A 57671-nucleotide genomic window follows, 5' to 3' on the forward strand; every position below is an offset into this window, starting at 1 on the left:
GATTTGAAGATTTGAAGATTTGAAGATTTGAAGATTTGAAGATTTGAAGATTTGAAGATTTGAAGATTTGAAGATTTGAAGATTTTTTAAAAGAGATAAATAGCAAGTTAGTTAAATAAAGTTAGTTTTCAGGTAAGCTTTTAGTTTTATAAAAATGAGTCATCCCGAATTTTAATATTGGGGTTTGGCTCTAAGTTTTTATAACAAAAGCGGTCGGAAAGTAATTTCCGACCGCTTTTGTTGATGTTATTATGCTAGAACAAAAATTTTAACACCATCATTCATTCAATCATTAAATTTTGGAAGACTCTTGTTTATGAACTAAAGTATAGGAAGCTTGTACATTTTCAAATCTTCAAATTACCTAATTTTCAAATCACCAAATCCCCAATCTTCAAATTGAAAAACTACGCTTTTGTGTGTTTTTTGCGGTTAGCGATTTTTTCGATAACTACGAATAAAACAGGCACAATGAAGATTGCTAAGGACGTTGCTGATAGCATACCTCCAAATACGGTCCAACCAATGGTTTTACGAGATTCGGCTGCAGCACCACTTGCAAATGCTAATGGTAAAACCCCTAGGATAAAGGCTAGCGACGTCATAATAATTGGTCGCAAACGTAGTTGAACAGCCTCTAAAGTTGCAGAAATAAGCTCCATACCGTGGTCTACACGTTCTTTAGCAAATTCTACAATCAAAATGGCGTTTTTAGCTGCGAGACCAATCAAGGTAATCAAACCAATTTGTGCATAGATATTGTTTGAAAGGTTTGGTAAAAGGGTCAATGTCAAAATTGAACCAAAAGCCCCAACTGGTACCGCAAAGAGTACTGAGAATGGAATAGACCAACTTTCATACAAGGCTGCCAAGAATAGGAATACGAATATAATCGAAATCGCAAAAATCAAAACTGTACTATCTCCTGCCTTAATTTCTTCACGGCTCATACCAGAGAATTCATACGAATAACCTACCGGTAATGTTCTTGCTGCAACTTCTTCCAAAGCTTTGATAGCTTGTCCACTACTAAAACCTGGTTTTGGAGTACCATTAATTTCAATAGCACGATACACGTTATAGTGCGAAATCAATGCGGCATTTTCGATAACTTTAGCATTGACCAAAGTTTTCAAAGGCACCATATTACCAGCTGAGTTACGAACATAATACTGCTGGATTTTGTCCAAAGAAGAACGGAAACTACTATCTGCTTGTACCATTACACGGAAGTTACGACCATATAAGGTAAAATCGTTTACATACGAACTACCCAATAGCGTAGAAAGTGTACCAAAAATATCGTTGATATTGACACCTTGCTTTTTGGCTTGGTCACGGTTTACATCTATCTGATAACCAGGCGTTCTGGCACTAAAGAAAGTATATGCCATACCAATTTCTGGGCGTTTGTTAAGTTCTGCTAAGAAAGTACGAGCTACTTTTTCAAACTGCTGAATATTGTCTGGACTAGTTGTTTGTTGTAATTCAAAAGTAAAACCAGCCGTTTGACCCAAACCTGGAATAGCAGGAGGGGCGATAGGTAATACACGAGCCTCTTTGATGTCAGAAGTGATTTTTTTGATATTATCAATTACACTTTGTACATGGTGTTCTTTTCCTTTACGATCCGACCAAGGTTTTAGGTTTACGAAGAAAGTACCTACGTTTGATTTGTTTGAGAAACTCACGACGTTCAAACCAGCAATACCACCCACAACACGCACTTCAGGAATACGCTCCAAACGACTCATGATGTTTTGGAACATCTCTACGTTACGAGCCGTTGAAGTTGCTTCTGGCATTTCGTATGTTACATACATACGTCCTTCATCTTCTGTAGGAATAAAACCTGTTGGTTTATTTTTGAACAAGAAGAAAAGACCAACAAATAAACATGCCATCATAACCAATACCAACGGAGTAGCTTTTATCCATTTGGCAACGCCACGTGTGTAAGCGAATGAGAGTTTTTCGAAACGATTGTTAAACCATTTAAAAAATCTATCTAACAGACTCTTACGTTCATCTTCGCTAGGAGTTGGTTTAAGCATAATGGTACACAACGCTGGCGTCAATGACAAGGCAACAAATGCCGAAAGAATCACAGACACTGCAATGGTAATGGCAAATTGTTGATACAAACGTCCTACAATACCTGGCACAAAACTTACAGGAACGAATACCGCCGCCAAAATTAAGGCAATAGCGATTACTGGACCTGAAATTTCTTTCATAGCTTTTTGTGTCGCTTCTTTTGGAGTCAATCCATGCTCGTCCATATTGTGCTGAACGGCCTCAACTACCACAATGGCGTCATCCACAACGATACCAATCGCTAATACGAAAGCAAACAAGGTCAAGGTATTTATGGTAAATCCAAAAGGAATAAACAAGATAAAAGTACCAATCAAAGATACAGGAATTGCTAAGATAGGAATCAACGTAGCTCTCCAACTCTGTAAGAATAAGAACACTACGATAATCACCAAAATCAAGGCTTCTACCAAAGTATGTACTACCTCTTCGATAGATACTTTTACGACAGAAGCTGATTCTAATGGAACCACATAGTCAAGGTCTTTAGGGAAAGTCTTTTTCATTTCTGTCAAAGCCTTAGTTACACCTTCATACGTTTCCAAAGTATTTCCTCCTGGCGCTAAGTAAATGATTACAAATGCCGCAGGACGCTTTCCTACGAAGGCATTTACACCATAGTCAAAACGACCTAATTCTACACGAGCAACATCTTTGAGATACACAATACTTCCAATACTTGGAGAGCTTCTTACAACGATATCCTCAAATTGTTCTTTAGTGTTCAAACGGCTGTTTGTCAATACACTATATTCAAATGCTTGATTCTGAGGTTGTGGGTTACCACCAATTACACCAGCTGCTACTTGTAAGTTTTGTTCAGCCAAAGCTGCCGAAACATCTGATGGAGTCATACGAAGAGCCGCTAATTTTTCTGGATCTAACCAAATACGCATCCCGAAGTCATCGGCACGGGATACAATATCACCTACACCTTTGATACGTTGGAGGGCATCTTTCAAATAAATATTGGCATAGTTACCAATGAATTTTGCATCATGAGTCCCATTAGGAGAATAAAGCGCCAAGGCCATCATGATACTTGGGTTACGTTTACGAACCGTCAAGCCCAAACGTTTTACCGCATCTGGAAGAGTTGGCTGTGCTACTGATACACGGTTTTGTACGTCTAGCGCAGCAATGTTAACGTCAGTACCAATATCGAAAGTTACGTTAATACTACTCTGACCACTACTGGTACTGTTTGATGACATATAACTCATGCCAGGCGTACCGTTAATTTGGGTTTCGATAGGAGTAGTAGTGGTTTGTTCTACCGTTTGAGCATCTGCCCCCGTGAATATACCCGATACAGTTACGGTAGGAGGGGTAATATCAGGATATTGAGAAACGGGCAGTGTCGCCATGGCAATAGCTCCCACAATTACAATCACGATGGATGTAACGATGGCAGTTATGGGGCGTTTTATAAAAACATCAGCTATCATAAGTAACAAATTTGTTGAATAGCTATTGGTGATTTCAAGAAAAGATAAAACGTCTTGCTTTCTAGTATTTAACGCTTATAATGAGGTATTTACAAAATACCTTTTCAAGATTTTACAAAAAATGACCAATAGTTAAGATACTTAATAAATATCTAAGAATAAGTTAGATGAGTTGTGCCGAAACTCCACTCATCAATGGAATTACTATTTTTTCGCAGGAGCTGCTGGCGCTGGGGCTTCGGTAGTATAAACCGAACCCTCACGCAAGTTTTGAATACCCTCTACGATGATTTTGTCGCCCGATGTCAAACCTTTTTTCACAATGACTTTTTTGCCAATCGCTGTTCCGAGTTCTACACGACGTTGGGTTACTTTACTACTATCTCCTGGTACATACACAAAAAACTCTCCCAACTGCTCAGAAATAGCTTTGTAAGGAATGACCACTGCCGAATTACTTTTAGTCAAAACACGTACAGTTCCTGTCATACCAGCACGTAGGATATTTTGAGGGTTTGGAAAAATCAAACGAGTTTTGATAGTACCTGTCTGCGAGTCAACTGCACGGTCAAGTAAGGCGATTTTTCCATTATATGGATATTTTTCACCATCAAATGCTAAAGTAAAAGTTGAGTCAGAGGCAGAAGTTTTTTGTTGAAGCATTTTTGAGAATTTGAAAATCTCTTTTTGGTCAACATTAAAATCAACTGCTAGTTGACGGTCGGTAGATACAGTGTTTAAGATAGTTTGCCCTGCTGTTACGGCCGTACCTTTTTTCACTAACGAGATACCAATTGTTCCGTCGAATGGCGCAAAAATTTTGGTATATCTCACATTAGTTTGAACACTACGGATATTAGCTTTTGATGCATCTACTTGTCTTTGAGCTGCTTCCAAAGCGGCATCAGCATTATCGACTAGTTGTTTGGCTACGGCATCGTTTTTGGCTAACTCATGATAACGGTTGGCATCTTTTTGAGCTTTTCCTAAATTGGCCTCTTGCACTTTTAGATTAGCTACTGCTTGGTCGTAGTTTGCTTCAAATAATTGGGTATCAATGGTATAAAGTAATTGTCCTTTTCTTACACGAGCACCATCAGCAAAGTGAACACCTGAGATATAACCACTTACTTGTGGGCGAAGCTCCACCATGTCAAGGGCGTTTACAGTTGCAGGGTATTCATCAAAATAAGCGGCATCAGTACTTTCAACAGCTTCGATACTTACCGATACTGGAGGGGGAGTTAATGCTGCTGTATCAGTTTTTTTTCCGCCACAAGCACTGAGTAATGCGATACTCACAATTGCAGCAAAAGAGTTAGTTTTATACATGAACATAAGACACAATGTTTATTGGATAACCGACTTTGGGAATAGTCGATACAAATATTTTAAATGCTAGTAATTTAATTGACCAAGGGATTTTTGTACATCTATTTTGCTTGAAAGCAATAGATACAAAGTATTGTAGTAATTGATACGAGCCGAACGTAAATCTGTTTCAGCCGTGATTACTTCCAAATACGTTTTGATACCTGAGCGATATTGCATTTGTACAAGGTCATATACTTCTTTAGCCAACTCCATATTTTCTTTTTGTGAAAGAAAAACGGTCAAATTACTCTTGTAAGTTGCCAAAGCCTGTTGGTATTCGTTATTGACCGAGTTTTTAAGATTGACCATATCCAAGTTCAAACGCTTGATTTGCCACTCAGCAGTATTGGTATTAATCTTACGTTTGCCTCCTTGAAAAATAGGTAAAGCCAAAGTCAAATTGGCAAAGGAGTTAGGGTAATTTCTAGTATATAAGTCACCAAAACTATTATTCAAAAAGTTGAGGTTATAAGCTCCGTTCAAGGATACACTAGGAAGATATGCCCATTTACTGTAGTTCAAATCTGCTTCTCTCAAACGTTTAAGGGTTTGCAATTGCTGATACTCGATTCTATTTTGTACCTCTACTTTTTGCGTAGTATCAAGGGCAATTTCATTTTCCATCTGAGTTGGCTCATACGTAATCTCCAAAGGCTTGTCGACAGGATACCCCATCAAATATTTGAGGGCTTGTAATCTTGCTTTCAACAATTCTTCATTACTTGCCTTGGTTGCCATCGTGTTATTCAAGGTAATGGTAACACGCTTATAGTCAATTTTGTCGGCTGTACCTGCGTCGTAGTTGCTTTTGGCATCTTTCAAGCTCTTTTTCAAGCGAATAATATCGCCTTCTGCAACACTGATTTGTTGTTTGGTCGAAAGTACCGCATAAAATGCTTTGGCTACGTTAGCTGCAACAGCAATTTTATTGTTGGTAATACTTTGTGAAGCTTGCTGACGAACATCGTTTTGTGAACGATTTGCCAATAACAAATCACGGTTAAAAATACTTTGTGTCAGACTAAACTGAGCCGCTGAAGTATTGTCAACACCTAGTTTTACAGGATTGCCTCCGATGATACTCGTCTGAACAGCAAAGTTGTGCTGTAAATTGTAATTAAAATTGATTTGTGGATACCAATCAGCGAGTTTGCTTTTAATGGTATTTTCTACAACGCGCTGGTCTATAACCGACTGTTGAATTAAAGGTTGGTGTTTTAGTGCATATTGAATCACATTATCGAGTGTGGCTTTGTCCAAAGTTGGAGATTCTGCCGCAAGATTCTCTGCACTAGTACCCTGAATCGCAGTGGTATTCTGCGTAGTTTGGGAAAATGTTTTGCCTGACCAACCGAGTAAACTCAGTGCTGTAAGAAACAGCGTCGGCCACAATTTTCCTTTGTGAAGCCTAGTACTCATGAATTTAAGTTTTAGTAATTAATTATTTGTATTGCTGAGGTACAACGTATTTGAACAACGCCCATCGTTTGGCTTTCGTTCCGATTTTGAAATCGTTTTCGATAAAAAGGTCAATATTGTTGACTATTGTGCTAAAATACCCGATGAATAACCTGAAAGGGTATGATAAATAAATGATAGCTGAGTTTAATCATGGATGAATACTTTTTGTAATAAAAAAGGAAGAGTGATTATCACTCTTCCTGCTAAAATCAAGCCAAATGTTATTATTCGAAGGTTTTGAAGGGTAAATCCAAGATTTCGTAATTTGTATTACTCTTATAATTAAAATGCCACCATTCCATGGGGTCAACTACAAATCCATACTTTTTCATGACATTTTTTAGTAGCTCTCTATTTTGCTTGGCTTCGTCCGAAACCAAAGGGAATTCAGGATGAGAGGCATATACCAAAGCGTCGAATGGGGTTGGCATTTTGAGTTCTTTTCCTGTTTTTAAATTTACCAAAGTCAAATCCAACGCAATACCTCTATTGTGCTTACTTCCCGTCCAAGGCAAACCCATATACAAGGTATCGGGCAGCATTTCAAACATCTGAACGGTAACCGAATACGGACGGTAAGCATCATAAATTTTTAGAGATAAGCCTTTCAGTTTTAGTTCTTCCTGAACTTTGGCAAGTGCCTTGGCTACTGGCAAACGAACATACGCTACGGCTTTAGGGTAGAGTTTTTGATAAAAAATATTTTGTGAAGTAGCATATTTAATGTCCATTTTGATGTTGGGGACATATTTTTTCAATAACACTAAAGCTTTATTGCTATCTTCTTTAACCGATTTTAGATAGGCTTCTTTGGTATATATGACCAATAGCTTTTTAGTATTCTGAGCCTTGATTGAATGAATGGATAACACAAGTAAAGTACTAATAATAAGAGTTTTAAAAAAGATATTCATGGAATTTGAGAGTGAAAATAATGTGTAATTTGAATTGAACCAATCCACAAGGATAGCTGACTATCCCTAGATGGTTTGCAGATACAACTGCTCCAGTTCATTGGCAGATATAGAAGAAGCATCAATCACGGATACTAAGTTCCCTTCTTTCATAATACCAATGCGGTGTGCTACTTCTTTCGCTCTAAAAATATCATGCGTCGCCATTAAGATAGCGGTACCATTTTGAGACAGTTCTTTAAGTATTTCCGAAAATTCATTGGAAGCCTTTGGGTCAAGTCCGCTGGTAGGTTCGTCGAGTAAAAGTACCTTGGCTTTTTTAGCAATGGCAATAGCTATGCCTACTTTTTGGCGCATTCCCTTTGAATAGCCTCCCACACGATTATGATGTGCAATAGCTTGTAAATCAGCCTTCTGTAATAGATTTTCTAGTTCTTGCTCTGAATAGTTAAATCCTGCTAATGAAGAGAAAAACGCAAGATTTTCTACACCCGAAAGATTAGGGTATAACATGACCGTTTCGGGAATATAGGCAAGATGCTTTTTCGTTTCAGTGGGATTTTGTGCGACCACAATGCCATCAATTACGGCATCGCCTGCGCTTGGTTGGATAAAACCTAAAAAACAATTGATAGTAGTTGTTTTTCCTGCGCCATTTTGCCCTAGTAAGGCAAAGATTTCTCCTGCTTGAATCGTTAAATTGAGTTTATTGAGAGCGGTATAATCACCGTATTGTTTCGTTAAATTATGAGCTGTAAGCATGGTCAAAAGGGTTGAATATTAGAAAATTAAATTCTTTATGGCTTTCCAGAAACAAAGCAGTGAAATCAATACCATTGGAAGAATCGTTGAAAACCAGTGAATAATCACTTTGTCATGAAATGAAGCTAGTTTGAATTGTTTCCAGTTTTCTTGCTTTACGGGTATTTCTGCAAATATTTTCGGATAAAAATACAAGCGCTTTTGCTCATGGAAATTTTCCAAGGCTTTCCAAAAACTCAAATTGTTTTGAATGTCAGTCAGACTTAATTGGTTGAAAGACAGTTGAGTATTGATGCTCGGAACTACCCAGCCAATGATTTGAACGAGATATTCTCTTTGCTGAAGTTTTTCTTTGAGTTGCTGAGATGATACCATCGATTCATCATCTGCCATTTGCTGTGCTGCATAATACCACAGCCAACTATAGTCATGCCCTTGTGGATGTTTGTATTTTCTGAACTGAGGATAATGCTGGTAAAATTTTTCTATCGTAGGTTCTTTGGCTTTATCCCATTTGGAGTGATATGCCTCGCGACTATCCAAGGTAGTTTTGAAAGCTTCGGGCACGGGATAAATAGCTGCCACAGTAGCATTGACACTGGCAGGGATAATAATGGTCAGCATTACCCATGTGATTAACAAAATTAGGGCATTTTGACTTGAGCTCTTTTGCCAAGATACTACTAACCAAGAGATACAAAACCAAAAAGTTACATACAAAATAGCCACCAAGCAAAATGCTATGAAAGCGAGGTCGAAAGCAATAGAAAGGTAAAATTTGGCTATTATGAATAAGAGAATAAGTACCAATAATATACTAAAATAGCGGATGCCTATCTTCCATAGCAATACTTTTTGAGGATTTTGAGCTTGTGTCAAAAGTAAGCTCCAAGTACCTTCTTCTTTTTCTTCTGAAATTAGATTGAAACAAAAAGCGATGATAATCAGGGGAAAGAAATAGAGTAAAACAAAGCTGAAATCCAGATTCCCTAATAACTGATACATGGGATTCATGAGGTCAGTCGTGTATTTTTGTTCCTCCAGATTTCGAATCGTAACACTGATGATAGAAGGATTTATATCTCGTTGTCCAATCGATAAACCTGCCAAATTGGGTGTTTGGTTAACCAAGCCAAAACGCAAATAGTATAACAATAACCCCATTTCTTTATCAACATTTTGTACATATCTATTAATGTTTTCTTGCTGATAATGTGCTGTCTCTTCAATTATTTGGGTATTTTTCTGTAAAAATTGTTTTCCAATATTAAGACTTACTAGCCCTGAAATCAACAATAGTAAAAGCCCCAACATTAAGCCTTTCGAGCGTGTAAAGTTCTTGATTAATAAAGTTTTCATAAGTTCCTTGCCGTTTCTGTGGTGCTTTTATGCTTTAAATTTTCTCTCTTGACTTTTTACCAAAAAGCCTAATCCCAAAAGCCATACAGCCATAGCCAAAAGTGAATAGACTTCACTTTTCAAGACTGTTTCCAGACCTAAAAAACGGTATTCAAAATCTGGAAAAGAAGCCCAGTATTTTTGACTGATGCTATAATTTTTCTCAGTAGGTTTACGCTTTTGATTACTGATCAACTTGATTTGAAGCTGATTCATGTGTTGTGCTAGTTGGTAGCGATAGGCTTCTGTTTGCTTTTGAAAATCTTGATAATTGGCATAATCGGTGCCTGAAAGCGCCATCGATATATTTTTGATGGCGATAAAGGGATTAATAATAGCCGTTTTTTTGACTATATCTTGTTGGGATTCGTATGTTCTAACCAGTTGCTTTTGATGCCGATTGTACACTTCGGCACTCAATCGCTCACCTTCTTGCATCACTATACCACCATAATTGAAGGGTAACTTGTGAGTAGAATCTACACCATAAACTTTGAGCAAGGAGTCTTTCAAAGCCGAAAAGTGAGGGTCGTTGGGATTATGACTATCACCTAACTTGATTAATTCGGCTTCGATAGCGGTATCGAATTCTATTTTTGACGGAGAATGATACAAGTTTTGTCCAACAACTTGAGATATTTTTGGTAAAACCAAGGTAAAAACCAACCAACAGCCAATCAATTGCGTAAGTGCCGACTTAGAAGATTGACTTTTTGCTGAAATAAAAACAACTAATAGGCTGATAATCAATGTGTAAATTAGATATAAAAAAGCTAAAAATACCCATCTTACAAGTGGTTCTACTCCTGTATGAGATTCCATATTCAAACCTATTAAAAGGGCACTCAATAAGAATGCAGGCAACAAAACGGTAAGTGATAGGGTAAACAATCCTAGCGTTTTGCCCCAAATAAGTTCTTGCCAACTAATGGCTTGGGTCAAAAGAATCTTGAGTGTTCCATTTTCTCGCTCTTTGGCGATCAAATCAAAACCCCAGAATATGAGTAGGAGAGGAATTAGAAGTTGGAGAATTAAAGCACAAGAAAGTTCTCCAAAACGTAGTAATCCACTCGAAAAACTAGCCTCTGAAAAGTTCACTGTATTTTGGCGATGTGCTTCAAGAAATACCGCATTCCCTAGAAAACTGTCCATTCCAAAATCAAAAAAACTGAGGGGGTAGTTTTCTCGAAAAGCTACATAGCCGTAATGTGCCATGCGGTGTGGGTGTTTGTCTGGGCTTTTTTCCCAACCTTCACGAACTTTAGTATGGTAATGTTCTGTGTTTTCGTGATGGTTTTTCATGGTAAAATATCCTGTAAAAACCGAAAACATTAGCAGCGTGTTAAATAATACAATCAAAACCTTTGTACTTCGGGATTTGATGGTGTTTTGCCAGACTTGTTTTGCTAGAATTTTTAGAATCCAGAATCTCATATTTTTATGTGGTTTATAGAAAATAGAGACGTTGTAGGCAACGTCTCTGAAAATTAGAATTTGTAAGTCATCGTTAGCATAAAATTGCGAGGAGCACCTGGGAATAGACGCGTATAGTTTTGAGCGCCCAACCAATATGTTGTATCAAAAAGGTTATTGATATTGAGTGCAATTTGAACATGGCTCTTGCTTGGGGTGTAATACAAAGCTGCATCGAAAGTGGTAAAGGCAGGAACTTCAAATCCACGGGTAAACCAAGGAATTTTGCTTCCCTGATATTGTGCACCAAAGCCAATCCCTAAATCACTCAAGCTCGATTGAGCATCAAAATTGTAGCGAGTCCATAAGTTTGCACTATTTTTGGGTGTATTTTCCTTTCGTTGACCAATCAAATTAGCATCTCTGTCCATAATAATTACAGCGTCGATGTAACTGTAAGAAGCATTTACTTGCCAATTGGGTAAAATGAAACCTGCTATATCTACTTCAAAACCTCGACTTCTGTCGGCACCACGTTGCACCAACAAATCTGGATTGCTGGGGTCATTGGCATTCATCAGGATATTTTTCTGATTGATTTCATAAATCGCAGAATTTATCGTAAATCTTCCTTCAAGAATCGTAGCCTTCGCTCCAACTTCTTTCAAATCACTTTCCAATGGCTTAAACATCGCTGCCGATTGGGCAGTCCAAACGTAGTTACCTGTACTTGGCATCAAAGTAACCGTATTCGATTGTGGTTGATAACCTTTGAGATAAGTTCCATACACATTAATAGCCTTGTTTACTTCGTAAGTCAAGCCAACACGAGGAATAAGTGCAGTGTTTTTGAAAGAGGCTTCGTTGGGAGCATTGTAATTGGTAATATCCTCAAACCATTCGTTTCTTAAACTCAACAAGGCTGACCATTTTCCCAGCTTGATTTGCTCTTGCATATAAATCGCCTCTGTTGTCGTCATCGCTGATGGAATTGCCGTGCGAACATTGAGCGTATAATCATTGAGGTTTCTGACTGTGTAACTTGGGTTGTTAAGGTCAAAATAACTCACATTAGGGCGAGGTAATGTTTTTCCATTGTACGTAATTGTTTGATAATTAGAAACATTAGCTACCGAAAAACTGCTGGCGACGCTTCCATCCTTCAATAAAAAACCTCTTGCTGCATTTTGCCCACCTCCTTTGATTTTGTGCCAAAACTGCCCATCGTAGCCAACCAAGAGTTTATGACTGGTTTTTCCTAAATCAAAATTGGCATTGAGATACAAGTTGATATTATCGGTACTCCATGTTTGTTTGCGTTGGATAAATTGCATTCCGATCAAGCTACTTACTTGTGCACCAGTAATATCCGTCGCAAAGGCATTGGTTGTGCGGTGTTCTTGCAAATCTTCCAACCAATTTTGTTTCATATAGGACGCATTGAAAATCAAATTCTTCGTAAACTTATGCGAAAGATTTCCCATCAAAATCAGGTCTTTTGACGAAAAGAAATCACCTGAAGCACTCAAACTCGTACTAATAGGGGTGCTGTTCAAATTGGTTACGCCTGCAACTGCTCCAAAAATCGGTTGACCTCGGTCGAGTGTTCCATTGAGATTGCTATAAATCAATTCGGCATTGATGGCAGTTTTGTCACTTGGCAAATACGTAAATGAAGAAGAAATCAAAATAGCGTTATTGTTGACCAAATCTCGATAGGATTTGGCATCTTGATAAGCGCCATTCAGACGATATAGAAGTGTTTTTGACTCATTGAGAGGGCCTGTAAAATCGAAAGTTCCACGAACAGTACTAAAACTTCCTGCACTCAAACTTACCTCATGGCGTTCCTGCGCCAAGGGTTTTTTGGTAACCATATTGATACTTCCTCCAGGGTCAACACTCGAAAAGGTGACCGATGCAGGACCTTTCAGAACTTCAACACGCTCGATATTGGTGGTGAGCGGTTGTAAAAAATAGTACTGTCGAGTACGCATCCCGTTGATGATTTGTCCTTCTTCGTTTTGACTAATTCCTCGAATACTATATTGATTATAAAAACTTGAAGGAGTTACTCCGCTGGCGATTTTGACTGCATCGGCTAACTGAAATGCTTGACGATCAGCGATTAGTTCTTTGGTAACCGTACTCATCGCTTGTGGCAATTCTTTGTTTTTAATCGCAATTTTAGTTGCCGAAAAACTGTACTCACTGTTATAATCTTTTTGTGTACGACCCACAATTTCAACCGCTTGGAGTTCAGTATTATCATTTATTAATGTAAAAATCTGCGGTGTTGAAGAATTATTGAGCTCAATTTTTTGGCTTAAAGTTTTGTATCCAATCGAGCTAATACTGATTTGTGCCGTACTAAAATCTAGTTGTTCGATTGTAAAAGTACCATCATTGTTGGTAATCGTGGATTTAGTTTGTTTAGCTGATTTGAGCTTTACGCTTGCATGTGGGATAGCTTGTTGATTTTCGTCGACTACTTTGCCATTTATCGTTTTTTGGGCAATAGTAGTCAGGCTCAATAGCAGTAAAATTGCCATTGAGAGCATTTTTTGTAAGTACATGGAAAAAAGTATAAAGTTTAAATTGAGAAAATGGAAAGTTTTACTCAAATGCAAAATTTGTTTTTGCAATATTGTTGCAAATATAAAACAAGAATTGATTTTTCTAGAAACTTTTACCTTGAAATCTATAAAATACACAGTTTTTAGGCTTTTTGCAGTAAATAAGTTAAATATTCATCGCAAAATATGCAGTGAATATTGCTGATGCGGTAAATAATGAATATATTCACAGTATAAAATGCGGTGAATATGTATATCTATCAACTCTTAAAATGGCCTAATTTTATTTGGGATACCGAAATAATCACACCCTTATTGACTTCGGTACGGTATAAACAGGGCAAACTAACAGGTCGAATGATGGGCTTGGGTTTTTCTTTGCAAGAAGAAGCCGAGCTTAAAACGCTCACAGAAGATGTCCTTAAAACAAGTGAAATAGAAGGTGAGTTTTTGAACCCTGAACAAGTTCGCTCTTCAGTGGCTCGTAAATTAGGAATGGACATTGGAAGCTCTGTGCCTTCCGACCGCCATGTTGATGGAGTAGTCGAAATGCTCTTGGATGCGACCAAGCATTTTTCCCAGACATTGAGCGATGAGCGATTATTTGGTTGGCATGCTGCTTTATTCCCAACAGGCAGAAGTGGTATGTTCAAAATCACTGTGGGCGATTGGCGTACAGCTCAAGAAGGTCCAATGCAGGTGGTGTCGGGAGCAATGGGAAGAGAAATTGTGCATTTTGAAGCGCCCATAGCCGAAAAAGTACCAGACGAAATGCAAGCATTTTTGGCATGGTTTAATGAAAATCAATCTTATGATTTGATTTTAAAGGCAGGAATAGCCCATCTTTGGTTTGTGACGATTCACCCTTTCGATGACGGCAATGGTCGCATCGCTCGTGCGCTGACTGATTTACTATTGGCTCGCTCAGATGAAAGTTCACAGCGTTTTTATAGTATGTCTTCCCAAATACAAAAAGAGCGAAAAACCTATTATACCATGCTCGAAAGAACACAAAAGGGAGATTTGGAGATTACAGACTGGTTATTTTGGTTTTTGTCTTGTTTAGAAAGGGCTCTTACCGAAGCTGAACAAACGTTGGATTCCGTGCTGACAAAAGCTCGCTATTGGACTTATTTTTCGACCAAGATACTCAATGAACGTCAGCACTTTATGTTGAATAAACTCATGGATGGTTTTGAAGGAAAGCTAAATACCTCCAAGTGGGCAAAAATGACTAAGGTTTCCAATGATACGGCTTTGAGGGATATTCAAAATCTGGAAAACCAGCAAGTATTGGTGAGAGAAGACGCTGGCGGACGAAGTACACACTATCAATTGATTGATTTAAAAAAGATAGATTTTTAGGCGTAATTACTTTCTGATTTAAAAGTAGAAAAGCCAACAATCCTCTTTTTACACTTTAGCAACCTATCTTTTCTGGTAAAATTAGAAAAGATAGGTATTACCAAACACAATCAATACCTCAACTTATGCTAAAGTGTATTCAACGACTTTTATGGGTGCTATGTATCGTAGTTCCTTGTTCAAAAGTGTTTTCCCAATTTACCATTTCTTCGCAAACAAAAATTCAAGCTGTTGCTGATAAACAGCAATATGCGACATTGATGAAGCAATTTTTGGAAGAAGATATACAAAAAGTTTATGGAAAAAATCTTGCCTCAAATACTGCTTCTATTATTTTATTGAGGGTTGCGGGCACTTCAACACCACAAATTCCAAGTGCAAAAATTCAAGCAATCGATAAATCACTTCAAGGAAAATGGGAGGTTTTTAGTTTTAAAACAATTCAACACAATCAACAACAATACCTGATTGTAACAGGCTCTGACAGAAGAGGTTTAGCGTATGGAACCTTCACTTTGTCAGAAAAATTGGGCGTGAGCCCTTGGTATTTTTGGGCAGATATCCCTGTTGCTTCTCGAACACAAGCCACTATTATTCAGGATTCTACAAGTACAGAACCTTCTGTTCAATATCGTGGTATTTTTATTAATGATGAAGATTGGGGTTTGCAGCCTTGGGCTGCTAAAACTTTTGAACCTGAAACCAAAGATATTGGTCCCAAAACCTATGCAAAGGTTTTTGAATTACTTCTTCGTCTCAAAGCCAATATGATTTGGCCCGCGATGCACCCAAGCACCAAGGCTTTTTATCATTATCCTCAAAATAAAGAGGTAGCAAACCAATATGGAATAGTGGTGGGAACCTCGCATGCAGAACCCATGATGCGCAACAACGTAGATGAATGGGTAGACAGCACCATGGGCGAATACAATTACAGAACTAACAAAAATCGTGTAACTGATTATTGGATAAAACGATTGGAGGAAGTTCAAAATTATGAAAATCTTTATACCATTGGTATGCGTGGAAAACACGACAGTGGGATGGAGGGAATCAAAACTAAGAAAGAAGCTGTCGCACTTACAAATCTGATTATCAATGAGCAAAGAGCGTTGTTGAGCAAGTATCTAAAGAAAAAAGTCCAAGATATTCCTCAGGTTTTGACTTTGTATAAGGAAGTATTGGAGCTTTACAAAGAAGGCTTGGAAGTGCCCGAAGATATTACACTGATTTGGCCAGATGATAACTACGGGTATATCAAAAATCTGAGCAATGCCAATGAACAAAAGCGTTCGGGTGGCTCAGGAGTGTATTACCACGCTTCGTATTGGGGGCGCCCACATGACTATTTGTGGATTGGTACGACCGACCCTTCGCTATTGCGTTTTGAAATGCAAAAAGCCTATGAATTAGGGAGTCGAAAAATATGGGTATTGAACGTGGGAGACATCAAACCACAAGAATATCCGACGCAGTTATTTTTGGATATGGCGTACAATATGCAGCCATTTTTGAAGAATATTTCAGGCAAAGAACATTTGGAAAATTGGACGTTCAAAAATTTAGGTTCAAAAGAATATGGGAGCCTTTTATGGAAAAATTGTCAATTAGCTTTCATTCGTAAACCAGAATTTATGGGCTGGAGTCGCACCGAACCGACCACCCAGACAAAAGCTACCGATTTTTCTTTGGAAGAAGTAAAAAAGCGTATAACTGATTTTGAGAGTTTGGAACGAGGAGTTGCTCAACTAGAGCCTCAATCAGAACCACTAAAATCTCCGTATTTTCAGTTGGTTGCTTATCCTATTTTGGGTGCTTCCAAAATGAATCAGAAATTTTTGTATCTGGATTTATATTACAGAACAGCACCTAATGCTCGCACCGACCAGCAACCAGAATTTCAAAAATCATTAGAAGCTTATCAGGGAATTAAGGAATTGACAAAGCAATATAATTCTGGTAAATGGCAAAATATGATGAGCATGAACCCTCGTAATTTGCCTGTATTCAAAAAGCCTGAAGAGTTAAAAAACGTACCTCAAAAGATAGATAAGGTATGAGCTTCAATCAAAATTATGATTCCTGCTGGAGCATTTTCAGAACAAGGCAAAGGAGCTGATTCTTATTGGGAAAAAATAGCAGAACCCTCGTTTACTGGTAATGCTTTGGTGAGTAAGCCATTTTCTTTACCAAAAAGTATAGCGCAAAATTCAGATGCTCAGGCTTGGGTCAACTATGAAGTTGATATTGAAAAAGAAGGTAATTATGTGCTCAAACTTAAAGCGATACCTTTACATCCTTTGCATAGAAATGTAGGTCAAAAAGTAGAAGTGAAACTAGATAAAGAGATAGGTAAAGTGATTGATTATGAGACTTTTGATAGAAGTGAAGAATGGAAAGAAAATGTGTTGACCAACAAAACAATCAAAGAAATATCAAAAGCATTCCTGACTAAAGGAAAGCATATCATTCAATTACGTATGATAGATGCAGGGGTATTGCTGGATTCGATACAATTGGAGGGTTTGGAATAAAAGGCTTTAAATATAAATGCTAGCCCAAATAGGTAAGATGAGATATTGGGTAAATGAGGTTTTACAAAAAAACTCCCAATTCATCATTCAAAACTCATCACCTCTACCTATGGGCTAGCTTGGATTTATATGTGTGTTAGTAAATTACTGGTTTCCGATTAAGCTTTTTAGCTCTGATACTGCTAGGGTGTACGCCAATTGTGCTGCATACACATCGGCATTAGCTTTTGCCACAAGAGCCTTGGTGTTTAGGATGTCTGTTTTTACGTTAAGACCTGCCACTTGCTTATCTTCTTGAACTTTCAGTTCCTTGGTACGATAATCCAAAACACGTTGTGCAACCGCAATCAAAGACTTGCTTTGGTTGACTTTACGATACGCTTTTTCAATATCGCTGGTTACTTGTTGTTGAAGGTTCAAAATATTTTCTTCAGCTTGTTTGGCTTGAGCTTCGCGCTGTTTGAGTAAGTGTTTATTTGAAAACAAATCTTGAACGTTCCATTTTAAATTCAGTCCCACAAAAGGATTATGATTGGGTAAAATAGGGTTACCTGATTGATACGTATATCCAGTAACGAACCCGAAATCGGGGAGTGTACTTTGTTGGGCAGCTTTGATACCTAGCTGAGCTTTTTCTTTGGTTAGGCTAGCAATTTGAATATCAGGATTTGAAGAGCTAGCATTTTTAAAGTTCTCAATACCAGCTACTTGCTCCATCACAAAGGAAGATTCTTGGAGATTGAAATCTTCATCAGCAATACCTGTTAGTTTGACTAAATCTGATTTATAATTTTGTGCCTGAATGCTCAGTTTGAGGATATTCTGTTCCTCATCTGCGATATTTGCCAATAAGCCTGCTTGGTTTACATCGATGGTTTTTCCAGCCGCAATAGCCGTTTCGACATCGCCCAATTTGGCTTTTGCTACAGCTAATTTTGCTTCCGCTTCTTCTAATTGCTTTTGGGCAATGAGTGTTCCATAATACAATTGCTCAACACCTTGGGTAATTTGTAAGGCAATCTTTTGCTTTTCTTTTTCCGTAATAGCCACATCCATACGATTTACCTCCAAACCAGTCTTGATTTTAATCTGCTGACTGATAGGCTGATAGGCTGTAACACCTAAGTTGTATAGATTTTTATTCCCAATCTGAATATTTTTATCTTCATTGGGTAATGGCACTTGTACAGTAGAGCTTATTGGCAAAACTCCAATAGACCCCGCAGGAATCGTGATGTTGGCCAAATTAAAATTGTATTGGTAATTTCCGTTGACCGTAGCCGTAGGATAACGCTTGGTTTCGTCCTCTTTAATTTTGGCTTCACGTTCGGCTATTTGCCATTGTTTTACCGATAAGATATGATTGCTTTTAAGAGCGGTTTCTTTCAGCTGTTGCAACGAATAGGTCGGTGTTTGAGCCGTGGCATATTGCCCTTCCAAAGAAAGGGCAAGTGCCATAAGGGTGATATTTTTAACGAAAGACTTCATACCGATTCTTATGCGTTTTGTTGTGTTAAAATGTCTTTTTTGTCCTTAGGTTTGATCCAACCTATGTATAGCACGGGTACAGACAACAGAGCCATGAGCATACTCCATACAACCCCAAAGGCTAATACGCTTGCCAATGGTGCCCACATCGGCGAGTGCGAAACAATCATAGGAACAACACCAATAGCAGCAGCCATTGCCGTCAGGAATATCGGACGTAAACGGCGCTTACCACTTTCGATTGCAGCAGTACGAATATCCATACCATGTTTCATAAGCTCGTTGGTATGGTCAACTAGGATAATGGCATTTCTTACCACAATACCCGACAATGAAATCAGACCAATGAAAGCAGTAAAACTAAAGTTATTCCCTGTAACATAAAGACCTAAAATAGCTCCGAACAAACTCAAAGGAATAGTAAGCATCACAATAGCAGATTCTTTCAAATTACGGAACTGGAATAATAGGATAAAGAAAATCAATACCAAGCTTACCATCAGTACAGTCACCAATTGAGAAAATGTTTCCTTCTTATTAGCATCTTCGCCACCATATTCAATTCGATAGCCGCTTGGTAATGGTAACTTGTTGATTTCTGGCTGAATAGCTTTGACTAATTCTGCGGGCAATACGCCTTCTGCCAATTCACTTTGCACGGTCAAGGTTCTTACGCCATTGCGGTGCATGATTTTTCCCGCTTGCCATTCTGGAGTGATATCTGCGATTTGACGCAATGGAACGTTGGCACCTGTTACAGGCGATTTCATATAGGTATTAGCCAAGTCGTCGGTATTTCTACGACTATTTTCATCTAATCTCAAGACAATATCAACGGCGTTGTTTCCTTCATACATAGTCGAGATAGCTGCGCCACTAAAACCTGTATATACGGTTTGAGAAATACTGGTAGTGGTAAAACCTAATCGGTTAGCTTCTTCCTTGAGTTTTATACCAAAGCCATAATAGTCTTCTCCAAAATCACTTCTGACAAATTTACTTCCCGCAGTCTTTTTGATGATTGTCGATACTTGATTAGACAAATCTTTCAAATGATTAATGTCGTCACCGATAATTCGTACTTCAACAGGGGCTTTTAAAGGTGAACCTTGTTGCATCAATTTCACAAAAGTTGTTCCCTCAGGAATTGCCATTTCTACTTTATTACTCAACTCTTCTGCTAACTCTTCGGCTGTTTTGTCGGTTGTAGTATTAATCAAAATCTGCGCATAGTTCGTTGTAGGAAACTCTGGCGAGAAATTATAGTAAAATCTCGGAGCGGCTGTTCCTGTAAAAGTGGCGTAGGAAAGTACTCGTTTATCACCTTTAATCAAAGCCTCAGCTTTAAGAATAGCCTGATTGGTTTTTTCAAGCTTTGTTCCTGTTGGCATCCACAATTCTACCACAAATTGGTTACGTTCGGCTGATGGGAAAAATAATTGTCTTACCCCTGCTTTGAATAATAAACCTGCCAAAAGAATTGGAATAACACTACTGATAATCGTGGCAATAGGATGTTTTACACACCATTCCAACAGATTATTATAGCCGATTTGCATATAGTCGAGCAAGCTTTTTCTGCTTTTCTTCTCATTTTCACCATGTTGATGTAAACCTTTTTTGATAAACATAAAACATAACATTGGCGTAAGTAACATAGCTACGATGAACGATGACGCCAAGGCAACAGCAACGGTAATCGGTAAGGCAAAAATAAACTCACCAACCGAACCATTTAATAAAATCATCGGCATAAACGAGGCGATAATCGTAATGGTAGCAGCCAGTACTGGAATCACCAAATCACTAGCACTACGCCATGCGGCTGTCCAACGCTCTACACCTTCATCGAGTAACTCTACGTAGTTGTCGGCAATGACAATGGCATCATCTACGACCATACCAAGTACCAAAATCAACGCTGCTAATGATACCTGATGTAATTCGATGCCCAAAGCGTGCATAATGGCGAAAGTTACAGCTACAGTCATCGGAATGGCAGTAGCAGCTACGGCAGCAATCCGTAAGGGTAAAAGCAATACAACCACCACAATCACAGATAAAATCGCTAGGAAAAACTCGTGTATAAAATGCGATACGTTTTCATCTACCAAATGAGGTTGGTTGACAATAGTCGTAATTTTTACTTCCGAAGGTAATACTTGTTTTACGGCTTCTATTTTTTTATTGACTTCATCACCAAACTGAACAATGTTATTGCCTTCGTGCATTTGGATGGATAACAAAATTGCTTTGTTTCCATTCACCGTAATGATACTTTGTGGTTCGGTATAATCACGCTTGAGATTTGCCACATCGCTTACTTTTACCGTTGAGCCACTTTGCGATGCACCCACAATTTGATTTGCCAAATCATTTTCGGTATTGTAAAAACCATTGGTGTAAAGCGGTGTTTTGCTTTGCTCAGTTTTGACAGAACCCGTTGCATTAATGCTATTTTGAGATTGTAATACTTTCACGATTTGTTGCAAACTAACGCCATATTGTGAAAGTTTTTCAGAGCTAGATGATACAACAATCTGTTCTTTTTGCTCCCCAACACGTTTGATTTTTGATGCCGCTGGAATCGTTCTTAAATAATCTTCCAACTTTTGAGCATACGTTTTAAGCTCGGCATAGCTGGCTTTATTGCTTTCTAAAGCAATTACCATAGCCTCGGTATCTCCAAAATCTGAGTTGACGATTGGACCTCTTACGCCCTCTGGTAAATCCAATTGCTTGGATACGAGTAGTTGATGGCGAAGTTTGCTCCAAAATACATCAGGCAATTTTACTTTTTCGGTTAACTCCACATTGACTACTACGATACCATCTTTGGTTGTAGAATAGGTTTTTGCTTTGTTAACTTCCTCATATTGAAACAAATACTGTTCAAGCTTTTTAGTTACTTGGTCTTCTACCTGTGCTGAGTTTGCCCCAGGAAAGTAAGCAATAACCAAGCCTTGACGAATCGTAATTTTTGGGTCTTCACGACGAGGCATATTCATCAAAGAATTGACCCCAATCGCAAATAGCAGTAACAATACCGATAAGGTTACGTGCTTATATTTGAGTGATGCTTGTATAATATTCATGACGCAACTATTTAATTGTAATTAGAGAACCATCCGAAAGTTTGTTTTGACCTGCTGATACCACAACCTCGCCAACATTCAGTCCCGAAACTACCTCTACTTGATTATCTGCCACTTTTCCGATACTAATTTTGCGTTTGAATGCTTTGTTTTGGGCTTGGTCAACCACATATACAAACTCTTGATTATCCAAATCATGATTGATGATTTCTAAAGGCAATAAAATTCTTTGTGCTGCTACGTTAGTTTTGATACGCGCCTCGGCAATCATTCCAGGACGAATCAAAAGACCCGGGTTATCTACTTCTATTTTGATGGTAAACGCTCTTGAAGTAGCATCAGCGGCTGAACCTACTTCGGTTACTCTTCCTTTAAAAGTTTTATCAAGTGCCGAAATAGTCACCTCTGCCATTTGCCCCAATTTGATTAAATGAAGTTCACCTTCGGGTATATACGCAAGGACTTTTACTTTACGAATATCTGATATTACGAGAAGAGGATTTCCAGTACCAATGATTTCGCCAACTTCCCCTAATTTCTTAATCAATACTCCGCTAATGGGCGAATACAATTTGGTATCGGTAAGATTTTTTTGTTGTAGTTGTTGCTGTAATTTGGCTTGTTGTAGTGTGAAATTTACTTTAGAGAAATCACTTTCAGAAATACTATTACGATCACGCATCAACTTAATGCGATTGTACTCATCCGATACCTGATTTACTTGAACATCTGATAAGTCCTTTGCTATCTTATAATTAGTAGGTTCGATGGTGGCTACTAATTGACCTTTTCCAATATTTTGTCCTTCACGACTAGAGATAAAATTGATACGTCCTGCTACTAAAAAGCCCAAACGAACCGTGGTGCTACCATCAACGTTCCCACTTACCGACACCTCTTTGTTGGCTTGCGATGATTCAACTTTTGTAACATTTACAGCAATAGCCTGAGCTTTATTTTCTGTAGTTTTTGTTTCATTGTGTTTGCAACTTGCCAATAACAAAGTTGTAAGCACACCTAGATAAATATTAGCGTACTTCATGGTTTGGGGATTTTAAATGAATAAAGATTTTTGTATGTTAATTTGTTGAATATCTAAAAAATGCAAAAGTGCTGTTGCCTTTTCACAAAACTCCTCATTGCCACATACCAGAAATTCCATTTGATTCATGGTATTAGCATTGATAATCGATTCTAATTCAGGATGTTCTTGAAAAAAGTTGTCAGAAACTTCCGAAGAAATCAAATAGGCAAATAGTACTGTTGGATAATGTCTTACTAAAATGTCAAGTTCTCGGCGAAAGCTAAAAACTTGAGCAGGAGAATAATACACCACCGATACATGGTGCATACCCTTGGCGGTAAGTTTTGCTTTTATCTGAGGAAAAATGGTCGACATTCCCGACTCGTCGGTGATGTAAACCCAATGGATACTATTTTCAATATCTGCCTCCATCGTTTTGTTGTTTAAATTTGATGAGACAAAGTTGGGGATAAGAAAAATGGGAATTTTTAATCTATATTAAAAAATGAGGCCTTGTCAGAAAAAAATGAAAAGGTCAGTTTGTAGCTTTTTAAATTCAGGAAGAAACTGTTATTTCGTTTTTGACCGAATGACACTCAAGGTTTGTTGGGTAATACCAAGATAAGAGGCAATATGCCCCAGTGGCGCACGCATCAGAATAGAAGGGTGGTCATTGAGTAGCGTAGAATATCTTTCTTGAGCAGTATGAAACTGCAATGAATACAGTCTATCCGAAAACAACTTTACCATCTGGATAGAAGTCAAAAATACATAATCTTTCAGTGGTGGAATTTCTTCGGATAGGGCAAGAAAATCTCTATACTGAATAGTTCTGAGTGTTACATCCTCCAAAGCCTCTGTCCCATAAGGAGTAGGTTGATTAAAAAACACACTATCGATATTCATAGAGACAAAGCCTTCTTCGAAGAAAAAGTGTGTAATATCTTTATCGTTGTGGGTGTAATAAGTGCGTAACAGGCCTTTTTCCACAAATGTTGCCTTTTGGGAATTGGCGCCTGGGAGCATCAGGATAGTATTTTTAGCATGGCGCTCGGTTTTGAAGGCTTTATTAATCCGTTCTTTCTCGGCTTCTGTTAAAGAAATTTTGCTACTAATATGTTGTATAAAATCCATAGGAGAAATGATAAGTTTTGGCGGCGCACAGGCCTATGGCATTGATTGAGATCTTAAAGCATTTTTAAACTTTGTAATTCATTACAATGATAAGGTTTGTATTTATTTTAATGAAATCCTACTGTTTGAGCCGAAGGCGAGGTGGGTCGCCACTCCGATTAGGATTTCTTGACTTTCTTTTGCGGCCGTCGCTCGGTTACTTTTCTTGCGTTAGACGGGCACGCCTAGTGAAGAAAAGTAAGGAGTGTCGATAGGAAATTTTGTTTTTTGAACAAATGCAAAATAAAATTTCAAAACATCTTCTAAAGATGAACAAAGCAACAAAATTCAAGAGCAAATTCCAATAAGGAATCCAAGCTTCTATCAAAAGCAATTTTTCCAGAAAATAGATTTATGTCAGTTAGCCGACTTTTAGTCAAGTAGATATATATGAAGTTTGTGATATAAATTTTAAATCACAAAAAGATGAAGACCAAATTATTTGTATTGTTTTTATTTTTAGTATCCACTAGCACTCAGCTTTTGGCGCAAGAAACCGACGTTTTCCAGAAAGATGGAATCGCCATTCGTGGATATGACCCAGTAGCTTATTTCAAGCAAAGTAAGCCAGTAAAAGGACAAGAAACAATTTCCTATGACTGGAATGGTGTAAAATGGTTGTTTAGCTCTGATGAAAACAAGGAAGATTTTAGGGCAAATCCTGAAAAATTTGCCCCACAGTTTGGAGGATATTGTGCTTATGGATTAAGCGAAAATCACAAATCGCCCACCGAACCCGATGCCTTTACGATTGTAGATGATAAATTGTATCTAAACTATAGTCTGAAAGTGAAGGAGTTATGGAAAAAAGATATTCCTGGAAGAATCAAAAAAGCCAATGAACATTGGCCTGTACTTAAGTCAAAAGAGGCTAAACAATAGCAGGTTTCTCTATTTTGAAAAAACAAAATTTCTTTAAAATCATTAAGGCGGAGAGGTAGACACTTCTCCGCTTTTTTGTTGCTGAGCGATGATAGTCGAAAAAGCTGAATGCCTTCTATTTATCCTCTTCAATTGTAATGCTAATACAGTATTTTTAAAGAATATTATCCTTTAACAAGTAGCTGAATTTTTTAGTTATATTGTTATTCTTAGATATTTTTGATTATTTCGTACAGCTTTCTAATATAACCTCAATCATGCGTATCAAGGAAATACCCTCTCTTCAGGAACAATCACTCTGGAATAATTTCAGAGCTGGAGATGAAATTGCCTTCACGCAGTTGTCGACAAGGTACTATAAAATGTTTCGCCATTATGGTGAAAAGTTCACCACTAATAGCCAAATCATCGAAGATGCTATTCAGGATTTATTAGTCAATTTGTGGGTAAAAAGAACCTCCTTAACAGAGGTTGATTCGGTAAAGTTTTATTTATTGAAATCTTTCAGGAATCAATTATTTAAAACCTTAAGAGCTTTTAGTGCTGTTCCTTTTGAAGATGATTTTCAGGAGAACTTCTCGGAGGCATCTTCGGAGATGTTTTTTATCGAAAATGAATCTCAGCAAGAGCAACAATCCAAAATTTCGTATTTTCTCAAGCAACTCCCTGATCGTCAGAGAGAAATCCTTTATTTACGCTTCTATCAAGATTTGAGAGTAGAAGAAATTGCGCAATTATTACAAATCAAGCCACAATCCGTTTCGAATATCATCCAACGCGCACTTTTGAATCTTCGCCAACACTGGGAATTATTGGTTCCTTTTATTTTACTTTGGTTACTCTAAAAATCGGTTCTGCCAATAGGCATTGATATTCAAGGTGTCACCCCTTTTCTTTATTCCTCAATCTTAGGTGAATACTTCTTCTTTTCAATTTTTTATACAAAAAATGATAATTTTAATCTCCTCAAAATCAGTGTTTTATTATTTTTCCTAAAAAAATTTGTGTTTTAGTGAGTATCCAACTAGTGTTTTTGGGATGTAGTATATATAATGTCAAATTGACACAATTTAGCTCTTTAGTTTTACAGATATGCTAAAGAATTCAGCAATATGAACACGAAAAAAACATTTGAGGCGCTCTTAGAAGACGCTACCATTCGCAACTGGGTGTACGAAAACCGTAACCAGCCCACGTATGTATGGGAAGAATGGGCTCGTACTCAAGGAATCGAAGGAGTGTATCTTCAACAGTTGCGTGTATTTTTATCAGAATTAGAAGGCGAACCAGTGGTGTTGGACGATAACTACATTCAGTCTCGTGTGCAAACTGCCCTAGAAAAAGCAAAGTCAATTGAAACCAATGAGTTGTATCAGGTAGATCAGTATGTAGGGCAACCCTCAAAAAGCCTATTAAAGATTGTTTCAGAATATTGGGTTGCGGCGGCTTCACTGTTGATTTTTGTAGGGTTAGGGTATTTGATTTATACCGCCAAACAAAACCAACCTACTCCGATAATCAGTTTTGACCAAAAATTAGATCTTTCGCATCAGGAAGAATCTTTTGTAGAAACTACCAATCCTAACAAACGCAACAAAATGGTGGTTTTGCCCGATGGTAGTACCGTTATTTTGCAAAAAGGAAGTAAGCTCAAATATTTTGATTCGTATAACGCTCACAACCGAGAAGTGTATTTGAGTGGTGAGGCCTTCTTTGAAGTAGTCAAAAATCCGAAAAAACCATTTTTAGTATTTACCAAAGATATTGTAACCAAAGTTCTAGGTACAAGCTTTACGGTAAAAGCTTTTGACAATGACAAGGAAGTGAAGGTTATGGTAAAAACAGGAAAGGTAAATGTAATTCAGCAAAAAAGCCTGAATATTAAAGATATAACAGACAAAGCAGATCTTGGAGGAATATCGCTAACTGCCAATCAACAAGCAACTTATCAACGAGAGGAGCATAAACTGATTAAAGCAGAGCTGGTAAAACCTCAGTTTTTAGCATTGAGTAACAATACCCAATCTTTTATCTTTAAATCTACTCCGATTTCCGAGGTTTTTGTACAATTGAGCCAAGCCTACGGCATAGAAATAGTATTCGATGAAAAAGTCATGAGCAAATGCACTTTTACGGCTACTCTTGGAACAGAGCCACTGGATGAAAAAATGAAATGGATATGTGCTGCAATAGATGCTGACTATCAGGTATCTGGAGGGAGAATTTTTGTAGAGGGCAGGCCTTGTCAATAGTTTACAAACCTATGATGTATGAAAGAAAATTAACTAAAACTTAATAACTATGTAACTAAAAACCCTATCGTCACAACGACAGATTACAAAAAAGATGAATGATGCGCCAACATCACCCATCTTCAACCAAATCCCTTTTTGATGCTGCTACGCTAGGTCCTAAAAATTAGGACTCAGGGATTGTTTTTGTCAATTTTTCACAACTAACAAATTATCCAAAAGTATGAAAAAAAAGTTTCCATCGTATCAAACTTTACGAAAAATTATGAGAATTAGTTTGTTGCAAATCGCTCTTTCCGTCCTGTGCGTGAGCATGTCATTGGCACATAGGAGTAATGCTCAAGATTTGCTAAACAAAAAAGTGACGCTTCATCTCAACAGAAATGAGGTAGTCGATGTGTTGGAGAAAATCGAAAAACAAACTCAAGTAAATTTTATTTATAGTCCCGAAATTATCGATGCTAAAAGAAGTGTTTCAATCAACGCTGACGAAAAAGCTTTGGGTGATTTATTGACTGAATTGTTTCGTCCTTTAGATATTAGTTTTGAGGTGGCGGGCAAACAAATTTTATTGAAAAGAAGAAAAAACGCCTTGCCAACAAAAGAAATTCTACCAAACCTAAGTTGGCAAATGCCCGATATCGTAGTGACAGGTTCCATAAAAGATGAAAATGGGGAAGCATTGGTAGGGGTGACTGTTCAAATCAAAGGTACTACGAAAGGTACTACGACAGGTCCTGATGGAACTTTTAAACTTTCAGTTCCAAACGAGCAAACTACCTTGGTATTTTCGTCGGTAGGTTATCAAAAGATGGAAATCCTTGTAGGAAAACAAACTGCCTTGAATGTTGTGCTAAAAGCGGATGTAGGTAACCTCGATGAAGTTGTGGTTGTTGGTTATGGTTCACAAAAGAAAAGTGCTATTTCGGGTGCTGTTTCGGATATTAGTCAAAAAGCAATTGCCAGTAACCCTTCTCCCAATTTAAGTAACTCATTGGTTGGTCAGGCTACAGGTATTATTGCTACGCAACGTTCGGGTGAGCCAGGAAAGGATGCTTCAAATATCTTGATTAGAGGTATTGGTACAACTGGAGACGCGTCACCAATTTTTGTTATTGACGGTATTGTTCGTTCTTCGAGTGATTTTGCACAGTTGAACTCAAGTGAAATCCAATCATTTTCAGTGTTGAAAGATGCTGCAAGTGCGGCTGTATTCGGGATTCGTGCAGGTAACGGGGTTATTTTGGTTACTACCAAAAGAGGTGCTGAAGGCAAAATGCAGATTGACTTTAACGCCAATGTGGGTGTACAAGAGCGCACTCGTAATCCTGAGTTTTTGAACTCTTACGAATATGCTACTTTATACAATGAAGCTTTGGCTAACGATGGAAAGCCTGCGCTTTATTCGGCTGCTGACTTAGAAAAATATCGTACCCATTCTAGTCCAGACACACACCCAGACTCGGATTGGTTTTCTGTATTGAAAAAATCAGCGATGGTACGTAACTATTCTATTTCGGCTACGGGCGGTACAGACAAAATTCGCTATGCTACTTCATTGGGATATTTGAAGCAAGACGGTATTATTCCATCAAATGATTTCAATAGATATAACTTCCGTTCAAATATTGATGCAAACGTAACAAGTACAACTAAACTTTCATTTGACCTTTCGGGACGTGATGAAAAAACTAACAACGTTGCTTCCGAGGAAGTGTTTAGATGGATGTCAGGTATTCCACCTAATAGAACACCTATTACTTGGTCGAATGGTACTTATTCAAATGGTCCATCTTATTTGACTTTACCAGAAAATGGTTATAGAAAAAGAAATATTCAAGCATTTCGTGGACGAATGGAGTTGGAGCAACAATTACCATTTTTGAGCGGATTGTCTATTAAAGGAATTGCGTCCTATGATAAAACTATTACTGCTAACAAAAACTGGACGTTTACCAAAATTCCATTTTTCAATAGACTCGCGGATGGCTCGTTTGTAGAAGCGCCAAAAGGACCAACGTCATTAAATCAGAATAGCTATGATGAACAATCGGTTACTTTGGAGACGCACTTGAACTATAAGAAAACGGTAGGGAAAAGCAATTTTACAGGTTTGCTATTGTACACACAAACCAAACAACTTTGGAACTACATGAGTGTTTCTCGTGAAGGATACACGTTGGCAATCGACGAAATCAACTTTGGTGCTGCTGCAAACCGTAACAACAGTGGTTATTCAGGAAGTAGCGGTCGCCAAGGGATTGTGGGTCGTTTCAACTGGGCTTATGCAGATAAGTACTTTTTCGAAACAAGCTTTAGAGCAGATGGTTCAGAGCAATTTGCAGATGGAAAGCGCTGGGGCTTCTTCCCATCGGTATCGGCAGGTTATGTGATTTCACAAGAGTCATTCATGAAAAACTCTTCGGTAATTGATTTCTTAAAACTTCGTGCTTCTTATGGTATTTTGGGCAATGACCGTTTGGGTGGAGAAAGATTCCTGTACCTACAGTCGTACTTCGTAAATGGGTCTGCTGTTTTTGGAGATGCCAATGTGCAACCAACGATTGTGGAAGGAAGACTTTCAAATCCGAATGTAACTTGGGAAACCGTTAAGAAACTGAACATTGGTTTTGATGCTACTTTATTTAAAGGAAAATTGACAGCAGTAGTTGATTACTTTTCAGATAAAAGAAGTGATATCCTAGCTTCAAGAAATCTATCAGTCCCTAGTTTATTGGGTGTATCGTTACCAGTAGAAAACTTGGCTAAAGTAAATAATAGCGGTGTTGAAGTCACTTTAGGACACAGAAATCGCCTTTCTAATGACCTTGGGTACTCGATTGGTGGGAACCTAACTTATGCTAGAAACGAAATTGTATTTATTGATGAGGCAGCTTCTGTTAATCCAAACATCAGAAGAACAGGCTTGCCACTGAATACCCAGTACGGTTACAGAGCCATTGGTATCTTCCAAACACAAGCAGAAGTGGATGCCGCAGCAAAACAAGTAGGCACAACAGCCCCAGGTGATATTCGTTACGAGGATATTAACAAGGATGGTCAGATTAACGACCTTGATAGAGTTGCCATTGGAAAATCAAATACTCCAGAAATCATTTTTGGTATCAATGGAGGCTTTCAGTACAAAAATTTTGATTTTTCTTTCTTATTCCAAGGAGCAACCAACGTGAACCAATACTATAGTGGTGAAGGTGCATGGCCATTCTTTGTAGGTTCGGGAGCCTTAAAAGCAAACTTAGATCGCTGGACCCCATCGAACCCTAACGCTAGCGAGCCTCGTGTATTGATTGACCCTACAAACATGAATCATGCGGAGTCTTCGTTCTGGATGAGAGATGCCTCATATATTCGTCTCAAAAATGTTGAATTAGCTTATAATGTTCCTTTAGAAAAACTAAAAATCGGCTTTATCAGAGGTATTCGTGTTTACATCAACGCCAATAACGTTGCCACTTGGTCAAAAATCAAAAACTATGACCCTGAAAATGCTAGTGGTAGAGGTTGGGATTATCCTCAGTTTAGAATTTGGAACGCAGGTGTAAACTTTAAATTTTAACAAATATTAAGATGAAGAAAATACTATATAAAATTTTACAACTTGTTTGTACGCTAACAAGTATTACGTTGATTGCTAGTTGTGAATCTGATATTTTGAACCAAGTGCCTAAAGACTCATTGACTGGCGAAACGGTTTGGACAGATCCACAAGGGGCAGTTCAGTTTGTCAATGCCATCTATGGACAAATGCCTTCTGGTTTTGACCGTAATTATCAAGGCTGGGCCAAAGGACTTTATTTATTGGATGGTGTAACTGATGATGGCGACGTAGGTATGCCTTGGACGCACTCCAATGAATTACAAACTGGTAACTTTTTGCCTTCTGGTGTACCTTGGGGCGAAACTTGGGGCGATTACTACAGCTTGGTTCGTAAAGCCAATATGGCGCTCGAAAACTTGGGTAGCCTAAAAGACGAAGCATTGCGTAATCGCTTGATGGGCGAAGCATATTTCTTGCGTGGGTTTATTTATCATGAATTATTAAGACTATATGGAATGCCTTCTACAGGAAGCGAACCTACAGGCGTTCCGTTGATTAATAAAAGTTTGACATTGAGTGATAACTTCCAGATTCCTCGTGCTAAATATGATGAGGTGGTAGATTTTATTATTGCTGATTTGGATAAAGCAGCCTCTCTATTACCCAAAAAAGGGGCTATCGAAGCAGGTAGAGCTACCTCAGGAGCTGCCAATGCCCTTAAAAGTCGTGTGTTATTGTATGCTAGTCGTTGGCAGGCGTCGGCGGATGCTGCCAATAAAGTAATCAATACGGATTATACCTTGTTTAATGATTATAGAACCTTGTTTTTAACCAAAAACAATAGCGAGATTATTTTTGCTAAAAAATTCCAAGCGCCTGATAAAGTGCATTTTGGGGTAAACAATGGCTTCGATGTAGTGAACTCTCCGCCATCCATTAGAGGTGGTAGTGATGCTGGCTGGGGTGGTAACGTGCCAACGCAAAACTTTGTTGACTCTTATGACATGATAGATGGTAAATCTCAAGCCACATCGCCATTGTACAAGGCGTCTGAACCATGGACAAACCTTGACCCTCGTTTTGAGGCAACAGTTGTACACAATGGTTCTACGTTCCGTGGACGCGTAATTGAATTATTTGCAGGTGGTGCCGATGTAACAGGTAGAGCTGAAGATACCAAAACGGGCTATATCTTACGCAAGTTCCACGAAGAGCAATATGTGCTTTATACAAAAAGTAGCGACCAAGATTGGATTTTTATCCGTTATGCAGAAGTTTTATTAAACTATGCTGAAGCTAAAAATGAGGCTTCTGGTCCAGATGCGACAGTATATAGCGCTATCAACGCTATCAGAAAAAGAGCAGGTATGCCAGACCTAGAGGCAGGACTTTCAAAAGACCAAATGCGTGCTAAAATCCGCAACGAACGTAGAATTGAATTGGCTTTTGAAGAACACCGTTTCTTTGATATTCGTAGATGGAAAATTGCTGAAAGCTTATTGAATGGTCCGTTGTATGGTGTTAAAATGACAAAATCTGGCAATACGATTACCTATACTCGCTATGCGTTCGAGAATAGAGGATTCCCTTCAAAGCTTTATGTATTGCCAATTCCACAAAGTGAAGTAGATAAAAACCCAGCAGCGAAGCAAATTGCAGGCTGGTAATTGAGTTTGAGTGTTGAATTGTGAGTGGTGAATGGTGAATGAAAAATTTGGGTACTAATACCTTATCTCACTAATTTATTAAACTTAATTCTGCACAATTACTCAAGTATATATCTTATTTGCTATAAGCATAAGGCTGTTGGCTGTGCTTGCCTAATGCCTACAGCTTATAGCTTACAGCCTGAAGAATAACAATTGTTAAGATTAGGAAAATCATTGGAATTCAGTTTATCGGGCGAAGCTTTTCGCCCGATAAATTTTTTAAATTAAGTTTTATATTAGTTTTCAATACAAAAGTTGTTTCATCCTCACTATTACATTCAATGTACAAATATCTCTCCATCTGCTTGTTACCACTTCTAATAGCATGTTCTTCCAACAAAAAGGAAACTTTGTTCAAGGCGGTCGATGCCAAAGACTCAGGAGTTTCTTTTGTCAATGAGGTAGTAGAAGATGCCCAAAATAATGTACTCGAATACCAATATTTTTACAACGGTGGTGGGGTAGCCATAGGCGATGTCAATGGCGATGGTTTGGCGGATATTTATTTTACAGGGAATATGGTTGAAAACAAGCTATATCTCAATAAGGGCAAATCCGAAAATGCTTCTTTTCATTTTGAAGATATTACCCAAAAGGCAGGTGTAAAGGGTCGCAAGCGCTGGAAAACGGGTGTGTCTATGGCGGATGTAAACGCCGATGGCAAACTAGATATTTATGTATGTTATTCAGGAACAGGAACTGACGAAGATCGCCGTAATGACTTGTATATCAATCAAGGAAACCAAAATGGGATCCCGGTTTTTAAAGAATCTGCTAAAGAATATGGCCTCGATGCACCAGGAACTTACACTACCCAAGTCGCTTTTTTTGATATGGACAACGATGGCGATTTGGATATGTTTATGGTCAATCACGCCGATATGTTTTTTAATTCAGTTTTCAATACCCAAAAACTGCGTAATACTCGTCACAACAAATTCGGGAATCGCCTTTACCGTAATGATAATGGGCGTTTCAACGATATAAGCAAAGATTCTGGCATTGATGGAAGTGGATTAAACTTTGGTTTGAGCGTAGCTATGGGCGATGTCAACAACGATGGTTGGTGTGATTTGTATGTGACCAACGATTATGATGAGCAAGACTTTTTGTATATCAACCAAAAAAATGGTCATTTTAATGAAGTTACCGAAGAAAGCTTTGGACATTTATCGAAGTTTTCGATGGGCTCGAATATCGTAGATTTAAACAATGACCTCCGTAGCGATTTAATTACGCTAGATATGTTGCCAGAATCCAATGAGCGACAAAAATTATTGAAAGGACCCGACGAATATGACAGGTACCAGTTGTTGCTTGAAAGTGGCTTTTATCATCAAAATATGAGAAATATGCTGCATATCAATCAAGGAAATACAGCAAATGGCATTCCAGTATTTAGTGAAGTGGGTCAATTGGCTGGAGTTTCAAATACCGATTGGAGTTGGTGTCCTTTGGCAGGCGACTTTAACAATGATGGTCGTAAGGATTTGTATATTACGAATGGTTATTTAAAAGATTTTACGAATCTCGACTTTTTGAAATTTACTTATGAAGAAGAAAATCAAAAAGCACAAGCTACTGGTCAAAAACTGAATACTTGGCAATTGATTCAGCAAATGTCTCAAACGCTAGTGAGTAATTATGGATTTTCGAACCAAGGAGATGGACAGGATATATCTTTCAAAAATGTCACAGAGGAATGGGGTTTATCAAACCCCTCCATTAGTACGGGGGCGGCTTATGCAGATTTGGATAATGACGGCGATTTGGATTTGGTTATTAATAACTCTAATCAACCTGCCTTAGTATATGAAAATCGTGAACAACAACAGGCGTCAAATCATTTTGTGAGAATACAACTTTCACAAAATCAGAAGAATACGTATGGCATTGGAGCTAAGATTGTTTTACATACAGCTTCAGGAGTGCAAACTCAAACACTATTTCCTGCTCAAGGTTTTCAGAGTTGTGCCGAACCTATCGTTCATTTTGGTTTAGGAAAAGACTCATTGATTACTGCACTCGAAGTGTATTGGACTGATGGAAAAGTAACTAAAATGTCTTCGGTAAAGGCTAATCAGCTTTTAAAAATAAATAACAACCAAGCTGTTGAGAGCATTTTTTCTCTGCCTGAAACCCCAGCAATGTTTGTCGATTTCACTGACAAATCTGGGTTGAATTACACTCATCAGAATATCCCACAAGTTGATTTCAAACAGCAAATTTTACTGCCCTACCAGCTCTCAAAACTAGGACCTTTCCTAGCTAGTGGCGATGTGAATGGTGACGGACTTGAGGATGTAATCGTGGGAGGCAATTATTTAAAACCTGCGGTTTTGTATGTTCAACAACCGAATCAAACTTTTAAGGCTTCAAATGCGCAACCTTGGAATTCGCTCGGCTTATATACCGATATGGGTTTATGTCTGTTTGATGCCGATGGCGACAAAGATTTGGATTTATTTATTGCACGAGGAAACACCAACCAACCTTCGCACGCTTCGGATTATCAGGATGTGATTTTTACCAATGATGGTAAGGGTAATTTTAGTCCTGCTCCAAATGCACTGCCTGATTTAACAAGTAATGGAAGTTGTGTTGCAGCAGCAGACTATGATAAAGACGGGGATTTAGATTTATTTGTGGGTGGTCGCTCCATGCCAGGAAGTTATCCAGAGGCTGATTTTTCGTATTTACTCAAAAATCAAAGTGCCAATGGTCAGATAAAATTTGTTTATGCCTCCGAGCAAAAGGAAATGTCGTTGCGCCAGCCTGGACTTGTAAATACCGCAGTTTGGAGTGATATTAATAAAGACGGTTGGCTTGATTTGATAGTCGCTGGTGAGTTTATGGCTATTACCGTTTTCGAAAACCATAATGGACAATTGCAGAATGCTACAGCACAATATGGACTAGAAAACTCTCAAGGTATGTGGCAAAAAATCGTGCTTGATGATATTGATAATGATGGAGATATAGATATTCTGGCAGGAAATTTAGGACTCAATACCCAGTTCAGGGCTTCTCAAAAAGAGCCTATGACCTTAACTTATGGGGATTTTGACCAAAACGGAACGATTGAGCCTGTTATCAACTATTTTATTCAAGGTAAAAGCTATCCTTTAGCTACCTTGGATGAATTTTCGTACCAAATGCCAAGCATTAAAAAGAAATTCTTGAAGTATAAAGATTATTCGCAGGCAACGCTCAAAGAAATACTGTCTGACGAACAACGAAAAAATAGCAAAGAGCTTCTGGTACAAGAGTTAAGAACAACGCTATTTATCAATAATCAAGGAAAATTTACAGCGAATAGCCTGCCTATTGCAGCTCAAAACTCTTGGATATCAGGTATTATAGTTCAAGATTTTAATAAAGATGGAAAGAAAGATTTGCTTCTGGCAGGAAACTTTTACCCTTGGAAAATTCAACTAGGAAAGAGCGATGCCAATAAAGGGCTAGTTTTAGTAGGAAATGGAAAAGGGTCTTTTGTCGCTTTACCCAATAGTCAAGCAAAATTATTATTAGAAGGAGATATTCGTGGGATTTATCCGATTAAATTGGGTGCTTCTTCCGCATTTTTGATGCCTAGAAATGCAGATAAATTAAGTGTTTTAAAGTATTGATCAATTGATTATTAGCGCTTTCCTGCTTTTTGTAGCCCCTACAAAAAGCAGGAAAGCGGATTTATGTTGACCGTGTTTTGAGAAAATTATTGGAAAATGATATTATCAGAAAGCACTTTTATAGCTCTATAGCAGGGTACGAATTCCTGCACTCTTCTCGATTGCACTCCCCATATAACGTAAGCGAATGTCCTGTGACAGTTGCGCCAAAATGCTCTTCGACAGTGGTTTGGATATGGTGAATACGTGGATCACAAAATTCAAAAATTTGATTACACCTAATGCAAATCAAATGACAATGTTGTTTTCGACCCAAAGCTCTTTCGTAACGTGCCGCCTGTCCTTTACCAAATTGGTGTTTTAGTACTAATCCAACTTCTTCAAAAAATACCAAGTTGTTATAAACAGTTGCCATACTCACTTGAAAATTGTTTTGAATGAGATGTAAATAAAATTCTTCTGCCATAAAATGGTCATGGAATTTGTATAACTCTTCCAATAACTTATATCGCTCGGTTGATTTCCGAAAATTTCTTCTTATAACTTCTGTATCTAGATGCCTTTTTGCTTTTATAAATTCCTCTCTAGTCGTCGAATCCATCTTGTTTTTAGTCAACAAAGTGTAAATGGTATCAAAAAATACTAGAGCTATTAGAGATATACCCATAGCTCTAGATTTCTGAATTCACCGATTAATTATACTCTCAGAAAAATACCTCTCTGCGTATTATCCGAGAGCCTATCCTGTAATGTTCATGAGTAATTACAGAGCAAATATAATTTCTTATTTTTAATTAATCTAAATAAAATTTACAAAAATGTGAATTTTATTTATTGCAACAATGTTGCAATTTTAGAACTAACAATAAACAAATATGAAAATGGTAAATCAATACGATGTAATAATAATAGGAGGGAGCTACTCAGGGCTATCTTCTGCCATGGCTTTGGGGCGTTCTTTACGGAAAGTACTGGTGGTAGATCATGGAAAACCTTGCAATAGATACACGCCACATTCTCATAATTTTATTACGCAAGACGGCGAAACGCCTTACCATATTTATCAAAAAGCAAAATCACAAGTATTGGCATATCCAACTGTAGATTTGAAAGAGGATAAGGTATTAACAGTATCAAAAACTGAAGACGGATTTGAGGCTAAGACATTAAATGATTCCTTTTTTGCGAAGAAAATTATACTTGCTACAGGCATTAAAGATGTATTTCCTGAGATAAAAGGATTTGAGGACTGTTGGGGAAAAAGCATTTTGCATTGTCCATATTGTCACGGTTATGAAGTCCAAAATCAGCAGATTGCCGTGGTGGGTAATGGCGACATCGGATATGATTTTGCTAAATTGATCTATCAGTGGTCAAGCAATATTGTTTTGTTGACTGATGGGAAAAGTACCCTTTCGGATGAACAAGCAAGCAAGTTGTATTCAAAGGGTATTCGTGTGATTGAAAACACGATAGAAGAGTACAATCATTCAGAAGGACAAGTGACGTATATTAAACTAAGTGAGGGTATGGAGTTGTCAGTTGATGCCGTATTTGCTCGAATTCCTTTCCAACAGTCCACAAGTTTTGCTGAGGATTTGGGCTGTAATATGTTGCCATCGGGTTATGTTCAGGTGGATGAAATGCAAAGAACCTCCGTGCAAGGTGTGTATGCCGTCGGAGATAGTACTAGTATGATGCGCTCGGTTTCGGTAGCTGTCGCTACAGGTACAAAAGCAGGAGCAATGGTAAACAAGGAGCTGATAGAGGAAGAATTCTAGAAATTGATTTCTAGATTGTTGAATTTGAAACCTATGTTCTTGCCTAAAAGGTGTTTAATGTATCGAAGCAAGATAAACATCTCTGGGGAATTGTAGTAAGTACTAGCATAAGATGTTAGCCCCCGCTCGTGATGGTTATTATAGAAAAAAGCTCCGTAGGAGCGACAGTTTGGTAGTAGGGTGTATATGTGATTGTTAAAAAGAGCGCCGTAGGTGCGAAAGAATATCAATTAAATTATATTGAGTTCTTTCGCACCTACGGCGCTCTTAAAGGGCTTTTTAATGTGTATTCTACCAAACTGTCGCTCCTATGGAGCTGACCTAAAGGACAATTCACAATTCCCCTTACTTACCAGAAGCTTTCAATTGCTTGTATCTCAAAAGTGCTTCCAAATAGTAGTAATCTGCATATACCAATGGCACATCCACTTCCGAATTTCCTGGTTTGTGACCAGTGCTATGCATTAGGATAAAGTGATTGTTTTCTCCAATTTTTGCTTTAAATGCTGGAGAAGAAAGGGTTTCTAGCATTTTGATGGCATTGCTCAAATATTCTGCTTTTTGTTTTCCTTTTGAGTATTTCGCTAGTTCAAATAAGGCCGAAGAAGCAATAGCGCCTGCTGAAGCATCACGTTCTTCCCCTGGCTTGCTATAATCCCAATACGGAATTTTGTCGGCTGGCAGGTTAGGATTATGAAGAATAAACGCCGCAATTTTATGCGCTTGCTCTAAGTATTTAGGATCCTTTGTTTCGCGATACATCACCGTGTAACCATATAATCCCCATGCTTGTCCACGTGCCCAAGCCGACTCATCGGCAGCACCTTGGTGTGTTTTTTTCGCTTGTACTTCTCCGTTCGGACCGTAGCAAATTACATGATAGCTACTATTATCAGCTCTGAAATGGTTTTTTAAAGTATTATCAGCGTGAACAGTACTGATATTATAAAATGATTTATCGCCCGAAACTTTGGATGCCCAAAACAAAAACTCCAAGTTCATCATATTGTCGATGATAACTGGGTATTCATATTTTCCTTGAAATTTGTTCCAAGATTTGATTAAGCCAACTTTAGGGTCAAATCGTGTTGAAAGTGACTTTGCACCCGTTAGCATAATGTTTTTGTATTCCTCATTTTTAGTAAGACGATATCCATTTCCAAAAGGGCAGTATAGCATAAAACCCAAGTCGTGCGTACCCGTATTGTATTGCTCTTTGGCTACTGCCATTGTCCATTTTTCGGCTGCAGCTTTCCATTTTGGGTCATGATTGTATTCGTATAGATACCAGAGTGAGCCTCCAAAGAAACCACTACACCACCATTCAGATTTCATATCACGAGGCGAACCGTCGGGATTGGTAGATTGCGGGAACTTGGTCAAATCGGGATGAGATGCCAACATACCTTCATATTGTTTGGCAGCATAATCAAATTCCTTTTTGACATTGATTTGACTCATCGCCAAATGTGTGCAAGCAAGAAGAAGAAGTGTTTTTACAAATTTCATAGTTTACAAAGATTTATTGATTCAGTTACAGGAATGCTTAAGGTTGAGATTTTTAAGTTAGTGCTATGTAAAAGGATGTTATTCGTTAACAGTATATTAGTTGTTGGAATAATCTCATAATCAGAAGGATACACTTTAGGCTTTCAGGTACCAGCTTTCAGCGGTGGGCTTTGGAAAAAAGCAGGTCTTTGATGGTTAAAAACATTTTACCCCTCTTTGCCTTGTGCCTGTTGCCTAGTGCCTTCAACACAGAACTTAAATCTAATTCTCCATGATTACTTACTTTCCTTCAAATTTTAACTGATACTTTCCTTTAGTATTTGGTTTTTTGTGTGTTAGTAAAACTCTTGTAACTAGCTTCTTACCCCATTTTGTCTTAAAACTATCATATTCCATTCCTTCAGTAGATGGCATATCAGTACTAACGCTGAAAAGATTTGGATCATAGGTAGCCACTAATTGTGTGTCGTCGTTGGTAAAAATAATTTGTCCCGCCTTACTTGTATCTACTTGACAGATCGTCATCAGGACTTGCTGTAAAGACTGAGGGTTTTGAGATAAAACAAAATCGTCATTTATCTCAATTTGATGCTTTTGTTTTAAAAGTTTTACCCCTCTTTTCCAAGTTTGAATACCAGCGTCTTTGGGATAAGCCCCAGCAATGTTCATGGTCAAACCTATTTCTTTTTCGTTACTCAAAAAGACCACATCATGTGCCTCAAAACTTCGTCCATCTTTTTGACCAATCCCATTAATCATCGGTAAATTATGATGCTGAGACTGTGTAAACCAAAGTTCATAGCGTTGCTTTGAGAAAGTTCTGGCAGTGTAATTACCACGACCAGCATCAATAATCATAGGTTTTCCTTTGTAATAAATAATGAAATCACCCACGTCATTATGATTGTGGCTTTCGTCGTTGTGCCCACCATGTGTTGCCAAAAACAAGCCTGTGTTATCTCTTGCTGTCATCACCTGAATATCGCTAATCCAAGCTTCGTTGACTGGCTGATATTCGGTATCATTTGCTTTGATAGAACCAACTGTCAAAAGATTTTGGATTCTACGCATTCGCTGATATCCTTCAGTTTTGACTTGTGGATATTTCGTAAAAGCCCATTCCCCAAAGTGTTGTAATTGAGGTTCTTGGATAGCTTTCCCGAAACGATATAACATCAAACCATCTGGTCGGAGGGTTGGGTCAGCATCAGCAAAATTGACAAAATATTCACCACTAATATGTGTTTTGTACACATAATTGGCCATTTTCTTAATAAGCTCATTTTGGTAAATATTTACTCGATTTTGTGTAGCACTTTGAATAAGTTCTAATCCATCAAAAACGCTACCACCCGCTGCAAACCAGTAACTTGGACCCTCGTCGCAACCGCCATCTTCTCCCAAGCTATTTAGATAAGAATCTAGCCCAATCATTGCGCCGTAGAGCATTCTGGCACGGCGACTTTCATCTTTTTCTAGAAGTAAATTACTCATAATCCAATTGGACATAATCCAAGGATTCCAGTTGTTGACAGGTTTAGTTTTGCTCATCCAACCAAATCTTTCTGGATTGTTGAGCATAGGATTGAAAATACGCACATTGGTTTCGTGATAAATCCTTTTACGAATCAATGGGTTAATTTTATCTAATTTTTTCCCAACCCAATAATCAGCAATAGCAAGAACAGAAGCGGTTTCTGCAGAAAACAAATCAACCACAGGATTTGTCACATCAGGAAGTCCTGTATGACCAATATGCGCAGGAACGCCCCAATAACTTTCTTCGCAAATAGACCAGATACCGTTGAGAATAGCCTCCATAAATCGACCTTTATCTTCGATACTTTCTGCTAATAATAATTGGAAAAGATTATTACGTTTACCAAAAGAAATATTTCCATGACGATTGCGGTCACCAGAACGTACGTAGTCGAGTGAAATCGTTGCAGAAATAGGCTCAAATTTATAGTTAAGAGCTTTTTCGCCGTCTTTAATAATTTTTTGTAATACCGAATCTGGCACTTGAGCCTTCCATTCGGAGGAGTTTTGAGGATAAGGATGCCATTGGCTGAGAGGAACCAAACTTTGTTGGACTGCCTCTAATGAATATCCTTTTCCAAAGATATTTCGAGGCGTAATTTGTGCTTTGGAACTAACGACAAAACACAATAAAAAAATAAGTATTCGAGGTATGGACATCATAGTATGCTTTAAAATTGGATCACTTTTAGTCATGAGTCATGAGCTATCAGCTTCTGATTATTTTAAAAATTAAGGTAATCAAAAGGGCTGAAAGCTCATAGTCGATGACCGAAAGCTATTGTACGTACCCTACCAATTAGGATTCTGCTTAAGATTAGGATTGAGCGCTAATTCATTAATAGGAATAGGCCATAAATAATCTTTTGCTGGGTCGAAACGACGGAATGTTGCTTCTTGTACCAAGATGTAATTATCGGCAGTGAGTTTTACCGCAGTAGCCGTACCAAATTCACTTTTGAAAAAGAAATTTCCAATGATAGGTTTTACTAATTCAACTTCTGCCGTTTTCCAACGAATCAAATCCCAATAGCGGAAACCTTCCACTGCCAACTCTACATGGCGCTCACGACGAATTTCGTTTCTCATGGAAAGACCATTAGCACTTACAAAAGTGTTGGTCAGCTTGGCAATTTTGCCTCTTGTTCTCAACTTATTGATAGTCAATTCTAAATCAGCATCAGAAATAGACTCATTAAGCTCATAACTTGCTTCTGCATAATTTAGTAAAACTTCTGCATAACGAATCACAACTCCATCGATATTAGAACGTTGCAAAGTCCAGTCGTCTGTATTAAAATATTTTTTAGATAAAAATCCAGTTAATTGAAAGGCCAAAACAGATACTGAGAAAATAGGATTTGTCCCAATATACGAATCGCCTGATTTCATGATAGTTGAGCTCAGACGTTCATCTCTATTACTAAATACTTCTGTAGAAATAGTTGGTTTTTTGTACAAAGGAGATTTTTCAATAGGCAATCCGTCAGTCATCAAGTATGAATCCACAAGGTTACGAGTGGGACTAGCCGAGCCATTTTCTAGGTTACGAGCCGCAGCATGTGTAAGCACAATGTCGGATGTACTTACCCCATATTGTTTTACCAAAATGTTTTCACGATTTTGACGACCTTCTCCTGCCAATTGAAAAATGTTGTAATAGCTAGCAAATAAATCATGCTCTTTGCTATCGATAATGGCTTTTGAAGCCGCCAATGAAATCGTTAAATGTGTCTTGTAATCGCCATATCCATGAAACTTAGCACGTGTTCCTTCAAATAGGGCTGCACGTGATTTGAGCGCCCAAGCAGCAGTTTTGGTAAGTCTACCATAATTGGCAGTACCTAGTTGCGTTGGCGTTGGAAGTTTTTCAGCTGCGAAATCCAAATCTTTGTAGATACTTTGTATTACTTCCTCACGAGTGTTCGCAGGGGCAAATAACTCTGGAGAATTTTCTTTCAAAACTGATAAAATTAACGGAACACCACCATATCGTTGGAATAGAGCATAATATCCCCATGCTCTAAAGAATCTTGCTTCGGCAATGTATCGGTCTACTGTTGCCTGAGTCATACCTGAGTTGAGTGCCAAGGGCGCTTTTTCGATGATATTATTGGCGGCTCTTATAAGTTGATACGAACTGCTGTATGTTCCATCCGTAGCTGGAGCAATACGTGAACCATCACTGATACCATTGGGGGCACGTGCATAGGTATCGTCTGACCAGTTGTCGTCCGTATTGGGTAAGCCGGGTAAGTAAGTATATAAGAAATTGGCAGCACCTTGTAAGTCTCTTTCCGTTTTCCAGAAAGCAGGGTCACTAAGTTGTGTTTCAGGAATGCGGTCTACATCGCAAGAGCCTAAGCCCATCGTGAGCAATATGGCCAAAGATATATGTTTGAATAAAGTCTTTTTCATAATCCAGAATGTTAAATAGAATATTGGGGTTTAGAATGACAAGTTCAAGCCACCAGTGATTGTACCAAAAAATGGATAATCGTTTTGTGAACCGTTTCTTTGTTCTGGGTTAAAATAATTGTTAAATACGCCCAATCTTGTCAATGAATACACGTCTTGACCCGACACAAATACTCTTGCACGTGTGATACCAATTTTCTTTAATACGCTTGGTGGAACGGTGTAACCAATTTGAATATTTTTCAAACGAGCATATTGTCCATTCATAATCCATTTGTCGGAAGGTAAGTATCTAAAACCTCCTTGCAAATAGGGTCTTGGGAAAGTTGCATTTGGATTTTCGGGTGTCCAATAGTCGCGGTGTACCGCCAAAGGCTGTTTCCAAGATTGCGAAAGCGGTTCAAGTGCTTCACTGTTTGGCATAAATGAACGCTCGCCAACACCTTGAATAAAGGCGGTAAAATCAATAGATTTGTATTGGAATCCGAAATTTAGCCCAAATACATACCTTGGTTGGTCAGTTCCCAACATGACCAAATCGCCTGGGTCTTCTGGTGTGCCTTTTCCTACCGTAATTTTTCCGTCACCATTTTGGTCTACATATTTGACATCGCCTGCTCCCGTACGACTATCTTGGAAAGCATGAGTTTTTACCTCGTCGTCGGTTTGGAAATATCCTTCTGTTTTATAACCCCAAATCGTATTGAGTGGATAACCTTCTAATAATGAGACCGTTCCAGCACCCAAAACTCTACGACCTGCGTAACTCATGAGTTTGTTTTGGTTGTCCGAAAGGTTAAATCCAACGTTGTAGTTAAAATGTTCTCCGATTTTATCTCTAAATTTCACCTCAAGTTCCCAACCCCATGACTTCAATTCACCGTTGTTGATTTTAGGTGTTCCTACGCCAAACGTACTTGGTAACTGCAATGGAGTCAGCATATTACGATTATATTTTACGTAATAATCACCGCTGATTTGAAGTTTGTTTTTCAATAAACCAATATCCAAACCTCCGTTGCTTGTTTCGATGGTCTCCCATGATAGATCCGAAGAAGGTACTACGCTTTGATAGAAATACGAAGTACGGGATTCTGGACTACCCATAACTAAACTCGAACCTCTAGTCAGCAAATTGAGATAGTCGTAAAAGCCTATGCCCAAGGCATTTCCTAATTGTCCCCACGAGCCTCTAACTTTGAATTCAGAGAATAGACCGATGTTATTGCTAAACCATTTTTCATGGTGTAGATTCCATCCGACAGAGGTTGAAGGGAAAAACTTAATGCGTTTATCTGGTGCTAATCTTGAACTTTCGTCGGCACGAAATGTTGCTTCAAACAAAAATCTATCATCATAATTATAATTCAAGCGACCAAAATAAGATTGAAAAGCATAGGTGTTGATGGTTTCGCTGTTGCTCTTGGTTTTGTCATCGCCAAGGTTGAGTGTAGGTTGGTCATTACTTACTAGGCTCAATGAGGTTGTACTGGTAGAGGTAAAACGGCTGTCTTCCCATTGGTATCCGCCCATTACATGTATTTTGTTTTTCTTGATACTAAAGTCATAATCTGCCAATAATTGAATGTTGGTATTATTGGTAAATTCGTTGGTTACGGCATACGAGTTAGGATTATTTAGGTAAAAAACGGGAACAAATCTTCCCCAAAGTTCTACCTGACGGGCAAATCTTCTTCTTTCTCCAAAGCGATATTGCTGTCCTAATACTGCACGTAATTGTAATCCTTTTAGTACATCTTTTGCGGCTAAAGTAAATACTCCATCGAAGAAATTTCTATCCATATTGTTGTATCCACCTTCTTTTAGCAAGGCATAGGCATTGTTAGCCGACGAACCTGCACCACCGTTGAGTCTTCCTTCTGGTGTAAAAATAGGGAAACGTGTACGCAAACGATATACCTGATATACCAATCCCTCGCCGTCGGTACTTGCCGATGAGGCTTGTTGGTCTTGCTTGGTATAGGCAATACGTGAATCCAAAGAAATATGCTTGGTCAGTTGTGAGCCTAAATTGAAACGAACGTTGTAACGATCAAGACGGTCGGGGCCTACTCTGAACAAACCTTGTTTGCCGTAATAGCCTAATGATACCAAGTAATTGGTTTTTTCATTTCCGCCTCTTGCAGAGAAGTTATGCGTTTGCATAGGCGTATATTTTCTAACCACTTGACCAATTTGATCTTCTTGATTATAGAAAATATATCTTGTTGTGTCAGAAGGGTTTACAACATAAGGAACACCATCTCTGATACGTTGCAAATCATCGTCGGTATATTCAGGACCTGTTTTAGCATTTTTGCGTGCTAAGTTGGCATAAAGTGCTTCTTCCAAAAGCGGTAACCTTTCAGGAACATTGAGTGCCCAGTCTACCCCGATTTGATTGGAATAATCAAAAACAGTTTTACCCGATTTACCTTTTTTAGTAGTAATCAAAATTACGCCGCCTGCTGCTTGAGCACCATAAATGGCTGCGGCGGCTGCATCTTTTAGTACACTGATATTCTCTATATCGTTGGGATTGAGGGTTTGTAAAGTAAAACTAGAAACCGTCACCCCGTCGACTAGTACCAATGGATCTACGTTGCCATTGGCAGAAGTAGCTCCACGAATCTGAATTCCAATACCTTCGTTGCCTGGTTGCCCAGTACCACGAGTGATAATCAAGCCAGAAGTGACACCTTGCAAGGCATTAGCTACGTTTGACACAGGACGGTTTTCGATAACTTTTGAATCAATCGTTGAAACAGCTCCCGTCAAATTCGCCTTCTTTTGAGTACCATAACCTACCACAACCACTTCATCAAGTGATTTATTGTCCGATTCGAGTATTACGTTGATGATACTTTGAGAACCTACCGCTACTTCTTTACTCACAAATCCTACAAAAGAGAAGACCAATACCGCACCACTATTGGGAACATTGATTTTGAAACGACCAGCCCCATCAGAATTTACACCTCGTGTAGTACCTTTTAGAGCGATATTTACCCCAGCTAGTGGTTCGCCTTTTTCGTCGGTTACCTTTCCCGATACGCTTTGTTCCATCACCACTTGCAATTGCGCTGGTGAAAGCATCGGAGCATTGGTATTGAGTACAACGGGATGTTCTGAGGAAATAATTTTAGGTAAAAAATCTTCTTTTGTTGAACTGTTCTTGGTGTCTGATGATGGTGAAGGAAATTTTTCAACAATCAAATAGGCACCTGATTTTGACTTTTTGTACTTTAATTTTGTGGATTCTAAGAGTCTTTCGAGATTGTTTTCGATTTTTTGATTCCAGTCTACTACTTGTTGATTGACGGTTACTTTTTCGATTGTCCCTCCTTCAAACAAAATGTCGACACGATAGTGATTTTTTAATTGTCCGAGCACCTCTCTGAGTTTTTGGGTGTTGCTTGTCAAATGTTGCTCAGTTTTAGTTCTGCTCAAGATATTTTTTTGTGCCATAGCAAATACTTGAGCATTACACGGCTGTCCACCCAAAGCCATTGTGCTGAGTAACACGCTGGCTTTGAGTATTGCTGGTAAAGCTAGATTCATAGAAAATTTATTTAGAAGGTAATGGAATATTTTACTTCTCAGAAAGCACGAAAGTATTTCCTGTTTTGGATAATTTGAGGTCTAATAATTCTACAATGGTATTTAGCAATTCTTCTGCATTTTGGGCTTTATAGGAACCTACAAGGGTTTTTTTAGCCAAGGAATCACTTTGTAATTTTACTTTTACGCCATAATTTTCTTCCATAATTTGAGTAAACTCAAACAGGTTGGTATCTTCAAAAATCAATCTGTTTTGTTGCCATGCAATAATAGGGTCAAAGGTCTTGGCGGTATCTTTTTGTACATGATTTCGAATATCAAGCTTGACCAACTCGCCAGGACGCATGGTGATTTCTTTTTTGACTTTGTTTTCTTGATATTCTAATCTTACTTTTCCTTTATTGAGCATTACTTTTGCGCCTCTTTCTCGACTAAAGACACTAAATTCTGTACCTAATACCACCACTTCAAAATTACGTTGCGTTTTTACGATAAACTTCTGATTGTCAGGTGTATGGGTAACCGAAAATACAGCTTCGCCGATTAGCTCCACTTCTCTGTTTTTAGTGCCAAATCCAAATCTTGGGACTTTCAGGGTTGAATTGGCATTGAGTGTTACCATGGTGCCATCGACCAATTGAATTTTATCCACTTGACCAAAGTTCGTCTCATAAATTTGATATTGAAAATGGTCTCTAAAATACCAAGAACCTAAACCAATCATCAAACATGCTGCTGCTATTTGGCTGATTTTGAACCATATATTGCTTTTGTCCTCTGTTTCATTATCTATAGCAGTAATGACATCATGGTCGGTTTGTTCCATGATTTGTTTAAAATCTTGGAGGCGTTTTTCTACAGATGGATTGTATTGAGGATGTTGTGTTTCCCATTCTAACAACCATAAATAAAACAATTCTTGGTTTTGCGTTTTTTTGAGCCATTCTTCTATATGTTGCTTTTGCAGAGGCGAACTTTTCCCTGCAAAATGCTCAAAAAGTATATGTCTATTCACTACAGATTCCATAATTTTTCAACGTGTTTGTTTATCAGGTTTTTAAAATAAAAAGTATAGACTAATCCATAAAAATAGGTCTTTGAGGCCAAACTTCAGGGCTTGTATTGCTTTGTGAATATGTGTTTCGACGGTGCGATGTGAAATATCAAGCTCGTCGGCAATTTCTTTAGCCTTTTTACCTTCAAAGCGATTCATCAAAAAAACTTTTTGACACTGCTTAGGTAATGTATTGATTATCAGTTCAATTTTCTGGTGTAGCTCTTCATATTGCATAATTTGCTCTGGAAGTTCGGCACCTTCGATATGGTAGACTTTCTCAAGCGAATCACTTTGCTTGAACTCATTAGCTAGATAATTCAGGGCTCTGTTGCGAACTGCTCTAAACAAATAGGCACGATAAGATGTTGTGACCGATTGGTAAGCCTGAGTTTTCCAAAAATTACAAAAGACATCACTGACAATATCCTCGGCTACCTCTTTGATATATACGTACCTGATGGCGTGTGAGCAAAGCGCTCGATAATACATCCCAAAAAGTATTTCACAACCTTTTTGTGGATGCGTCTGAAAAGCAAGCTTTGCCGCCAGTTCAGCTCCATCAATAATTCTCCCCTCTGTTTCTGGTTGTGGCTCTACAAATTCCAAAGCTGGATTATCATTTTCAGTAGTTATAGATTTAGGTTCTTGACGAATCATAGTATAGTCTTTCACACATTTTGATGCTATTATACTGTAAAGACAAAAATGGTGTAAAAACTACGTAGTGAAAAATGAGATTTTTTTAAAAATTTTAAGAAAAAGTATTTTATATCTAATTTTTTAGGATTGATATTGGAAATTGTACCATAAAAAAGGTGCTGAATAAGTATCCAGCACCTGTGTAAAAAGCATCAATTTGGGATGTTGTATTTTTGATTGCGGAAGTATAGCTATCCAAAATCCCGAAATCAACAATCCCAAATCAGAACTTTACGAAGGAATTCTAACTATTGCGGATTTGGGATTTCTGATTTCGGAAATAAAGTAAAATACCTTTATTTTTTACAAAATATAGAAGTTTACACTTCCGAAATCCAACATCCGATATCCGAAATAAATGGTTTTTATAATCCTTCGTACAGTCCTGATCCCAAATCCGTTATCGGAAGATTTTTCCACTCTTTTCTAGTTCTTTGTATTTGGCAATATACATTTTGTCTAGCTCTTCTGAGTCTTTGTATTTGATACGTAATTGGGCTAGTTTTTTATGTAAATCTGCTTTGATTTTGGCATAGGCAGGGTCATTATAGACGTTTTTGAGCTCGTTTTTATCTTTTCTTCTATCATATAATTCCCATTCATCTACATCATAATAGAAGTGGATAAGCTTAAATTGTTCCGTTACAATACCATAATGGCGTTTTACCATGTGTACACTTGGGTATTCGTAATAGTGATAATAAGCGGCATCTCTAAAGTTTTTGCCTTGCCCTTTAAAGATAGGAATCAGACTTTCGCCTTGCATATCTGAAGGAGGTTTGATACCCGCTGCTTCAAGGAAAGTCTGCGCAAAATCCAGATTCTGAACCATCTGAGAGTTTTTAGAGCCTGCTTTGATAATCCCTGGCCATTTTACGATTAAAGGAGTTTTGAAAGATTCATCAAAAATAAATCGTTTGTCAAACCAGCCGTGCTCGCCTAAGTAAAACCCTTGGTCAGAAGTATAAACGACAATTGTATTTTCATCCAAACCGTTTTCCTTCAAGAAATCTAAAACTTTTCCAACGCCCTCATCCACCGAAGCAATACAACCTAGATAGTCTTGCATATAACGCTGGTAACGCCACTGCATTTTTTCTTTTTCGGTCATGCTTGGGTATTTCTTCATAAATTCTTCATTCATAGGTCGGTAAGTGTCGTCCCAAACCTTTCTTTGTTCAGGATTCATGCGACCAACGGTTGCATTGTACAAAGCAATATCATAAGAATGAGATTCTTTGATACCCAATTTTTTCATATTTTCTGGGAAAACCTTGGAGTCTCCAGCCCAGTTCATGTGCTTAAGAAGATTCATTTCAGCTTCCTTGGCAGCACTTCCACGACCTTCGTAATTATCGAAAAGGGTACTTGGTTCTGGGAAAGTTTTATGAATAAATTCTTTATAATGACGTTCGGCAGGAATCCATTCGCGGTGTGGAGCTTTGTGCAAATATGCCAAAAAGAAAGGTTTATCTGGATCTCTTTCATTTTTGAGCCAGTTGAGCGTAATATCTGTGATAAGGTCAGTTACATAACCCATAAGTTTTTTAGGACCTTCTTTTTTGGTAATGATGTCAGGATTATAGTAATTACCTTGGTCTGGTAAAATCTGGAACTCATCAAAGCCTTTTGGATTATTACCAAAATGTAATTTTCCAAACATAGCTGTCTGATAACCATTGGCTTGTAATAGCTGAGGGAATGTAATATTAGTAGTGTCAAATGGAAAATAGTTGTCAACCTTTCCGTTGATATGACTATGTTTTCCTGTTAAAATTACTGCTCGTGAAGGCGCACAAATCGAGTTAGTTACGCAAGCATTGGTAAAAAGCATACCATCTTTGGCGATTCTGTCGATGTTGGGTGTGCTTGTGAGACGTTTATCATAAGCTGAAATCGCCTGATAAGCATGGTCGTCAGACATGATAAAAACAATATTCGGACGTTTGGGCTTATGCGGTTTTAGTGCCATAAATACACTAACTGTACCTACTAGTAGTAGTAGGATAACGGAAATTTTTTTCATAGATAGATAGTTAAAAGGTTGAAATTGGGTCTAAAAATAGAAAATCGCTTTAATGTTTCAAAGTGATACAATTAAATTTGCCCATATATTTTAAGCGAAAATGCCAAAATATGCTGCTGATTTTCACGACTCAAATGTAATACCGAATTAAACAAAAAGAGTCTTGATTTCTCAAAACTCTTTTGGGGCTTAAATAGAAATATAAACTTCTCCTTTACTTATCAATCTTGCTGTTCGAATAACGCCTGAGGATTTAATGTCAACTTCTTGATTTTCAGTTAAGTATTCTAAATTTACAGTAAATTCACCTGAAGGGTGCTCGACTGAAAAGAACGAGCTATTTTCGGCGTAATGAGCAGTGTGTTGGGTAATACTCTTTGGTAAAATACAAGCTGTCGCCACCGAGACGGCTGCCAAAACGCCAATAGCTTCATGCACCACATGAGGAATAAACATTCGGGTATGTAATACTCCTCCTTGAATTGGTGGAGCAATCAGACACATTTTAGGAATGGTCTGCTGGCTTACATCACCGAGCTGCATCTTTTCACCAGCAACGAGTCGAATAGCTTCAATCGTTTGTTTTAACGGCTCATTCGCTTCAAGTTCTGATATACTTTCGTAACCGCTCAACCCAAAGTCCGATGCTCGCATGATTACCACAGGCATTCCATTGTCTATACAAGTTGCCTCTATACCATGGATTATATCGATATTATTACCCGTTGGCAAAAGTGCACCACAGGTAGCGCCAACGGTTTCTAAATAATTACAAATAATTGGCGCTGAAGTTCCAACCACACCATCAATTTTGGTATTTCCATTATATTGTACTTGATAATCAGGTGTTTGAACTATCACTTCACAAATTCCACCTGTATTTACCATATTTATTTTGGCGCTTGTGGTTGGAGAATTAGCTTTGAAAATTCCGCTCTCAATCGCAAAAGGCAGAACGCCCGCTAACATATTTCCACAAGTTTGGAGCGTCGAAACCTTACCTTTACCTATCTGAACTTGTACAAAAAAGTAGTCTAAATCTGCCTCAGGAATTGACGAGGGACTCACAATGGCAATTTTACTACTCAATGACGAACCACCTCCCAAACCATCTATTTGTCGACCATCTCCTTGCGTTGTTCCTTCAATGGCTGCAATAAGATACTGATTTCGAAGGTTTTCATCTTCAGGTAAATCTTTTTTCAAGAAAAAAAGCCCTTTTGAACTTCCCCCTCGAAAGTGCATATATGGAATGGCTAATTGCATGATTTTAAGAGCTTTTCAAGGTTGTTTCTTGTGCCACGAGTAACAATTGGTTCCACTCCTTTGTCTTCCAACATTTCGATGACGGCTTCCATTTCGTGCATTCTACGCAAAGCGTGTGTACGACTTCCTTCCACAAATCGGTTGATAAGTTCGTCATTGCCACCAACCAGCGAACTAATTTGTCCTCTGATGTAGGCTTCCATCCCGAAGGCTTCACCAGCTTCCATGGCTTCGCAGATAACTGCCGCTATGCCTTTGTAAACAATAGAGCGTAAAAGTTTTCGAGTTGCCGCATCTCCAATGACACTATTTTCGACTGAAGAAATATTGAGGTTCAAGGGTTTTACAAAATCTAAAAAATCTGAAGTATATTCTCCTGCCGCTAAAATAGGCGTTAAAATGCCTTTGGGAGGAACAGGCGCCATAATCGCCAAATCGATAACTTTGATTTGAGTCGGTGCTAGAATTTTGGCAATAGCGATTTTCTTTTGTGGTCCTGAGGTATTCATTTCACAAAAAAACTGATGTGGTTTTGCAACCGTCGCTATTTCTTGAGCAATTTCGATAGAGGCAGAAGACAAGTTAACACTCAATATCAAGTCCGCATAGCTTGCGGCCTCTGCGTTACCTTCAACTAACTGAATATCAGGATGTAATTTGTATCTAGGCTCAGGGTCGTAACCCCAGATTTGATGTCCTTTTTCTACTAAATCATTGGCAAAGCGAGCTCCAGCCTCGCCTAAACCTAATATGGCTATTTTCATAAAATTCTTAATTTAAAACTTCAAAATATGCCTTTGTTAAAGTTATGCCTTTGTTGGAGTTATCTCCAACAAACTTGCGTCAGCAACAAATCAACTATCTTGTATTCATCTAGTTTGACTAGTTGCTGACGCCTATATCGTTAGAGACAACTTTATGCTTTTGTTGGAATTATTTCCAACAAACTTGCGTAAGCAACAAACTAACTATCTTGTATTCTCTTAGCTTGGCTAGTTGCTGACGCCTATCTCGTTGGAGACAACTCCAACGATGGCGAAATCTCCAACAAACTTACGTCAGCAACAAATCAACTATCTTGTATTCTCTTAGCTTGGCTTGTTTCTGACGCCTATCTCGTTGGAGAAAACTCCAACGATGGCACCTAATATCCAAACTTCTCATCCCAACCATAAATCTGTAACGACGTCTTTCCTTGTCTAAGTTGTTCACGAACCTTTTCTTCTTTGACCTCTCGTGCAATGGCTCTCTCGATGGTTTCTTCGATTTTTTCTTGAGGAATAATCACAACGCCATCTCTATCTCCAACAACAATATCACTGGGATTGATAAGAATATTACCTATCATAATGGGTTCGTTGAGCGTACCATCACCATAATTGGAAGTGCCATGAATACACAGTCCCCGACTAAACACTGGAAAACCCATCGCTTCAATATCGTCGGCATCACGTACACAAGCGTCGATTACTAAACCATTGATTCCTTTGGTTTTAGCTCCTAAACTCATGAGATCACCCCAATATCCTGCCTCATAAAACCCTGAACAATTGACAATTAACACATCTCCAGCATTTGCATAAGCATAGGCACGATGCAAGAGCATATTGTCGCGAGGCATAGTCTGAACAGTGTACGCAGGTCCGCAGACTTTCATATTTTTCGCAATCGGCTTGATAGCTGAGGGTAAATTCCCTTTTTTACCCATGGCTTCATGCAATGTGGCAGCCGAAAATTTGGCAAGTTCTTGTATTAAATCCATAACTTAAAAAATGGTATTAGTGACTCTTGGTACTTGACTTTGATGCGCTTCGGCAAACTGAACATTTTTTTGTCCAGAAATTCTTCTTGCATGATTCCCACGACGTGAGGCTAACTCGGCATAATAATCTCTGAGATACTTTTGAGCACCCATACAATCCATCGCTGCCATTTTTTTGTCCATTACCGAAGTAATATCTATATAGGTATCTGGTAAAAAGCCGCAAAGTTCTGGTTGGTGAGGCTCAAATGAATACCAAGCTGGCGGGTCGATATTCTTAAATGCACTCGGAACACCTGCTCCGCAAGACAACAATCTTGCACGCTGTGTGGCCTGAAATGCTAAGGGATGATCTGGATTAAAAGGGTCTTTTTCTGAGTGGGTTAGGATAACAGTCGGCTCAAAATCGCCGATAATATGGGTTAATTGGGTAATTCTTTCGTCTGAAATCAACATAGGATAATCGCCCCAGTCTAGAAATTGAATAGGAGTTTCTAAAATATCGGCTGCTTTTTGCGCCTGCTCGTGACGGATTTCCTTTACATTATCGACACTTCTTTGCGGATTTTCTTTCCATAATTCCCCCGATTCGCCTCTTTCGCCGTAGGACATACAAATAACAAGGGTTTCGGCTCCTTCTTCAATGGCTTTGGCGATAGTTCCTGCTGAGCGCCAAACGAAATCTGCCGAATGAGCGCCTATGACTAATAATTTCTTTTTCATGATAATAATTGGTGGTTTTAAGAGACCTTATTTTCAAAAAATTCAACACTCAATATTCAACGCTCAAAACTCGTAGAGGTCTTCAGGCATGGGTGTTCCTCTTGTATGAAAGCTATCAACGGTTTTGAGCCCCCAAGCTTGTCCTTTCGAGCGTTCTTCTCGATTCCAGACAACTGTCTCATAATCAGGGTCTAAAATGAGTCTTGCTGTAGGATTAGCTATTTCGATTCTATTTCCTCCAGGCTCATACACATACAAGAAAAACGTTTGCTGAATGGCGTGTTTATGTGGACCTGTTTCGATAAAAATACCATTTTCTAAAGCTATATCTGCTGCCAAAAGAACTTCTTCACGACTGTTTACGGCGTAAGTCAAATGATGAAAACGCCCCGATAAACCCGAATGATCTTCGGTAATGGCAAGGTCATAAGATTTGGAATTTACCGAAACCCAAACACCTTTAGGCTGTTCATCAAATACAATAGTCTCGGTCATTCGCCCACCTAATACCTTGAACTGGAAGTCACTAAAAGCGCGAATGTCTTTGGCTAGTAGATTGAGATGATCTATGCGCCTTACATTCATACCTCTGCCTGGAAATTTACTAGCGGTATTCTTAAGGGCAGATTTGTGTTGCTCGTCAGGTTGATATTTACGGGTATCAAAATAGATTTCAGCCAAATGACCATCAGGATAGCGAAACATAAAAGTATCACCATAGCCACATTCACCCTCGTGCCAACGAATGCCCAGATTAGCTTGCTGTATTGCTTTTACTCGTCTTTCTAGTGCAGATTTACTTCGGGCACGCCATGCAAAATGCCCAATTCCTGCATGGCGATGCGCTCGAAGCTTAAGCGTATAATGCTCATAATCGTCATAAGCACGCAAATAGGCACAATCTTCATGGGTTTCGACAAGCATCATTCCGAGAATCTCCGTGAAAAAACGGATACTCTCATCGAGCTTTGGTGTGAGTAATTCTACATGAGCTAAGTGTGCCAATTCCCAAGTAATATCTTCCATAACGAGTGGTTTTGTGTTGTTTAAAACGTATTACAAAATTAGTTGTACGAGAAGGTTTTATTAGGAGACTTTTTGTACTTTTAAGGATAAAATTCGAACATAAGTCAATGGATTCACTCAAGAAAATTACCAATTTTGATGGGCTTTATGGGGATGAAAATGGCAAATATTCGTCTGAATATTTGTTTTTAGAACCCATTTCTACAAGAAGTAAGGAATTTGATTGGCAAATCAAACCGCACATACATTTAAAACTTTTTCAAGTATTTATAGTAAAAAAAGGAACTCTTCGCTTTACAGATGCCATTTCTGAGTACGAATTAAACGCACCTTGTTTGATGGTAATTCCTGCTATGGCCTTACATGGACTGGTGTATCATCCAGATATTGAAGGAAGTATTTTAACCTTATCAGAAAATATGATAGAAGATATTTTTGAAACATCTCACCCTATTTGGCAGACATTTGAAAAAGTGAGAGTTATTCAATCATTTGATGAAAATGGTACTTTCGAAAAAATGCTCTATCAGTTACAATTGGCAGAATACGAATTGTTCAGCGAAAATTCGGATAGGATGATGATGATTAAAGCTTGTTTGACCCAGTTTTTTCTCCATATTCATCGATTGGCTACACAGGATGCCAACCTTTCTGGAGATTCCTTACAAATGGCATATTTTAGAAAGTTTTTACAAAACATCAAAAAATCCTCTCATCAAAAAAGTATTCCTGATTTTGCGGAAGAGTTGAGCATTTCTGCTGTTCACTTAAATAGAATTTGTAAAGCTATTGCTGGAAAATCAGCTATAGAGTTGGTACACCAACATTTGATTCAGGAAGCCCAAAAGTATCTGTTACATACGTCCTATTCTATTTCTGAAATTGCCTATTTGCTTGATTTTGAGTATCCTAATTATTTTGCCAAGCTCTTCAAAAAACATATTGGCTTATCACCCGCCGAATATCGACAAGTGGATAGGAGATAGGGGATTTAATGAATATTGTGTATTTTAGATATAGCAACTTCCTAGTATTCTATGTTTTACCAAGTATTTTCTCCCCAACCAGCTCTGCGAGAATTTGTGAATAATATCATGATTTTTCGACTTGATATGCCTGCGATAGGTAAAAATCCTACGGTGGTACTGCCTCCATTGGGGGAGCAATGCCTATATTTTTATCCGCTAGAATCCCCGATGAGTGAGTATTTGGACAAGGAGAAAATTGTAAAACTGTCACCAAGTATCTTAGTTGGTCCACAGGTAAATCGAGTTAAGTTAACGATGCCTTTTCATAGTTATACCGTTAAAGTTGGATTTCAACCTGGGGGATTGTTCCGAATTTTAGGAATTCCGATGAATGAAATGGTGATGGACGAATCGCTGGATAGTGTTTATTTTCTGGATAAAGAAATCCAGTTTATCAATGAACAACTTTGTGAATTGTCTGATGCAAAAGCTATTATCCAACTTGTTGAGAGGTTTTTATTGAAAAAAGCCCAACAACTCCGACCGTCTCTGCCTGTAGATAAGGTTCTTTCGCTAGTGCATCAAAAAGGAGGTTTGATGACAGTGGAAGATATAGCCGAAAATGCCTGTGTTAGCACTCGACAGTTAGAGCGGTTATTTCAGCAAAGAATTGGTTTACAACCTCGTTTTTTTACTCGAATTACTCGTTTTGCAAAAGCTTGGCGCTTGAAGGAAAATAATCCTCAAATCAAGTGGACTTCTATTGCTTACGATTGTGGTTATTATGACCAAATGCACTTAATTCGGGATTTTAAGGCATTTTGTGGTAGTTCTCCTTCGGTGATGGAAGATGAAATCAAAGCGTCTTCCTTTACCTTGGGAGGTCAATTATAAAAGTAAACATGTCGCATTGGTACTATTTTAACCTATTGCCAAGAGATAATTTTGTCACTATAAAACTTAAACATTATAGTTATGAAATATCTACTTTTAATCATGGCAACATGGGGATTTTCGACGTTTACTGGTCTGGCACAGAATCAAGAACAGGACAAAATAGTTATTGAAGGACAGATAGATTTATTTTTTAAAGATTGGGAAAATCACAACTTCGATAATATGGTCAATTATGCGACCGAAGATTCGGATTGGGTCAATGTGGTAGGCATGTGGTGGAAAAATC

Annotated in this window: 39 protein-coding genes (1 of these 39 running past the window's edge); 13 read left to right on the forward strand and 26 right to left on the reverse strand. The window is 38.2% G+C overall.

What is annotated here, in order from left to right; genetic code table 11:
* Positions 1-407 precede the first annotated feature (407 nt).
* From GVN22_RS15410 to GVN22_RS15445, 8 genes are all read right to left on the reverse strand, one after another.
* Positions 408-3545 (reverse strand): efflux RND transporter permease subunit, encoded by a 3138-nt coding sequence (locus GVN22_RS15410; RefSeq protein WP_166551903.1) that lies wholly within the window; start codon positions 3543-3545, stop codon positions 408-410.
* 204 nt (positions 3546-3749) lie between these two features.
* Positions 3750-4883: an efflux RND transporter periplasmic adaptor subunit gene (locus tag GVN22_RS15415; RefSeq protein ID WP_166551904.1), complete on the reverse strand. Its 1134-nt coding sequence runs from the start codon at positions 4881-4883 to the stop codon at positions 3750-3752.
* A gap of 60 nt (positions 4884-4943) precedes the next feature.
* Positions 4944-6338, reverse strand: coding sequence for a TolC family protein (locus GVN22_RS15420; RefSeq protein WP_166551905.1), 1395 nt, complete (start codon positions 6336-6338; stop codon positions 4944-4946).
* Between the two features lie 266 nt (positions 6339-6604).
* Positions 6605-7294, reverse strand: coding sequence for a M15 family metallopeptidase (locus tag GVN22_RS15425; protein ID WP_166551906.1), 690 nt, complete (start codon positions 7292-7294; stop codon positions 6605-6607).
* A gap of 66 nt (positions 7295-7360) precedes the next feature.
* The gene (locus tag GVN22_RS15430; protein ID WP_166551907.1) at positions 7361-8056 is read right to left on the reverse strand and encodes an ABC transporter ATP-binding protein; all 696 of its coding nucleotides are present in this window, start codon (positions 8054-8056) and stop codon (positions 7361-7363) included.
* An 18-nt stretch (positions 8057-8074) separates the two neighbouring features.
* A complete protein-coding gene (locus GVN22_RS15435; protein ID WP_166551908.1) occupies positions 8075-9415 on the reverse strand; it encodes a DUF3526 domain-containing protein in 1341 nt (446 codons plus the stop codon).
* A gap of 27 nt (positions 9416-9442) precedes the next feature.
* Positions 9443-10888: a DUF3526 domain-containing protein gene (locus GVN22_RS15440; protein ID WP_166551909.1), complete on the reverse strand. Its 1446-nt coding sequence runs from the start codon at positions 10886-10888 to the stop codon at positions 9443-9445.
* 53 nt (positions 10889-10941) lie between these two features.
* Positions 10942-13419, reverse strand: coding sequence for a TonB-dependent receptor (locus GVN22_RS15445; RefSeq protein ID WP_240915677.1), 2478 nt, complete (start codon positions 13417-13419; stop codon positions 10942-10944).
* Positions 13420-13692: 273 nt separating this feature from the next.
* On the opposite strand from GVN22_RS15445, the gene GVN22_RS15450 reads away from it, so the two are divergent.
* The 3 genes from GVN22_RS15450 to GVN22_RS15460 all read left to right on the forward strand — a co-directional run bounded on the left by GVN22_RS15450 (position 13693) and on the right by GVN22_RS15460 (position 17342).
* Positions 13693-14808 (forward strand): Fic family protein, encoded by a 1116-nt coding sequence (locus GVN22_RS15450; protein ID WP_166551911.1) that lies wholly within the window; start codon positions 13693-13695, stop codon positions 14806-14808.
* A 125-nt stretch (positions 14809-14933) separates the two neighbouring features.
* Positions 14934-16868 (forward strand): glycosyl hydrolase 115 family protein, encoded by a 1935-nt coding sequence (locus GVN22_RS15455; RefSeq protein ID WP_166551912.1) that lies wholly within the window; start codon positions 14934-14936, stop codon positions 16866-16868.
* 15 nt (positions 16869-16883) lie between these two features.
* Positions 16884-17342 (forward strand): hypothetical protein, encoded by a 459-nt coding sequence (locus GVN22_RS15460; protein WP_166551913.1) that lies wholly within the window; start codon positions 16884-16886, stop codon positions 17340-17342.
* Positions 17343-17486: 144 nt separating this feature from the next.
* Here the strand turns inward: GVN22_RS15460 and GVN22_RS15465 are convergent, their stop codons facing one another.
* The 5 genes from GVN22_RS15465 to GVN22_RS15485 all read right to left on the reverse strand — a co-directional run bounded on the left by GVN22_RS15465 (position 17487) and on the right by GVN22_RS15485 (position 24083).
* The gene (locus tag GVN22_RS15465; protein WP_166551914.1) at positions 17487-18830 is read right to left on the reverse strand and encodes a TolC family protein; all 1344 of its coding nucleotides are present in this window, start codon (positions 18828-18830) and stop codon (positions 17487-17489) included.
* Between the two features lie 8 nt (positions 18831-18838).
* Positions 18839-21925, reverse strand: coding sequence for an efflux RND transporter permease subunit (locus GVN22_RS15470; RefSeq protein ID WP_166551915.1), 3087 nt, complete (start codon positions 21923-21925; stop codon positions 18839-18841).
* 7 nt (positions 21926-21932) lie between these two features.
* Complete coding sequence (locus GVN22_RS15475; protein ID WP_166551916.1) at positions 21933-22967, reverse strand: efflux RND transporter periplasmic adaptor subunit; 1035 nt, start codon at positions 22965-22967, stop codon at positions 21933-21935.
* Between the two features lie 12 nt (positions 22968-22979).
* A complete protein-coding gene (locus GVN22_RS15480) occupies positions 22980-23381 on the reverse strand; it encodes a hypothetical protein (protein WP_166551917.1) in 402 nt (133 codons plus the stop codon).
* Positions 23382-23519: 138 nt separating this feature from the next.
* Entirely contained in the window at positions 23520-24083 is a 564-nt protein-coding gene (locus tag GVN22_RS15485; RefSeq protein WP_166551918.1) for a Crp/Fnr family transcriptional regulator, read from the reverse strand.
* Positions 24084-24548: 465 nt separating this feature from the next.
* On the opposite strand from GVN22_RS15485, the gene GVN22_RS15490 reads away from it, so the two are divergent.
* The 6 genes from GVN22_RS15490 to GVN22_RS15515 all read left to right on the forward strand — a co-directional run bounded on the left by GVN22_RS15490 (position 24549) and on the right by GVN22_RS15515 (position 36153).
* On the forward strand, positions 24549-25004 hold the full coding sequence (locus GVN22_RS15490) for a YHS domain-containing (seleno)protein (RefSeq protein ID WP_166551919.1): 456 nt from the start codon (positions 24549-24551) through the stop codon (positions 25002-25004).
* Positions 25005-25261: 257 nt separating this feature from the next.
* Positions 25262-25849 (forward strand): RNA polymerase sigma factor, encoded by a 588-nt coding sequence (locus GVN22_RS15495; RefSeq protein WP_166551920.1) that lies wholly within the window; start codon positions 25262-25264, stop codon positions 25847-25849.
* 267 nt (positions 25850-26116) lie between these two features.
* A complete protein-coding gene (locus tag GVN22_RS15500) occupies positions 26117-27256 on the forward strand; it encodes a FecR family protein (RefSeq protein ID WP_166551921.1) in 1140 nt (379 codons plus the stop codon).
* Positions 27257-27479: 223 nt separating this feature from the next.
* Positions 27480-30833, forward strand: coding sequence for a TonB-dependent receptor (locus GVN22_RS15505; RefSeq protein ID WP_166551922.1), 3354 nt, complete (start codon positions 27480-27482; stop codon positions 30831-30833).
* A gap of 11 nt (positions 30834-30844) precedes the next feature.
* Positions 30845-32482, forward strand: coding sequence for a RagB/SusD family nutrient uptake outer membrane protein (locus GVN22_RS15510; RefSeq protein WP_166551923.1), 1638 nt, complete (start codon positions 30845-30847; stop codon positions 32480-32482).
* A gap of 323 nt (positions 32483-32805) precedes the next feature.
* A complete protein-coding gene (locus GVN22_RS15515; RefSeq protein ID WP_166551924.1) occupies positions 32806-36153 on the forward strand; it encodes a VCBS repeat-containing protein in 3348 nt (1115 codons plus the stop codon).
* A 118-nt stretch (positions 36154-36271) separates the two neighbouring features.
* Here the strand turns inward: GVN22_RS15515 and GVN22_RS15520 are convergent, their stop codons facing one another.
* Complete coding sequence (locus GVN22_RS15520) at positions 36272-36820, reverse strand: transcriptional repressor (RefSeq protein WP_166551925.1); 549 nt, start codon at positions 36818-36820, stop codon at positions 36272-36274.
* 214 nt (positions 36821-37034) lie between these two features.
* Here GVN22_RS15520 and GVN22_RS15525 point away from each other — a divergent pair, with 214 nt between their 5' ends.
* The gene (locus GVN22_RS15525) at positions 37035-37934 is read left to right on the forward strand and encodes an NAD(P)/FAD-dependent oxidoreductase (RefSeq protein ID WP_370520422.1); all 900 of its coding nucleotides are present in this window, start codon (positions 37035-37037) and stop codon (positions 37932-37934) included.
* A 345-nt stretch (positions 37935-38279) separates the two neighbouring features.
* Here the strand turns inward: GVN22_RS15525 and GVN22_RS15530 are convergent, their stop codons facing one another.
* From GVN22_RS15530 to GVN22_RS15585, 12 genes are all read right to left on the reverse strand, one after another.
* Positions 38280-39443, reverse strand: a complete 1164-nt coding sequence (locus tag GVN22_RS15530) for a glycoside hydrolase family 88 protein (protein WP_166551927.1) — start codon at positions 39441-39443, stop codon at positions 38280-38282.
* Between the two features lie 279 nt (positions 39444-39722).
* On the reverse strand, positions 39723-41645 hold the full coding sequence (locus GVN22_RS15535; protein WP_205690917.1) for a heparinase II/III family protein: 1923 nt from the start codon (positions 41643-41645) through the stop codon (positions 39723-39725).
* Positions 41646-41774: 129 nt separating this feature from the next.
* Positions 41775-43400: a RagB/SusD family nutrient uptake outer membrane protein gene (locus tag GVN22_RS15540; protein WP_166551928.1), complete on the reverse strand. Its 1626-nt coding sequence runs from the start codon at positions 43398-43400 to the stop codon at positions 41775-41777.
* Positions 43401-43430: 30 nt separating this feature from the next.
* Positions 43431-46961 (reverse strand): TonB-dependent receptor, encoded by a 3531-nt coding sequence (locus GVN22_RS15545; RefSeq protein WP_205690918.1) that lies wholly within the window; start codon positions 46959-46961, stop codon positions 43431-43433.
* Between the two features lie 31 nt (positions 46962-46992).
* Positions 46993-47988 (reverse strand): FecR family protein, encoded by a 996-nt coding sequence (locus GVN22_RS15550; protein WP_166551929.1) that lies wholly within the window; start codon positions 47986-47988, stop codon positions 46993-46995.
* 30 nt (positions 47989-48018) lie between these two features.
* On the reverse strand, positions 48019-48690 hold the full coding sequence (locus GVN22_RS15555) for an RNA polymerase sigma-70 factor (protein ID WP_205690919.1): 672 nt from the start codon (positions 48688-48690) through the stop codon (positions 48019-48021).
* A gap of 427 nt (positions 48691-49117) precedes the next feature.
* The gene (locus GVN22_RS15560) at positions 49118-50743 is read right to left on the reverse strand and encodes a sulfatase (protein ID WP_166551930.1); all 1626 of its coding nucleotides are present in this window, start codon (positions 50741-50743) and stop codon (positions 49118-49120) included.
* Between the two features lie 189 nt (positions 50744-50932).
* Complete coding sequence (locus GVN22_RS15565) at positions 50933-52009, reverse strand: 4-oxalomesaconate tautomerase (protein ID WP_166551931.1); 1077 nt, start codon at positions 52007-52009, stop codon at positions 50933-50935.
* Complete coding sequence (locus GVN22_RS15570; protein WP_166551932.1) at positions 52000-52773, reverse strand: NAD(P)-dependent oxidoreductase; 774 nt, start codon at positions 52771-52773, stop codon at positions 52000-52002. The genes GVN22_RS15565 and GVN22_RS15570 overlap by 10 nt, the downstream gene beginning before the upstream one ends.
* Positions 52774-53153: 380 nt before the next feature.
* Positions 53154-53771, reverse strand: coding sequence for a 4-carboxy-4-hydroxy-2-oxoadipate aldolase/oxaloacetate decarboxylase (locus GVN22_RS15575; RefSeq protein ID WP_166551933.1), 618 nt, complete (start codon positions 53769-53771; stop codon positions 53154-53156).
* A 3-nt stretch (positions 53772-53774) separates the two neighbouring features.
* Positions 53775-54494, reverse strand: a complete 720-nt coding sequence (locus tag GVN22_RS15580; RefSeq protein WP_166551934.1) for a PIG-L deacetylase family protein — start codon at positions 54492-54494, stop codon at positions 53775-53777.
* Positions 54495-54557: 63 nt separating this feature from the next.
* On the reverse strand, positions 54558-55520 hold the full coding sequence (locus tag GVN22_RS15585; RefSeq protein ID WP_166551935.1) for a VOC family protein: 963 nt from the start codon (positions 55518-55520) through the stop codon (positions 54558-54560).
* A gap of 107 nt (positions 55521-55627) precedes the next feature.
* Between GVN22_RS15585 and GVN22_RS15590 the strand changes: the two genes are divergently transcribed.
* The 3 genes from GVN22_RS15590 to GVN22_RS15600 form a co-directional block, all read left to right on the forward strand.
* Positions 55628-56506 carry a helix-turn-helix domain-containing protein gene (locus GVN22_RS15590; RefSeq protein ID WP_166551936.1) on the forward strand — a complete coding sequence of 293 codons (879 nt, stop codon included), beginning with the start codon at positions 55628-55630 and terminating at the stop codon, positions 56504-56506.
* Between the two features lie 51 nt (positions 56507-56557).
* On the forward strand, positions 56558-57382 hold the full coding sequence (locus GVN22_RS15595; protein ID WP_166551937.1) for an AraC family transcriptional regulator: 825 nt from the start codon (positions 56558-56560) through the stop codon (positions 57380-57382).
* A gap of 81 nt (positions 57383-57463) precedes the next feature.
* On the forward strand, positions 57464-57671 hold the start of the coding sequence (locus GVN22_RS15600) for an SgcJ/EcaC family oxidoreductase (protein WP_205690920.1). It continues 299 nt past the right edge of the window; the window shows 208 of its 507 coding nt (coding positions 1-208); it begins with the start codon at positions 57464-57466; the stop codon falls past the right edge of the window.

Origin of the sequence: Cellulophaga sp. BC115SP (genome assembly GCF_009905545.1) — a bacterium.
Taxonomy (GTDB): domain Bacteria; phylum Bacteroidota; class Bacteroidia; order Cytophagales; family Spirosomataceae; genus Flectobacillus; species Flectobacillus rivi.

What these genes read in the sequence shown, in the direction of transcription:
- GVN22_RS15410 (WP_166551903.1), bottom strand. Translation starts at nt 3,545, where the DNA reads ATGATAGCTGATGTTTTTATAAAACGCCCCATAACTGCCATCGTTACA.
- GVN22_RS15465 (WP_166551914.1), bottom strand. Translation starts at nt 18,830, where the DNA reads ATGAAGTCTTTCGTTAAAAATATCACCCTTATGGCACTTGCCCTTTCT.
- GVN22_RS15485 (WP_166551918.1), bottom strand. Translation starts at nt 24,083, where the DNA reads ATGGATTTTATACAACATATTAGTAGCAAAATTTCTTTAACAGAAGCC.
- GVN22_RS15505 (WP_166551922.1), top strand. Translation starts at nt 27,480, where the DNA reads ATGAAAAAAAAGTTTCCATCGTATCAAACTTTACGAAAAATTATGAGA.
- GVN22_RS15455 (WP_166551912.1), top strand. Translation starts at nt 14,934, where the DNA reads ATGCTAAAGTGTATTCAACGACTTTTATGGGTGCTATGTATCGTAGTT.
- GVN22_RS15510 (WP_166551923.1), top strand. Translation starts at nt 30,845, where the DNA reads ATGAAGAAAATACTATATAAAATTTTACAACTTGTTTGTACGCTAACA.
- GVN22_RS15570 (WP_166551932.1), bottom strand. Translation starts at nt 52,773, where the DNA reads ATGAAAATAGCCATATTAGGTTTAGGCGAGGCTGGAGCTCGCTTTGCC.
- GVN22_RS15480 (WP_166551917.1), bottom strand. Translation starts at nt 23,381, where the DNA reads ATGGAGGCAGATATTGAAAATAGTATCCATTGGGTTTACATCACCGAC.
- GVN22_RS15565 (WP_166551931.1), bottom strand. Translation starts at nt 52,009, where the DNA reads ATGCAATTAGCCATTCCATATATGCACTTTCGAGGGGGAAGTTCAAAA.
- GVN22_RS15435 (WP_166551908.1), bottom strand. Translation starts at nt 9,415, where the DNA reads ATGAAAACTTTATTAATCAAGAACTTTACACGCTCGAAAGGCTTAATG.
- GVN22_RS15575 (WP_166551933.1), bottom strand. Translation starts at nt 53,771, where the DNA reads ATGGATTTAATACAAGAACTTGCCAAATTTTCGGCTGCCACATTGCAT.
- GVN22_RS15595 (WP_166551937.1), top strand. Translation starts at nt 56,558, where the DNA reads ATGTTTTACCAAGTATTTTCTCCCCAACCAGCTCTGCGAGAATTTGTG.
- GVN22_RS15535 (WP_205690917.1), bottom strand. Translation starts at nt 41,645, where the DNA reads ATGATGTCCATACCTCGAATACTTATTTTTTTATTGTGTTTTGTCGTT.
- GVN22_RS15530 (WP_166551927.1), bottom strand. Translation starts at nt 39,443, where the DNA reads ATGAAATTTGTAAAAACACTTCTTCTTCTTGCTTGCACACATTTGGCG.
- GVN22_RS15560 (WP_166551930.1), bottom strand. Translation starts at nt 50,743, where the DNA reads ATGAAAAAAATTTCCGTTATCCTACTACTACTAGTAGGTACAGTTAGT.
- GVN22_RS15520 (WP_166551925.1), bottom strand. Translation starts at nt 36,820, where the DNA reads ATGGGTATATCTCTAATAGCTCTAGTATTTTTTGATACCATTTACACT.
- GVN22_RS15475 (WP_166551916.1), bottom strand. Translation starts at nt 22,967, where the DNA reads ATGAAGTACGCTAATATTTATCTAGGTGTGCTTACAACTTTGTTATTG.
- GVN22_RS15440 (WP_166551909.1), bottom strand. Translation starts at nt 10,888, where the DNA reads ATGAGATTCTGGATTCTAAAAATTCTAGCAAAACAAGTCTGGCAAAAC.
- GVN22_RS15540 (WP_166551928.1), bottom strand. Translation starts at nt 43,400, where the DNA reads ATGAAAAAGACTTTATTCAAACATATATCTTTGGCCATATTGCTCACG.
- GVN22_RS15460 (WP_166551913.1), top strand. Translation starts at nt 16,884, where the DNA reads ATGATTCCTGCTGGAGCATTTTCAGAACAAGGCAAAGGAGCTGATTCT.
- GVN22_RS15415 (WP_166551904.1), bottom strand. Translation starts at nt 4,883, where the DNA reads ATGTTCATGTATAAAACTAACTCTTTTGCTGCAATTGTGAGTATCGCA.
- GVN22_RS15550 (WP_166551929.1), bottom strand. Translation starts at nt 47,988, where the DNA reads ATGGAATCTGTAGTGAATAGACATATACTTTTTGAGCATTTTGCAGGG.
- GVN22_RS15420 (WP_166551905.1), bottom strand. Translation starts at nt 6,338, where the DNA reads ATGAGTACTAGGCTTCACAAAGGAAAATTGTGGCCGACGCTGTTTCTT.
- GVN22_RS15445 (WP_240915677.1), bottom strand. Translation starts at nt 13,419, where the DNA reads ATGGCAATTTTACTGCTATTGAGCCTGACTACTATTGCCCAAAAAACG.
- GVN22_RS15490 (WP_166551919.1), top strand. Translation starts at nt 24,549, where the DNA reads ATGAAGACCAAATTATTTGTATTGTTTTTATTTTTAGTATCCACTAGC.
- GVN22_RS15450 (WP_166551911.1), top strand. Translation starts at nt 13,693, where the DNA reads ATGTATATCTATCAACTCTTAAAATGGCCTAATTTTATTTGGGATACC.
- GVN22_RS15585 (WP_166551935.1), bottom strand. Translation starts at nt 55,520, where the DNA reads ATGGAAGATATTACTTGGGAATTGGCACACTTAGCTCATGTAGAATTA.
- GVN22_RS15545 (WP_205690918.1), bottom strand. Translation starts at nt 46,961, where the DNA reads ATGAATCTAGCTTTACCAGCAATACTCAAAGCCAGCGTGTTACTCAGC.
- GVN22_RS15515 (WP_166551924.1), top strand. Translation starts at nt 32,806, where the DNA reads ATGTACAAATATCTCTCCATCTGCTTGTTACCACTTCTAATAGCATGT.
- GVN22_RS15580 (WP_166551934.1), bottom strand. Translation starts at nt 54,494, where the DNA reads ATGAAAAAGAAATTATTAGTCATAGGCGCTCATTCGGCAGATTTCGTT.
- GVN22_RS15525 (WP_370520422.1), top strand. Translation starts at nt 37,035, where the DNA reads ATGGTAAATCAATACGATGTAATAATAATAGGAGGGAGCTACTCAGGG.
- GVN22_RS15430 (WP_166551907.1), bottom strand. Translation starts at nt 8,056, where the DNA reads ATGCTTACAGCTCATAATTTAACGAAACAATACGGTGATTATACCGCT.
- GVN22_RS15590 (WP_166551936.1), top strand. Translation starts at nt 55,628, where the DNA reads ATGGATTCACTCAAGAAAATTACCAATTTTGATGGGCTTTATGGGGAT.
- GVN22_RS15470 (WP_166551915.1), bottom strand. Translation starts at nt 21,925, where the DNA reads ATGAATATTATACAAGCATCACTCAAATATAAGCACGTAACCTTATCG.
- GVN22_RS15425 (WP_166551906.1), bottom strand. Translation starts at nt 7,294, where the DNA reads ATGAATATCTTTTTTAAAACTCTTATTATTAGTACTTTACTTGTGTTA.
- GVN22_RS15495 (WP_166551920.1), top strand. Translation starts at nt 25,262, where the DNA reads ATGCGTATCAAGGAAATACCCTCTCTTCAGGAACAATCACTCTGGAAT.
- GVN22_RS15500 (WP_166551921.1), top strand. Translation starts at nt 26,117, where the DNA reads ATGAACACGAAAAAAACATTTGAGGCGCTCTTAGAAGACGCTACCATT.